Below are 57,671 nucleotides of genomic sequence, written 5' to 3'. Positions count from 1 at the left end.
TGACCGACGCCGGTCGGCAGGCGCTGAAGAACAAGCGCAACGCGCGGACCGAACTCATCGCGCGGGCCCTGACCAGTGGCTCGTTCACCCCGACGGAGCTGGAGAAGCTCGCAGCGGCCGCCCCGCTGCTGGAGCGGCTGGCACAGAACATCTGACGCCGACAGAAGGATGAGGAAGCAAGTCGATGACGGATCCTCCCAAGGCGCGCGACCCGCGTCGCTCGGCCGGCGACGATCGGTACAAGTGGACGGCACTGACGAACACGACCGCCGGAGTCTTCATGTCCGCGCTGGACGGTTCCATCGTGTTGATCGCCCTGCCGGCGATCTTCCGGGGCGTGCACCTGGACCCGCTGGCTCCGGGCAACATCGCCTACCTGCTGTGGATGATCATGGGGTACCGGCTGGTTCAAGCCGTCCTGGTGGTCACGGTGGGCCGGCTGGGGGACATGTACGGCCGGGTCCGGCTCTACAACTCAGGGTTCGCGGTCTTCACCTTCGCCTCGATCCTGCTGTCCTTCGACCCCTTCGACGGCGGACACGGAGCGATGTGGCTGATCGCCTGGCGATTGGCGCAGGCCGTCGGCGGCTCGATGCTCACCGCGAACTCGGCCGCGATCCTGACCGACGCCTTCCCCGAGGAACAGCGCGGCTTCGCCCTGGGTATCAACCAGGTCGCCGCCCTGGCAGGGATGTTCATCGGCCTGGTCGCCGGTGGCCTGCTGGCGGCCTGGGACTGGCGGGCGGTGTTCTGGGTGAACGTGCCGGTCGGCGTGTTCTTCACGCTGTGGGCCTACCGCACCCTGCGTGAGAGCGGTAAGCGCGGCGGCGGCCGGATCGACTGGTGGGGCAACATCACCTTCGCGGTGGGGCTGAGCGCGGTCCTGATCGCGGTCACGTTCGGCCTCCAGCCCTACGGCGGGCACACCATGGGCTGGACCAACCCGCTGGCCGACGGGCTGATCGCCGGTGGACTGGTCCTCCTGGCGGCATTCGTCGTCATCGAGAACCGCGTCGGTGCGCCGATGATCCAACTGAGCCTCTTTCGCCTGCGGGCCTTCACCTTCGGCAACCTGGCGGCCCTGGCCATCTCGATAGGCCGCGGCGGGATGCAGTTCGTGCTGATCATCTGGTTGCAGGGCATCTGGCTTCCGTTGCACGGCTACGACTACAGCAGCACGCCGCTGTGGGCCGGCATCTTCATGCTGCCGCTGACCGCCGGGTTCCTCGCCGCCGGGCCCGTCTCCGGATATCTGTCCGACCGGCTCGGCTCCCGGGGGCTGGCCACCGGCGGTGCGGTGCTGTTCGGCGCCAGCTTCCTGGGCCTGATGCTCCTGCCGATCGACTTCAGTTACTGGATCTTCGCGACGCTCATCGCACTCAACGGGATCGCCAGCGGCATGTTCGCCTCCCCCAACTCCTCCTCGATCATGGGCAGCGTGCCCGCACACCTACGCGGCGTCGCCTCCGGGATGCGTGCCACCTTCCAGAACTCCGGCACCGCGGTTTCCATCGGCGTGTTCTTCTCCCTCATGATCGCGGGACTGGCCGGCAGCCTCCCGCACACTCTCACCATCGGACTGCAACAGCAGGGCGTACCGGCCCACGTCGCCACCCAGATCGGCAGCCTGCCCCCGGTCTCGTCACTGTTCGCCGCGCAACTGGGCGTCAACCCGATCCAGCATCTGCTCGAACCGAGCGGCGCCCTGGCCCACCTGACGGCAGCGCAGCAACAGGCGCTGACCGGACGCGAGTTCTTCCCCACCCTGATCGCTGGCCCGTTCCACTCCGGCCTGGTCATCGTGTTCGCCTTCGGCGCCACCCTCGCCTTCCTCGCCGCGATCGCGTCCCTCCTGCGCGGCACCAGCCCCACGGCCAGGACCCCGGGACCGCGAACGGACACCGCCGGCGACGGCCTCGCCGCCGCGACCGACGGCCGGACAGGGACACCGGTGGTTGAGCCCACCACGCCCCCGAGCCCGGCGACCAGCCCGCAGCCACAGGAGAAGAAGGCATGGCACTGACAACGATCGACCCCACGGTCGCGCTCGTCGTGATCGACCTGCAGAAGGGCATCGTCTCGGCCCGCACCGAACCTCCGGCCACCGCCGTGGTCAAGCAGACGACCGAGCTGGCCACCGAATTCCGCCGGCACGGTCTGCCTGTGGTCCTGGTCAATGTCACGGGAGGCGCGCCGGGGCGCACCGAGGCCGGACGGTCGGGCAGAAGCATGAGCACCGCCCTGCCTGCCGGTTGGGCCGACCTCATCGACGAACTCGATGTCCAGCCGACCGACCACCTGATCACCAAGCGGCGGCGCAGCGCGTTCCACGACACCGGCCTCGACACCCTCCTGCGGGACCTGGGCGTCACCCAGATCGTGCTCGCCGGCATCTCGACCAGCTCAGGCGTCGAGTCGACCGCACGCTCGGCCTCCGACTACGGCTACCACGTCGTCCTGGCCACCGACGCCATGAGCGACCCCGACCCCGACGCGCACCGCCACAGCATCGAACGCGTCTTCCCCAAGCTCGGCGAAACCGCCACCACCGCCGAGGTCATCGACATGATCGAGGCAACACGATGACCCTGCTCGGACGACTCCTGAACAACCGCAGAGCAGGCGAGACCGACATGGCGTGGCACATGCCCAACCTGCGGGGCCCCGAGCTGCTCACCCTCACCAGCAAACACTTCGGCGACGGCGATGCCATGCCGCTGGAGCACTGTGCGAAGCACATCGGCGGCGACGACATGTCCCCCCACCTGACCTGGACCGCGCCGCCTCCCGGCACCGCCCAACTCCTTCTGGTCGTCGAGGACGTCGACGTCCCCATAGCCAAGCCCGCCGTGCACTGCGTCGCCCTCATCGACCCCGCGTCCCAGCACCTTGACCCCGGCGCTCTCAACGCACGGCAGCCTGCCCCCGGAGTTCAGGTGCTGCGGTCCACCATCGGGCGCGGGTACCACGGTCCCGCACCCGTCAAAGGCCACGGACCGCACCACTACATCTTCCAGCTGTTCGCCCTCTCCACCCCCGTGGACAGCACCCCCGGCACAACGTCGGTGGACCGGGCACGGCCCCGCGCCCTCCTGCCCGCCATCACCGCACCCGTCCTCGCCCGCGGCCGGCTGACCGGCGTCTTCGAACGCTGACCCAGGCCCAGGCCCCGACGCAGGCAGCGTGCCCGGGGCCGGGGTTGTCCGTTCTCCGTGCCAACGGGAGAACGGACAACCCCAGGTGTCAGCGTCCACGGGAGGCCGGCCGCCCCACGGTGTTCAAAGGGGTGGGGCTGTGCCGATCCAGCGCACATGCGACCAGGTGAGGATCACCCCGGCCCACGTCGACCTGACGGCTCCACCGCGAGGCGGGTCACGCGGGACCCATGGGACACGGCCTGGTCGAGGCGCTCGGTCATCTCGGTGTCGAGTCGGAACGACGGATAGTTCGGCTCACCGCCGTCAGCCGGAAGTCAAGGTCGGGCAGGCGCTCCTCGGGCGTACGGGCTTTGCGCGCACGGCGACGTATCCAGGGCATGCGGTAGCTCACTGAGCCGCAACCACGCGTGGATGGTGTGCGCCCGGTACGTCGGCACCGTCGCAACGCTGCGCCCGCACATGGCAGATCGCGCGGAGCCGGTACCGCGGCGCGTCAGCTGGAAGCGGCCTCTATGCCGTTCAGAATGTCCCGCTCCCGCTTGCGAATCCGGTTCCGCTCCCGCTCCCGCGCACAGAAGGTGCGCAGCGCTTCGGGGTCGGCCGCGATCTCGCTGTCCACGACCGCACGGGATCCGTCGCCGACCTCGACGATCGCCTGGTCCATACGGCCGCTGCCGAGGATGGCCATGATGGTCAGCCACTCGTCAACGACGGCCGGGGTCAGGTCGATGTCCAGGTGACGCTCAGAGGAAGAATCGTCCAGGTCCAAGGGTTCGGCTACGGCCCGGAGCACGGCGAAAGTAAGGATGCGCAGGTCCGCGTACTCCTTGGGATCCATGAGGTCTTCGAGCGTGTCGAGGTAGAGCTGGGCAAGTTCGTGGGCCTGTGGGGCAGGTGGGTCACCGGCGTTCTCGTGGTCGTGCAAGGACGTTCGCTCTCGTCTCTTTTGTTGTGTGGCTGGGGTTGGCGGTCGCGCCGGACAACGCGGCAGCGGGGCCACCAACTCGCCTCATCCTGCGGAAGGGAGAGTCCCGTTGTGACAGGGGGCGCATCCAGCGGATCCGGGATCAGTGCTTTGGACGGCACCCATCATTGCCAGGCGGGTCAGCGTCCGCTACCCACTTTTCACGGATCTCGCGCTGTGCTGTGCGGGCATTCTCGCGACCGTCCGGTCGTGTCCGGGCTCTTCGGGCGCTGGAAGACTCTTGCGGGCGGGGCTGCGGATCGCCGTCACTCGCTGCTGGCGCGTAGGGCGAGGTCTCGTAGCACCTGGGCGGAGGGGACTTCGGGATCGTCGCGGTCGTGTTCCGCGGCGAGTTGGTGGAAGGCGGCGGCGAATGCCCCGAAGGCGGTGAAGATCGGGCCGCTCATCGCTCGGGCGATGGCGTTGGCGACTTCTTGCGGGGCGGCGTCGTCGTCGATGTCCACGCTCCTCGGGAAGATGTCCTTCACCAGCTCGTTGAGCAGGACGTCGCTTTCGCTGTCGGGTTCGGGTGCGTCGTCCCCGACGTACTCACGTGTCTTGGTGAGGATCGCGACGACGCGTGTCATCACTTCTTCGTCGGTCATGGGAGGAGCCTAGATCCTGGACGCGCGGCGCCCCGGCGGGTAGGCCGGGGCGGCGGGGCGACCCCGCCTTGCGGAAGGGGTCGCTGGCGATGTCGCCCGACAGCCGGTCCGGTCCAGGAGCGTGGCGGACTGCCCAGGGTGGCCGAAGGCCGGCGCGCGGCGCCGCCGAAGGCGCCCTTGACCGGTCGGCACGGGCCGTGTCCTTTGATACGAAGTTGATCCGGAGCGGCGCCCTGACCCGCAGCGACTGGGAGCGGCGCCCTGACCCGCATCGGCTGGGGCGAGCCGCGAGCAGTTCCCCTCCGTCGGTCGGCCCGACATCGCTCCGGGTGACCTCGACAGCCGACCAGCCGGTGATCGTGGGCATGGCGAGGGGCGGACTCAGTTGCCTGCGCCGAGGCTGGACATGAACGCGGACGGGTATCGGTCGCCACGCGCCGCACCCGGCGGCACGGTCTTCTCGATCTCGGCGAGGTCGTCCGCGGTGAGGACCAGCTCCATCGCGGGCAGCGCCTCGGCCAGTCGCTCGCGGGTGCGAGCGCCGACCAGCGGCACGATGTCGTCGCCCTGTGCGCCCACCCAGGCGATGGCGAGCTGGGCAACGGTGCAGCCCTTCGCGTCGGCGACCCCGCGCAGTGCCTCCACGAGGGCGAGGTTGTGTTCCACGTTCCCGCTCGAGAATCGCGGGCTGAAGCCGCGGCTGTCACCGGGGCCGGCCGTACGGCCGGCGGACCAGTGACCGGAGATGAGGCCGCGGCTGAGGACGCCGTACGCGGTGAGGCCGATGCCGAGCTCCCGCAGCGTAGGCAGAATGTCCGCCTCCACCGCTCGGGAGATCAGCGAGTACTCGATCTGAAGATCGGCGACCGGGTGCACGGCATGCGCCCGGCGGATCGTCGCCGCGTCGACCTCAGAGAGGCCGAGGTGCCGGACATACCCGGCGTCGATCATCTCCTTGATCGCGCCCACCGTCTCTTCGATCGGTACCGCCGGGTCCAGCCGGGCGGGACGGTAGACGTCGATGTGATCGGTGCCCAGCCGGGTCAGCGAGTAGGCCAGGAAGTTCTTCACCGCCTCGGGGCGGCCGTCCGTCCCGCCGAAGCCCGGGCCCGGTCCTCGTAGCATGCCGAACTTGACGCTCAGCTGGTAGCTGTCCCGATTCCGGCCGCGCAGCGCCTCGGCGATCAGCAGCTCGTTGTGGCCCATCGCGTAGAAGTCACCGGTGTCGATCAGCGTGACGCCGCTCTCCAGCGCCGCGTGCAAGGTGGCGATACTCTCCGCGCGGTCGGCCGCGCCGTATGCGCCCGACATGCCCATGGCACCCAGGCCGAGTGCGGAAACGGCCGGGCCCGTGGTGCCCAGAGTTCGTGTGTGCATCGTGGTCTCCTTCGTTGTCGATCTGCCACCCACTGTGCGCCCGCACCGCGAGTCAGGGGAGCGGAGCGTTCATCCTGGGAGTCCCGCTCCCTGGATCGGCTCGCCCGCTGCGAGGACCATGGGGATATGCAACGTGACGAACTCGCCGACTTCCTGCGCCGCCGCCGCGAGGCGCTGCGCCCGGCCGAGGTCGGCATCGCCGAGGGCCCCCGCCGCCGCACCACCGGCCTGCGCCGGGAAGAGGTGGCCGCGCTCGCGGGCATGTCGGTGGACTACGTCGTACGCCTGGAGCAGGGGCGCAGCAGTCAGCCCTCGGTCCAGTTGCTCGGCGCGCTGGCCCGGGCGCTGCGCCTCTCCGATGACGAGCGCGGCCACCTGTTCCACCTGGCAGGTCACCAGCCCCCTCCCGCCGACGGAGTGGCCCGCCTGGCCCGCGCCGGTCTGATCCGCATGCTCGACCTGCTCGGCGACACCCCGGCCCTGGTGCTGTCCGACCTCGGCGAGACCCTTGCCCAGAACCGGACCGCCCTCCTGCTCACCGGCGACCACGCCGGCTTCTGCGGCGACCGGCGCTACCTCGCGTTCCGCTGGTTCACCGACCCTGCGGCTCGGGCCGTCTGCCCGTCCGAGGAACAGGAACGCCACGCCCGCCAGCTCGTGGCCGACCTGCGTGCGGCCGCCGGCCGCCGGACCGGCGACTCCGTGGTCGCCGGACTCGTCGACCGGTTGCGGGATGCGAGCGCCGATTTCCGCCGGCTCTGGGCCGAGCACGAGGTGGCGGTCCGGCGCGCCGACCGCAAGACCTTCCAGCACCCGAAGGTAGGCCGCCTGGTGATGGACTGCGAGACCCTGGTCACGCCCGACCAGGGCCAGCAACTGCTGGTGCTCACACCGGCGGACGCCGAGGCCCGCGAGCGGCTGGAGCTGCTACGGGTCATCGGTACCGAGGAATTCCCCACGGGGGCAACGGGTCCGCAGGCACGATGACCGCAAGGACACGCGGTGCGGGTCCGCGCAAGGGGCGGGTGGCCGACTCGTCCCGTTCGGATGACTCCGAGGAGGGTGCTGTCCTTCTGCGGGAAGCCGACGGACGGGGCGGTGATCATGATGCTGCCCCTGCTGGTGGGGCCGTCGGTGCCGCCAGGGAGGACCCAGACGGCGCCCGTGGAGTTGTTCTCCTCCGCGGCGCTGATGAAGAGTTCCGGTTTGCCGTCGTTGTTGATGTCCCCGGTGGCCGCGATCAGGCCGTTGCCCGTCTGCTGTGCGCCGCCGCGGGATCCGTTGCACCATCCCGGACAAGGCTGACCAAGCGCGCAACCGCCGGAAGCTCGGCTCCCGTGGCGGCCGGCCGCCACATTTCGATCCGGCCGACTACCGCGAGCGCCACGCGGTCGAGTGCGGCATCAATCGCCTCAAACGCAACCGTGGTGTAGCCACCAGATATGACAAGCTCTCGGTCCGCTACGAGGCCACCGTGCTGGTCGCGACCATCAACGAGTGGCTGTAACCAGCACCACCACACCGCTTGCCTACGGTGTGATCCAGTAGCGGCGCTTGACGCCCTCGTCGGTGGTGCGGACGTCCTCCAGAACGCCGCCATTGCGCTCGATGGTGCGCGCCGACGCGACATTGTCGTCGTCGCATGTGATGAGGACGCGGCCCAGACCGAGCGCACGGGCTTCGGGGAGAACAGCCCCGAGAGCCCACGTGGCCAGGCCGCGCCTTCGGGCGGAGGGCCGGATGCTATATCCGATGTGCCCGCCGCCATGGAGCAGGAAGGCGTTCAGACGGTGCCGCAGATCGATGGCTCCCAGATAGCTGTCGCCCTCGACGATCCACCAGTGGGTGGCGTGGACCCACCCATCTCTCAGGGCAACCGACCTGTCCGACTGCTGCTGCAGTCGCTCCACCCACGCCGAGAAGACGGCGGGGTCGTCGAGGTCAGCCTCGGGCGTGAGGCCCAAGCCAGTACCGGCTTGGTGAGCGCCTGGAGACCACTCGTCACGCGCCGCGAGCCACGAGGGCTGAAGTCGACCGGTGGGTGGGATCAGTTCAGGCATGCGGGCGACGATAACACTCGCGCACCTCATGTGATCAGGCATTTTATGCTGGACCGTGGCCCGCGGCCGCGTCACACCCGATGGCGCATGATCATCCACTGAACCGCGGGATGGCGGGGCGGCCGACGTGCGGGCCCGCGACGGCCGAAGCCGGTGGCCGGCGACGTACCGGCCGCGTGGTCGGCGGCGGGCGCCACGATCCGGCTGATGCGCGGCCCGGCATCGCGGGGTCCTGGGTCGCGCCCCGGACGGCTGGGTTCCGTGTCGCACACCTCGATCGGGTGACAGCGGACGGTCCCCGGGTGAAGTCCGGGCAGGCGAGCAGGCGAGCAGGACGACCTCCGGCAGCCGCTTGCGCTGGCTTTCCATGAGGGCGTCACGGGGCCAGGCAGTGAGGGCTGCGCCGGGGCGCAGCCCTCGAGAACGCCCGAGCCGTACGGCCTCAGCCGTCGGAGGCGATGCGGTCCAGCCACTCCCTCAGCAGATGCTGTTCGGCGCCGCTGAGGATGGTCTGTTCGGGCAAGGCGGCTTGCAGGGCACGGGCGGCGCCTGCCGGGCCCGTGTCCTGCACGGCCGGCTCCTGGTTGGTCACGGCGGCGACCATGGACTCCCGCAGGATGGTCAACAGGGCCGGATCGCGCCGGTCTTCGGGCAGGGACAACCAGGTGAGCACCGCGCCGCGCGCTGTGGCATGGATGATCTGGGCTGCGAGTTCCTCGTCGACGCGCAGCCAGCCGCCCACGGCGAGGCGCCGGATACGGCCCATCAGGATCTCCATGCCGGCCTTGAAGGCGGCTGACGTGGCCTTTGCGGGCTCGCTGTACATCAGCGTGTACAGCGCGGGATTGGCCAGACCGAACTCGACCGCCAGGTCCCAGCCGGCCCGTAGGTCCTCGATGGGGTCCTGCGGCTCGGGGTCGACGTGCTTGGCCGCCAGAAACGTGGCGAAGCCATGCTCGGCCACCGCTTCGAGCAGCCCGTCCTTGTCGCCGAACAGTCGGTAGATGGCCGGTGGCTGTAGACGTGACGCGACCGCGACCGCGCGGGTGGTGACCGCGTCGCGACCCTCCCGCGCCAGCAAGTCGGCGGCGGCCTCGATGATCCGCCGGCGGGTCTGCGCTCGCCCTGCGGCTGCGGTGTCGGCTTCGCCGGCGGAAGCGCCGTCCCTGACGCGTGAACCTGGTGACATGTATCAACGATACAGCATGAGCGTTTTCGTCGTTATTATCGATGATACGCTGATAGTGATTCCATTGGAACCAGATCGCTGGAGTGCAACATGATCATCGTGACCGGCGCCACCGGACAGCTCGGACGCCAGATCGTCGAACGGCTCCTGACTCGCCTGCCCGCGGGCCGAGTCGGCGTCAGTGTCCGCGACCCGGAGAAGGCGAAAGCGTTCGCCGACCAGGGTGTACGGGTACGGAGAGGCAGCTTCACCGACGCCGCCGACCTCGCGTACGCCTTCGAGGACGCCTCCCAAGTGCTGATCGTTTCTGTCGACAAGATGGGCGAAGAGGCCGTACGGCAGCACCGTGCCGCCATCGATGCGGCCGTCGCGGCGGGTGCCCGCCGCATCCTGTACACCAGCCACATGGGTGCCAGCGCCTCGTCCCACTTCCAGGCGTGCCGCGACCATGCCGCCACCGAGGGAGCACTGCGCGCTTCCGGCGTGCCGTTCACCTCGCTGCGCAACGGCTTCTACGCCGCCAGCGCGGTGCAGTTCCTCGGCCACGCCATGGAGTCCGGCGAGGTCGCGCTCCCCGCGGACGGACCGGTCGGCTGGACCGCGCACGCCGACCTCGCCGACGCGGCCGCCGCCATCCTGGCCGACGAAGGTTGCTTCGACGGCCCCACACCCCCGCTCACGGCGGCGCAGGCGCTGACCTTCGACGACATCGCCGGAATCGCCACCGAGGTCACCGGCCGCACCATGACGAGGACCATCGCGCCCGAGGACCAGTTCCGGCAGCAGTTGGTGGGGCACGGCGCCCCCGCCGAGGCGGCAGATCAACTGCTCGGCATTTTCGCGGCCAGCCGCGTCGGTGAATTCGCCGCCGTCGACCCGACCCTGGCCACCTTGCTCGGCCGCGAACCGATCGCTCTGGGCGCGGTCCTGCGTGAGCAACTGCCGAACAACGACGGGCACTGACCGGCCAGAAGGCCATCCGTGCGGGCGAGTTCTGGATCTCCCAGTGATGCACTGACACCGTCCCGGCGTCGCCCACCGCGGCGGCGACGGTGCTTCGAGAGTGAACCGCGGCTGGGTAGCTGGAAACGGCAAGTGTGAACTGCGGCATGGCGCCGCCATGTCCGTCGGCGGAAACCCGGGTGACCTCGGTGTACCACCTGCGTAGGGTGGAGCAATGCCTGAGCTGAAGCGGCTGCATGTTTGCCATGCCCCGGCGGTCTTGGCCTTCGAGCTGGCGAACCGCGCCTACTTCGCCGCCTCGATCTCCGACCGCGGAGACGACTTCTTCGCCCAGTTCTCCGACAGGTACAGCGCCTTGCTGGCTGAGCAGGAGGCGGGCGTCTGCGCCTTCCACGTGCTCGTCGCCGAGGACGGCTCGGTACTCGGCAGGTTCAACCTGGTCGACATCGAGGACCACACCGCGGAGCTCGGCTACCGGGTCGCGCAGCACGTCGCCGGCCGCGGCGTGGCAACCGCGACCGTCCGGGAACTGTGCCAACTGGCGGCGTCCCGGTACGGGTTGCGCACCTTGCGAGCGGCCGTGTCCCGCCAGGGTGTCGCGTCCCGAAAGGTGCTGACCAAAGCCGGGTTCGTCCCCGTCGGCCCCGCCGACCCAGCCCACATCGGCGGTAAACCAGGCACTTGGTATCAGCGCGACCTGGTGCTCCAGCCGTAGAGCACGATCCTGTCGGGCTCGGGCTCGGGGTCGGGATGCGGGAAGGCCGCGGTCACCGGGCGAACGCGTGCGCCACGTTCAGGTAGGCCGGTCGCGACGCCACGACCGATCCTCATGCCGCGGCACCCCCCTCAGCACCCCACCCCGCGGCGGCCTCATCGACGAGTACCCGTAAGCAGCCTTATTCCAGGCGCACGGACGGCCTGGTCAACCATCCGAACCGGGTTGTCACACAGGACACGCGGTGTGGAAGCTCGTCGGCGATCAACTGAACGGCAAAGGCCTGACAAAGGCCTGGTAGCCCGCCCCGCGCCCCGCCCCAACCAGGCGCGCGGGAGGGGCTGTTGTCCGTACGATCAAGACCGGACCAGGGGAGATTCCGGGGAGATTCCGGGGAGGTGGCGGGGTGCCGTTCGACGCCGGGGAATCCGTGTCAACCGACGAGGAATTCGCCTTGTGGGTCCGGTCGCGCCGTGCGGCAGCCCTGCTGACCCAGGAGGAACTCGCCGTACAGGCCGCCGTGTCGGTGCGCACGATACGCAACCTGGAAGCAGGACGCGCCGGTCGGGCGCACACCCGGCGTCTGGTCGTCACGGCGCTGGCCGACCTGACCAGCCAGCCGCCGCCGGCCCCGGCTCCCAAGGCGGTGCCCGCCCAACTGCTGCCCGACGTACCCGCGTTCACCGGCCGCAGCGTCGAACTGTTAGCCCTGGACGACCACTTGGCCACCGCCACCGCGATCTGCCTGCTGTGCGGTCCCGCCGGAGTCGGCAAGACGGCGCTGGCCGTGCACTGGGGCCACCGGGTACGCGACGCCTTCCCCGACGGGCAGCTCTACGCCGACCTGCACGGCTCCGCACCCGGCGCGGGCCCGGCCACCACCGACGTACTCGCCGCCTTTCTGCGCGCCCTCGGCGTACCCGGCGACGACATGCCCCAGGCGCCGGACGAGCGGGCGGCCCGCTACCGCACCCTGCTTGCCGGGCGCCGCATGCTGGTGGTGCTGGACGACATCGCGTCGGCGGACCAGATACGGCCACTGCTCCCCGGCACCCCGCGTTGCCCCGTGCTCGCCACCAGCCGGGGCCGCCTCGCGGATCTGGTCGTCCGGTACGGGGCGCACCGCATCGGGCTCGGCCCGCTGCCGCCCGGTGACGCGCTGCGCCTGCTGCGCACCCTCGTCGGGGACCGGGTCGGCGCCGACAGCCACGGTGCCACCGCCCTCGCCGAACGGTGCGGTCGGCTGCCGCTCCCGCTGCGCGCCGCCGCCGAGGCCGCCCTGACGCACCCGACGCTTCCGCTGTCCGCGGTCGACGTGGGCCTGGTGGCGGCGGACGCCCGGGGGACGGCGCCGCAGGGGTGAGGTACGGGCGCTCAGAGATCACAGCCGGGATCCCGGCACGAGGAACGTGCGACAGGATCCCGGCGAGAACAGGAGACCCGGCCCGCCCGTCTGGGAATCTCCGGCGCGAACAGGGCTCCCGGCCCGCCCGTCTGGGAATCCCCGGCGCGAACAGGACTCCCGAGCGGTCCCGCTGGGAATCCCCGGCGAGAACATGACACTCGGCCGCCCCTCTGAGAATCCTCGGCGGGGATAGGACGCCCGGCCCCGCCCCTAGGAATTGCCCCCGGCGAGGATCTCCTGGCCGAACAGTCCCCAGCCGGGCCGCTGCGAGGCGGTACCGAGGCCGCACGCTCCGGCACCGACCCCGGACGCGATGCGAGGCGCGGGAAAGTCCGCCCGGATCACCCTCGCAGGAACGTGACCCGCTCGCCCGTCTCCATCATCTGCCGGGCCAACGCCCCCGCCGTGAACGCCGCCGGGCCCACGCCCAGCCGCGTCGCCATCGCGTCGGCCAGCAGCCGCACCGGCACCGTCCCGCGCGGGCCGAGCGGCACAGGCTCCAACTCGCCGGCGTCGGGGGCGGTGTCGGCCAGGCCCCGCAGCCGCTTGGTGAAGCTGCCCCCGGGCTGCGGCTCGACCCCGAAGTGCAGGGATTCCGGCTGCTGGTGGATGTCGAGACGGCCCAGGTCACCCCGGTACAGGCACAGCAGGACGCTCGGCGCCAACCGTTCCACCCGTACCGGCGTCAGCGTCTGCGTCCCGGCCGGATCGGCATAGCCGTCGACCAGCAGCCCCGGATAGCCGGAGACCACGTCCGAGCGGATCAGCGCACCGGTGATCAGGGGATAGTCCAACGGCAGAGGATGCGCCGCGTCGAGCTCGGCGTCGGCGGAGCCCACCCTGCCGAGGCTGTAGGCGCCGTCCACCAGGTGACGCGTCCACTCCTGGTCGAGGTGGAAGAACCGTACGGTCTCCACCGGCAGCAGCCGCTCGTCGGGGACCAGATAGCCGAAGGGGACACCATCGAGGCGGGAGAGACCCGTCAGCCAGTCGATGACGCCCGCCGGAAGCGCGTCGTCGATATGCGCGACGGCCAGGGGGTGCGCGGCCGCCACGGTGCGCTTCTCGGCCTGGTCGCGGCGGCGCTTCCACTCGTACAACGCGCCGGCGAAGCCCGTGCTGTGCAGCGCGAGCAGCCGTCCGGCCTCCCAGGCCGCGGCATGGCTGACGTCGAACATTCCGACGCCTGGGTGGTAGCGCAGCAGCTCGTCGGCTGCCCGGGCCGGACCCTGGTCCGGGTCGGGCCCCGCGGCGGCCGGGCCCGTGGCGAACGGGCCCCGGTACCAGGCCACCGACCGGCCGCCACCGCGCAACCGGTGCCGCATCGGAACGTAACCCTGCCGCAGAAACGTGTCGGCGTGCTCCTCGCCGCTGTCCGGCAGCCGCAGCGGGCTCCCGGAGTCGGTGAGCCGGGCCACCAGTCTGCCGAAGGTCTCCGCCTCGTCGAGACAGGCGAACCGCCACCCGGCCAGCGAGATCAGGCGGACCAGGGAGCCCGGCCCGCCCGGCCCCAGGTCGAAGTCCTTGCCCGCCGGGAACCGTCCCTCCAGCGAGACCAGATGCACGCTGCTCGACGTGCCGGCCGGCGGCAGCCGCTTGCCTACCACCACCGCGCCGTCCGGGGTGTCCCCGTCGCCGCGCCGCACATGTGCCAGCAGGGGCAGTTCGGCACGCGTGGGCAGCAGGTCGGCCAGCAGCGCCCGGGGCACGTCGATGACCGTCACCTTGGGGTCGTCGTCGGCCGGGAGCGCGGCGGGCGCCGGGAAATACGCGTCCGGGGTGCCCGCCGCCGCCGACAGGGGCATGACCTTCGGCTCGGGCTGTTCGTCCCCGGCGAAGAGCAGCAACGCCAGCCATGGCAGCGGCGCGCCAGGGCCCCGTACCGCCTCCGGACCGCGCTCCCACGGCAGGCTGGAACGGCTGAGCACCAGGTGCGGCAGGACGTGGCTGTGGTCGCCGAGGCTGCCGTCCGGCGGGAAGGCCGCCTCGACCAGCGCCGGCGGCAGCGCGAACCGCTCCCCGGCGACGGAGAAGGTCCGGGTCGAGGTGTACGCCTTGGGGTCGACGCCGATGGTCTGGGTGACCGTGACCCGGTAGTCCCCGGCTGCCAGCGAGGCCAGTTGGTAGTCGACGAACAGTGTCCGGTCCGGTGTCATCGCGCTCACGGCTCCATTCCCACCTGCGGTACGACCAGGAACCCGGCCGCGTCGAACCCACCGAGGTCCAGCGCGTCGTCACCGGTGGCGTCGGCCAGAACCGCCGCCGCCACGGCCGACCGCACCGCGGCCGTCCCGGGCGCCGTGATGGTGTCGGCTATCGCCTGCCTGCGGGCCGGCGCGTCCCGCCCGTCCGGAGTGAACGGCTGCCGGACCACCCAGCGGTAGGCGTCCTGCTGGGTTTCCAGCGCCGTGGCGGCGCGCAGCACGTCGCGCGGCAGATATGGTGCCGCGGCCGGTTCGGCCGGCGGCAGCGGCCGGATCGTATAGCCCGTCAGCAGGTTGCCGACCAGCGGTGGATCGGTCACGGACGGCCGCAGCCGGTCCCCCCACATGGCCGCCGGAAGGTTCTTGGTCACCGGCTCGTAGCGGAAGCCGTCGTCGGCCCGGCTGCCGTCGGTCCGACGGATCTCGACGCGCTGGGTGGCCGCCACCGGATGGCTGCGGTCCCGGCCCAGCGGTGCGATCCCGAAGGCGGTCGCCGCGCCCGTGGTGTCCAGCGCCTGGCCGCCCTGCGCCGGGCCCCGGTAGGCGTCGCGGCTGGGGATGACCGAATCGGTGCGCAGCACCAGCTCCAGTGGGTTGACGGTACCCAGGTCGCCCGGGTCCGCCCCACCGGGACCGCTCGCCCCGTCCTGGAGCACCACGGTGACCATGGCGTCGTCGGCCGCGGGCAGGAACGCCTTCCGGAACCCCGCCCAGTCGATCGGCTGAGGCCCGGCGGAGTCCCCCGTCCCGAAGGCCAGGGTGAAGGAGCAGATGCCGATGTCGATCGCGGCCCGCCCGGTGAACTCCGGTCCCCACAGGCTCACCTGGGCCCCGACCTGGGCCGAGACGGTGTGCGTACCGAAGAAGCTGAAGGTGTACGACGCCCCGATGTTCGCCCAGAAGTCCGCCTCGTAGTGGTACGGGCTCCAGCCGATCAGGAAGTCCATCGACGCGCTGAACCACGCCTTGAGCGACCCGTCGTCAAAGGTCGCGCTGAAACTGCCGCCCGCCATCAGGGCCGACGGGGTCAGCGCGAAGTACGCCGAGCCCTTCATCGCCAGTTGTGGTGTGACCTGCCAGTTGAATCCCAGCCTGGGGACCGCCGGATAGTGGGCGGGGACGGTGAAGCGCGGGTGGTATCCGCCGACGCTGAGCACGAAGTCGCCGTTGTGGTCGTCGCCGAACCACACCTGGAACGCGAAACCGCCGGTCAACCGGCAGTCCCGGGACAACAGATAGGAGCTCTCGGTCAGTTGGGCCCGCAGTGCGAAGTACCCCTCGTCAGGCACGAGTGTGGCGCGCAGCGCCAACTGCACCTGCGCCAGCGGTGTCGCCCCTGCCTTCACCGCGTCCGGCGACGGCAGGACCAGGGTGGACAGCCCCAGCAGGTTGACCTCGAAGCGGTGACCGAAACCCACCGACAGCAGCAGCACCGAGTCGATCATCCGGAACGAGCTGAAGTGCACGCCGATCGCCAGGAAGAAGTCACCCGCCGACGGCGGCAGATAGTCCTGCAGCGCCCTCAGTTCGTCTGCCAGCGCCCCGGGTGCCTGTGTCCCGGCGGCCTCGGCGACCAGCGGGAAGGTCGCGACAGCGGCCACGTCCGGGGCGATGAAGCGCCGGTTGTAGCCGAACCCGGCGGCCAGCCCCTCGACGAAGAAGACCGGCGGTCCGCCGATCGGGTAGTCAAGGAAGGCGTACACGAACAGCGAGGGACCTTCGGGCAGTTGGACGTACGAGCCCAGCGCGCCGAGCGAGAAGGTCTTGGTCCGCAGCACCGCCTTGCCGCTGTAGGAAGGCAGTTCACGGCCCTGGTAGGTGATCGTGTCGGCGAGGAACGCGCCGCTGATCTCCACCTCGCCCGAGCTGTACGACACCCCGAGGCCGCGCAGCGCGAACTGCGGCCCGCCGGCCGGGTCGGAGAGGTCGATGCCGACCGCGAGGCCGTCGAGCGTGAGCGCCAGCCCGGCCACGTTCAGTGAGGCGTCCAGCAGGAACGCCAGTTTGGCGGAGCCGCCGGGCGGGCGCTGGTAGGCGAAGCCGACGCGCTGGAAGGTGACCGGTCCGAAGGTGCGCTGCACCTTGTACCAGACCACGTTGTCGTCGGTGGCCTTCGGCTGCCCGGGAACGGGAACGGGAGCGGGTGTGGGTGCGGGGCTCTGGCCGGTGCCGGTGCCGGGCGCGGGCAGGCTCAGCGGCTGGGTGATCTCGCCCAGCTTCAGCACCGCGTCGGCGGTGAAGCCGGCCGCCAGGTCCGCGGCAGCGGGCAGCGGGGCCACCTCCTGCGGCAGCAGGCTGTTCAGCGCGGTGGCTTCCGCCATCGGCAGCGGTCCCGACACGGCGAGCAGCCGCAGCGGGTCCACGCCGAAGGTCCCGCCGTCTCCGGCGAACCGCTCGCCGACCAGCGGCAGGTTCGCCAGGTCGACGGTGACGGCGAGGTCGGCGCCCAGGACGTAGACACTGGTGAGTCCGGTCTTGTCGAAGGCGAACAGGGCGTCCTTCAGGTCGACGGTGACGCCCTCGGGTATGTACTGAGCGGCCGCCGGTGACAGCGCGCCGACCAGTTGGCTGAGGGTGGGCACCGGGCCGGTGCCGGTGCCGTGGCGGTAGGTGGCGACGAACCGCTGGGCGTCGGGGCTGTCGGCGAACCGGACGGTGAACTCGTAGTCCCTGCCGTCGACGGTGACGGTGAAGTCGCCGCTGTAGCGCCGTTCGGCGGTGTCGATGGTGACGGTGAGGACCAGTCTGGTCGACTTGTCGATGGGGAGGGTGACCTCGGCGGTGACGAACAGGGCGCCGGTGCCGGTGCTGTAGCGGACGCCGAGGTTCTGCACGGTCAGCCCGGCCAGCGGTGCGGGGAGGGCGAGACCGGCATAGCGCCCGGCGAGGTCGTCGGCGATGCCGCCGATGGGGATGGTGATGCCCCGACCGGTCTCCCCGGCGAAGGTCCAGCCCTTGCCGGGAGCGGAGTCGTAGCCGGCGGTGAGGTGGACGGGTATTCCGGCGATGTCGAAGTCGGCCAGGGCGTCGAAGGTGGTGGCCGCGTCCCGGTGGTCCACGGTGAAGGCGACGTGTGTCAGCGTGAGGTCAGTGGTGATCTGCCAGTCGGTGTCCAGGGTGATCATGCCGCCGTAGGCGAGCTGCTGTCCTTCGCCGGGCAGGGTCAGGAAGAAGCCGAACGTCTTGACCGTGATGTCCGGCAGATGGCCGGCGTCGCCGCCGACGAACTGCTCGTACACCTCGCGGATGTGCAGCGGACCATCACCGTCCCGCAGCCCACCCCGCAGGGTGCGGTCCTGGAAGGACACACCGAGTTCAAGCGTGCCGTTCTCGCCGATGGCGAACAGCCCGGAGACGCTGCCCGTCAGCTTCCGTTGCGGCGACAGCGGCTGGTCCACCCGGAACAGGACGTCCACTTCCTCCAGGACCAGCCCGGGGCCGAGGGTCCACTGCTCGGCGGTCTCCACAGTGACGCAGACAAAGGTGACCAGGTCGGTGCCGCCGGGGGTGAGCAGCGCCTGTACATCGGTGAGCACCACGGGGGAGGTGATGGAGAAGTCGAACGGCACGGTCAGCTGCTGCGGGCCGACCAGCGTGGCGGCGTCGGCCAGCGAGATCGGCCCGACATCGCGGAAGTCGGCCGCCAGGCGTACGGTCCGGCCGCCGGTGATCTCCATGGTGAGGACGACCTCGTGGTTCCCGGAGGTCGTGTTGAAGGGGATGGCGCCGGTGATGAGCAGTGACGACAGGACGTCGAAGTCGGCCAGGGCGAGGTTGAAGCGGGGGGTCCCGTAGAGCTCGTAGCGCAGTTGCTCGACGGTGAAGACGCCCAGGTCGCCGCTGCTTCCGGTGGGGCCGTTGAGAACGAGGTAGGGGACGGTGCCGGTGACCGCGTCCGAGCCCGGCAGTCCGGCGACCAGTTGGACGGTGCCGTCGAGTCGGTGGACGGCACCAGCGAACACCAGGTCGAGCAGGGCGAGCCGGGTGCCGATGACCAGGGTTCCGGTGAAGGTCGCGGCGGCCTCGTCCGGGTCGGTGACGGTCGTCGTGTCGATGTGCAGGGACGGGTTCTCGAACCGCGCGTCGTCGAACAGCGAGTCCCGCAGTGATGGGAAGCTCTCGGCGAAGGACCAGGTGGTGTCGCCCGTCGCGTCCAGGATCATGGCCGCGCCGGGCGTGCTGTCCGTGCCGTCCGCCGTGAGAAGCGCGACGACCGTCATCCCCAGGAAGGGGGCCGCCGTCCCGGTGCCGGAGACTGTGACGCCGGTGTCGGTGTCGGTGCGGGTGACGGAGGACAGGACGAGTCTGCCGCCGGGCAGCAGCCGTCCCAGGAACACCCCTGCCGGGCCGGGCACCAGTTGGCCGACGGCGAGGTCGAGACGGCCGTCCACGACGGTCACGGCGGCGCGCAGCTGCTCGGGAGTCATGGTCAGGCACCGCCGGCCGGTACGGTGAGCAGGAAACCGGCCTGGCGGACGGGGTAGTACAGCACGGCGGAAAAGCACCCGGCGTAGTTCGGCAAGTCAGCGACGGATCCGGCTCCCAGTCCGGCCTGTGCCGCGCTCTCGGTGGGGATTCTCACCTGTGAGTCCTCGCTTCCCGTTCCGCGCTCCCAGAAGACGACGGGATTGCCCGCCCCGCTGGTACGGGTCGGCCCCAGGGCCGTGTGGTAGTACGTCAGATAGCGCCGCATCGCCGCCCATCGGGGATGGTGGTACACGGAACTGGCTTCCCGGCCGGAGCTGACAACGACGTTCTGCGGTTGCACGGTCTCGATGAACGTCTGTGTGGAGGAGGTGCTGGAGCTTCCGTGGTGGGGCATCAGCAGCCAGTCCACTGCGGTTATGCGGTCCTCGTGCTGCGCGACCAGATACGCCTCGGTGCTGACGGTGGCGTCGCCGCAGAAGAGCAGTTTCTTGCCGTGGGCCTCGACCAGGGTGACGATGCTTCCGGTGTTCGCGCCCTGTCGGTCGCCGTCGTCGATCTCCACGTTGATGTCATCCGAGACGGACGGGTAGGTGCCGGGCGATACGTTGCTGGCGAGGATGGTCACGGTGCAGTCGGGCTCGCGCCAGATCACCAGCCGGTCGTCGTAGCGGACGTCGATGGTGTCGGTCGGGGTGTCCTCTTCACCGTACTTCACGGTGTGCTTGTGGATGTCCATGGAGACCTCGGCACCGTCGAGCGCGCCGTCCTCGTCGTAAATCCCGTGGCAGAAAACCTGTTTGAAAGGTCCGCTCGCAGCGTCCGCGTTGGGGTCGTTCTCGTCGACCCGTATGCCCGCCTCCATGCGGTTGCGGGTCTGCTGTTGATAGTCCCCGTAGGATCCGCTGTGGTACACGGCGCCGATCGTCACACCGACCAGTACGTCGCTGACGGCATTGTTGTGGTCCGCGTCGGAATGCGTGAGGACGAGGGCGTCCAGGTGGTTCTCCTGGCCCAGGAAGCCGTTGGCGCCGAAGACGGCACACCACATCGTCTGGCGTTTGCGCTGGTTGACCCGCTCCTTGGCCGCCTCCGGGGTGTCCTCCGGCCCTTCCAGGCTGTAGGTGACGCTCTTGACGTCGAACCCGCAGTCGATCATGATGCGGCGCCCCGCCGGAGTGGTGATCAGCGTGCAGTCGCCCTGGCCGACATCGAGAAACACCACTTGGAGAGCGCCGACCGCCCCTTTCGGCCCCTCGACGTCCATGGCCACCAGGCCCGTCGACACAGCCGCGGCGCCCTGCTCCCACTGGTCGCGGGTGAGTTTCCTCCGGCGCTTCAGGTCATCGCCCCGGCCGAGTTCGGATCCTGACCCGCCAGTTGTCTTCCGTCGGCGTTTGCCCGGCATTACGGCGCCACCAGCCTCAGCGTCCAGGTGCCCCCGCTGCGGCTGTGCGCGAAGTCGTACAGCTCGACCTGGAGTTCGCCGGACGACAGCTGGTTGAGGATCTCCGCGTCGTGCAGCCTCAACAGCAGCCCGTCCAGGTTCAGTTGCTGGACGAAGAGCGTGGACGCGTAGAGGTCCACCAGGGTGTCGCTGGTCAGGTCGCCGGTCTTGAGGTGGAAGCCCTCGGGACGGGCCTCGATGCGGTGCCAGAAGGAGTTCCACTGGTGGAAGCGGATGCTGGGGTTGGTCTGGGTGGTCGACTGGGCCTGGAAGAGTTCGAGGAAGAGCAGATTGCCGGCCGGCGCGTCGACGATGTCGCGGCGCAGCTGGAGGTGGGCGGAGGCGGCCGAGACGGTGAGCGGGTTGGGCGGCGTTGTCGTGCCGATGCCGACGTTGTTGCCGATGGGGTTGAGGGCCAGTGGTTTGAGGCCGTGCGACTGGATCCAGCTGTAGGTGGTGTCGTATCCCATCCGCAGGTTGGAGTTGGTGCCGTCGGTCGGGCCGAGGACGAGGCTGCCGGTGTCGGGGGCGCCGGGGGCGTCGATGATGTGCAGTTTGGCCTGCGGGTTCGTGGTGCCGATTCCGGCGCGTTGGCCGGAGAAGAGCAGGGGTGACTTCTCCACGGTGACGGCGGTGGAGGCGTCGGCGTAGCCGGGCACGTTGACGTAGCTGACGTACACCTGGGACTGACCCAGGGAGGCGGGCGCGACGAGGCCGCCCAGGGACAGTTCGAGCCAGCCCGTGGGCGGCACGGTCACCGTGCGGGACGCGGTCAGCTTCCACTGGAGACTCTGGGCGCCGATCTCCCGTATGGGCTGGGGGAAGACGGTGAGGGGGAGCGCGACCGCGTCCGAGGTGCCCCCGACGGCGAGGGTGGCGGCGGGCGCGGCACCGGCCGTCAGGAGAGCCCAGTCGTCGGACTCACCGGCATGCTCGACATCGAGGGTGACGACGATGGCGGAGGCGCCGTCCACCCCGTCGCCGGTGCCGGTGAGGGTGATGGGCTCGTCATGGGAGGTGTTGGCGATGCGCAGCCGCAGGGTGTTGAGGGCGGAGCCGTCGCTGAGCACCCGGTTGCCGCCGGAGAAGCCGGCGCGCAGCGGGATGTCGGTACGGCCACGGTGGTTGACGATGTCCAGGAACTGCAGCCGGGAGCCGCTGAGTTCGTCCGTCTCGCCGCTGAAGGACAGCTGCTGGTAGCCGAGTTCGACGCGGGTGCCGCGGGTGCCGCCGCGGCCGTCGGCGCTCATGCCCGTCAGGGGCAGGGTGAGGTTCGCGCCGGGGCCGAGCGGGGCGGGGGCGGTGCACAGGAAGTAGAGGGTGTCGCCGCCGGTGCTGGTGTCGGGGGAACGCAGCAGTTGCCAGCCGGGGGCGTTGAGCACCGGTTCGGGGCCGGCGGCGAGGGTCTGTGGACGGAACCGCAGCGCCAGGTGGTGGTTGCCGGCCGAGACGGGACCGGTGAGCGGGCGGAAGGTGAACTCCTGCCTTGATGTGTTGCTCACGGTCAGCGTCATCGGCTGACCGGAGGGTCCGTCGTCGATGAACAGGACCGGGTGCTGGTCCTGGTCGGCCAGTTCGAAGTCGACCGGGTGGCTGCGGACGAACGCGGCCAGTTCGGCCTCGTCCTCGGCCATGTCGAGGCGGATCTCGGCCTCGGTGAGCGGGCCGTCGTAGACCCTGATGTGGACGAGGCGTCCGTCGTAGTGGCCGGCGGGGCCCTGGCCCTGGGCGAAGCGCCCGACGACCAGGGCGTCGGCGGCCGGCCCGGGGGCGGTACCGGTGGGCAGCGGGCGTTCGGCGACGAGGGCGCCGTTGACGTACGTACGCACCGCCTGCCCGTCGGAGGTGGCGGCGATGTGCGTCCACGCGCCGGACGGTACGGAGCCGGGCGGGGCGGTCGCGGTGGCGGCCCCGGCGGCGCTGACGTGGTCGACGGAGCCGTCGGCGGCGAGAGCGAGGGAGAAGACCTGCGCGGTGGTCCCGGCGATCCCGGCCCGGCTGGCGGGGAAGTGACCGGGGTTGATCCAGGCTTCGACGGTGTACCCGGCGGTCAGTGCCAGCCTGGGGGTCCGGTCCAGGGTCAGGGCGTCCGCGGCGCCGTCCAGTGCCAGGCAGCTGCCGAAGCGCTCGTCGGGAAGGCTCTTGGGGGCGCCCTCGGGTGTGCCGTTGAGGTGGTTGTCGGAGGCGTCGATGACGCCGTCGGCGGCAAGGACCTCGTCCAGGTGCCAGTGCAGGATGGGATTGACGGTCATGCCGGGGTCCCCCCGTCGGCCGGTCCGTCGGCGAGCTGCTTGTGGGCCTGCTCCTGGACGGCTGCGATCAGCTGGTAGACGCGGGCGAAGGGCAGTTGGCCCAGCGCTTCGAGGACCAGGTTGGTCTCGTCCAGGCCGAGGGTGAGGGTGATACGGGGAGCGGTGTCCTGGGGCGGCGGCGTCACGGGCATGGGTGGGGTGCGTCCCTACTGTCGGTTGGCGTTCGTCGTCGGGCGGGGCCGCAGGGTCAGCCAGCCCTCCCGGGCGGTGGGCCGGGCGGCGAAGGAGGCGTCCTGGCGCGGTTGGGCCAGCGCGGGCCGTTGCAGCAGCGCGGTGAGCGCGTCGGCGTCGCCGGCCAGCGCGGTGGGCAGCGGGGGACGCTGTTCGGCGGGGGTGACCAGCGCGGTGTCGTCGTCCAGCGGCGCCAGCCAGCCCGCGTCGGCCAGCCGCTGCCACAGGGCCGTCTCGCCGGGGAACGCGGCCAGGACCGCGGCCCGGTCGATCAGCGGCTCGCTGCCGGTGCGCAGCCAGCCGGTGCCGGACGGGACGTCACGCTCCAGCCAGCACCATACGAAGCCCGGCTCGGCCGGCAGCGGGAGATCGGGGGCCGCGGCGGTACCGTCCCCGAGCACGGGGGCGGTGAGGAAGGCGATCTCCATCGCGGCGAGCGCGTCCCGGTAGTGGGCGTCGGGGATGCGCAGCGCCTTCGCCGGGAGGATCCCGCAGCAGGCGTGCACGGCGCCACGCGGATCGACCAGCAGGGTCAACGCCTGGGCCGGGGCGTCGATCGCCTGGAACAGCGCCGCGTCCTCGGTCTCGTCCCCGTCGGTCACCGAGTGCAGCACCGGGCCGAGTCGCCCGTCGGGTTCCTCCGGCCAGTAGCCCACCAGCCCGTCGCCGAGCCGTCCGTGGTCGCCCAGTCTGAGAGGGAAACGTACCTGGGTGAAGCCGTTGGTCTCGCAGCCGCCGCGGCGCAGGTCCTGCCTGAAGACGTTCCAGTCCTGGTGCACCGCGGGGCGCCCGGCCAGTTCCAGGCCCACCGTGGCCCGGGCCACCGCCACCGGGCGGCTGACCAGCAGGGCCCGGTTCTGGTTGAGCGCGTGGTCCTCGGGCTCGATGGCGGCCAGTGCCTGGTCCAGGGAGCCCAGGAAGGCGGCCACCCCGTCCGGCCCCGAGCCGCGCAGCCGGGCCACGACCGCCCTCAGGTGCGGGTTGCCGATGCCGTCCACCGGCACCGGGGCCCGGCCGGGGGCGGGCTGCCAGAAGGCGGGGACACCCGTCGGCCCGGGGTCGCCCGGCAGGGCGTAGACCGAGCCGACCGCGCTCCCGTCCGCGGCGTGCACGGCCACACTGCCGTCGAGGTGGTTGGCGAGCAGCCAGCCGCACACGGGCGAGGTGGCGGGGACGGCGTTCATCTCGGCCAGGTCGCTGTCGGCGTCCAGCCAGCGCAGCGACAGTCTGGCCGGCTGGGCCAGCCGGGGCGGCAGGTCGACCCAGCCGGGGTGCCCGTCGACCCGTAACCGGCTGGTCGTTCCGACGGTTTCGACGGGAATGTCCCGTACGGTGCCGAACGTGTCGACCATACGGAGCCGTAGCAGCCGCATCGCTCCGGCCCTGATGGGGTTGAAGTCGCTGAGCGGCTGCGGGGTGTACCGGCTCTCGCCCGCCACGGCGGGGGCGACCTCGGTCTCGGTCACCGTCCGGTGGTCGGGGAAGCCCAGCGGGTCGGCGACCGGCAGCTGGCGGGCGAGCCGGCGCATCAGCAGGGCGTCGTTGAAGCCGCCGAGCGCCTGGGCGAGGTTGTTCGATTCATGGGCGGCCAGATGGCGGTGGACGGCGACCAGGGTGACCGCCCGCTGATCGGCCGCGCCGGACGCCAGGAAACGGTCCAGGGCCGGCTCCGGATCGGCGGTGAACGCCTCCTCGGTGACGGTGCCGTCCAGCGCGGCCAGCACCGGCTTGGCCAGGTAGCGCAGGATCCGGGCGGCCAGCAGCGGACGGGCGGAGGGGGAGAGCACGGCGGCGCCGGTGTAGACGTTGGCGGCCTTGGCCAGCACCGCCCCGCCGGCCGCCCGGGGGCGCAGCTCGGCCTGGTCGGCCGGCAGTGTGTAGCCGGCGGTGATGAAGTCGGGGTGGAAGTCGCGGCCCGCCGGATTGCCGAGGTTGCCGTTCGGGCCCACCGGGAAGAACTCCGCCTCCCACTGGAGCATGAGCGGATGCCAGGGCTGCGTCTCCCAGGCACGGGTGTGCGCGGCCCCTTCGGCGAGCGCGGCCATCGTGTCCCGCAGTGCCCGTACGGTGTCGACGTCGGCGGGGATACCGCCGTCGGCGACCTGGCACTCCAGCAACCCGTCCTGCCCGAAGCGGTCGGAGGGGGTCGCGTCCGTGCCGGTGAGCAGCACCACGGGCTCGTTCGGCAGGTAGTACTGCGGGGCCGGGCCCGACCGCAGCACGTAGCCGTCGGGCAGTACGGCCCCGGCGGCGGCCCGCGCGGCGTCGCGGTCCTGGCCCAGGGCCTCGGCGCGGGCGGCCCGGCGGGTGATGAGGGCGGCCTGGCGCCGCAGGTGGAAGAGCACCTGGTCGGGGTTCGGGTAACTGTCCCGGCTGGTGTCCGGCGGGTAGACGCACAGCATGTAGCGGTACCAGTCGGCGTACAGCTCCTGGCGCAGCCCGGTGAGCTCGCCACCCGCCCGGTCGCAGGCCGTCTGAGCGGCGTTCAGCGTGTTCAGCGCGGCCCCGGCGGCACGCGGCAGGGCCGTCAGGTCGGCGTCCGCGGCCTGGCCGGCCCGGTCGTCCGTCACGGTCCACAGATTCCCGGACGGTACGGCCCCGAAGGTGTCGGCGTGCCGGGCCTCCAGCAGCTTCAGGTCGACGTCCAGCGGGGCCGATTCCAGTTCCTCGGCGAAGGCCAGCGCCTCCAGCAGGTTCTCCAGGTCGTCCGGCGCCGAGCCGGTGTCGCCGAGCACGGCTCCCAGATGGGCAGCCAGTGCCTCCGTCGGGGTGTTGCCGACCCACACACCCGTGTCGTCACCCGCGCTGTCCTGGGGCCCACCCGCTCCGGGCGCGAACACGATCCGCCCCCAGCACACCATCCGGTCCGGCTCGGCGCCGCTGTCGTCCGCCGTCCAGCCGAGGGCGGCGCGCAACACCTCCGCCCAGCCCGTCCCGGCATCTCGCGGCGCCCCCAGCACGGCCGCCAGCACGTCCTGGCCCGGGTCCTCGTACCAGCCCAGCACGTCATACGTCACGTCCTGCGGCGGCACCCCCTGGAACGCCGGGTCGTGCAGCCCGAACACGCTGTGGCAGTGCGGATAGAACGACGCGAACGTCGGCTCCCCGTAGCCCACCGCCGTCAACGCCCGCAGATACCGCGTCCGTTCCGCCGGGTCGGCAGAGGTGGTGCGCCCCGCAGGACGCCAGGCGGTCAGCGGCACCCTGCGCCCCAGCAGCCGGTACGGCAGCCGTTCGGGCCCGTCCATCTGGTCCGCGATGTACGGGTAGGGCACTCCGCCCGCGTTGTCCTCGGACAGGAAGTCGCTCTCCACCACCCACTGCTGCGCCACGGCACCGCCTACGCCGCGGGTCACCAGCCACCGGTTGGGCACCACCGGTACCGCGCTCGCCCCGTCCCGCGAGGCCAGCCGGGTCAGCGCGTCCGGCAGCGACCAGTGCAGATGGACTCCCGCCTTCAGCCGGAAGCCCTGGTCCTGGAACGGCACCGACAGCAGCGTCTCGCTGACGTACGGCATGTCCGCCTGGTGATCGTGCCCGTCCGCGGAGTCCGTGTACGGCAACCGCGTGAAGTCGGTGAAAGGCTCCGTGACCTGGCGTTCCCCCGCCAGGCACAGCGCGTCCAGATGTACGGGTACGACAAGCAGCCTGCCCATTGCGATCCTCCCCAGCCCCGGCGTCCCGAAGTATGCGCACCCGTCCCGCCCGGCAACGAGGCAGCAGACAGGCAAGAGAAGGGCATTCCGTGCGTCGGGCAGCCGGGTCGGCCCAATCCGAGTGAAGGGGTCCGCCTGCTCTTTCGGCGTATCTACGATGTTGCCGTGCGGAATATCGAGGCGTTCCAGGGATCCGCTTCCCGGACGCTCGCGGGGTCGGCACGGCGACGCTCGAGTCGGCGACGCAGGTCCTCCGTCATGGGAGCCGGCGCCGACCGGTTTCCTCATGTCGCGATGAACCGCTGTGGATTCAGGACGAAGGCCCGTCACACATAGCCGAGGAGAACACGTTGTTACCTGAGCCAGGTCGAGGGTCGGCGCCCATCGACACCAGCAAGCCGCACCCTGCCCGCATGTACGACTACTACCTGGGAGGCAAGGACCACTACCCGGTGGACGCCGAGGCGGCTGAGCAGGTACTCGGCCACACCCCGGACGCCCGCACCTTCGCCCGCGCCAACCGGCTGTTCATGCACCGGGCCGTGCGCGTGCTGGCGCGCGACCACGGGGTGCGGCAGTTCCTCGACATCGGCACCGGCGTGCCGACCGAGCCGAACCTGCACCAGGTCGCGCAGGCGGAGGCCCCGGAGTGCCGGGTGGTCTACGCCGACAACGATCCGATCGTGCTGGCCCACGCGCGGGCACTGCTGCACGGTACCCCCGAGGGCCGGGTCGCCTACCTACAGGCGGACGTGCGAGAACCGAAGGCCATCCTGGAGTCCGACGAGACCCGGACAACGCTCGACTTCGACCAGCCGATCGCCCTGAGCCTGTGTGCCCTGATGCATTTCGTACCGGACGAGCACGGCGCGTACGAGATAGTGCGGGAACTGGTCGACGCGCTGCCGTCCGGCAGCTTCCTGACCCTCAGCCACGGCACCACCGACTTCGACCCGGAGGGCATGGCCCGTACGCAGGATGTCTACGTCCGCGCCCGCATCCCGATCCAGCTGCGCTCCGGGACCCGAATAGCCCGGTTCTTCGACGGGTTGGAGCTGCTGCCGCCGGGGCTGGCGGTGACGCATCGCTGGCACCCGGAGCCGGACCAGCCGCTGGCCGACATCACCGACGCCCAGGCAGGCTTCTACGGCGGAGTGGCCCGCAAGCAGTGACCGCGCCGTCCCGCCCATCGGTCCGTACGGCGGGACGGGCTGCGACCGGCACCGTCCCCGATCCGGAGCGCTGACGTCACAGCGCCGCCGGGTCCGCTTCCTGGCCGAGCGGTCCCTCGCCGCCTACCAGCAACTGCGCGCTGCTGCCCGGCCAACGGATCGCTGGGAGACCGAGTGGGCGGCGGCGCTGGACGCTTTGCGCGAGGACGCTCCTCAGGAGCGAAGCGGCCGGTACCGAGGCCCCTTACTGATCGACGCGCTGCTCGACGACGGCGACCTGGACACCGCTTGGCGGGAGGCGCCCGGCCGTGCCGACGACCGGCAGTGGCAGCAGCTCGCCGACCACTCACGCGGCACGCGACCAGCCGACGCGCTCGTGGTGTACCTGCGGTTGGTCGAACTCCTGAAAGAACCCGGTCCAAGGCCGACCAGGACCCGGAGGGCTGGCTGCCCGTGCCGGCGGACCCGTGCAAGTACGCCGTTCAGTGTCGAGTCGCGATGTCACTCGACGTCACCTGAAGGGCGGCGGTCCCGCTCAATGCCGGCCGTCCGTGTCGCTCCAGATGAGAAGCGCCCGGCCTCGCTAGTAGTCAGCTGCGGTCCCTCCGGCCGGGCCCGGTCTCTCAACCCCGGCGCCCGTCAGCTCGCCCGCGGCGCCGACACGCATGGAGGCTCGCGTCAGAGCGCCGGCCAGCGGCGGAGCTTCTCAGGGTTGCGTACGACCCAGATGTGCTTGATCCGGTCGCCCGCGACGTCGAACGCGAACACCGTCACGGTGACGCCGTCCTGCTGGGCCACCAGACCGGGCTGGCCGTTGACCGTACGTTCCAGGAACGTCATGTCGCCGGGCTTCCGGCGGGCGATTTGGACCCAGGCGCGGGCGACCTGCTCGCCGCCCTCGATGGGGTGCAGGAAGGTCGTGGCGAGGCCGCCGCCGTCGGCGATCGCCGTGGCGTCGGGGTCGAGCAGGCCGATGAGCGCGTTGATGTCCTTGGCTTCCCATGCCTGCTTGAAGTCCCTGACGATGCCGGCGCGTTGGGCTGCCGGGGTCGCGGAAGGCTTGGAGGCCCGGATGCGGCGGCGGGCCGAGGAGGCCAGTTGGCGGCAAGCCGCCGGGGTACGGCCGACGGTCTCGGCCACGTCGGCGAAGGGGAGGCAGAAGACGTCGTGGAGGATGAACGCGACGCGTTCGGCCGGCGTCATCGATTCGAGCACGACCATGAAGGCCAGGCTGACCGACTCGTCCAGGGTGACCCGGTCGGCGGGGTCGGCGGTGGTGCCGTCCGGCCGACCGGCCCTCCACTCCGTATGTTCGGGCAGCGGCTCCGGAATCCATTCGCCCACGTAGGTCTCTCGCCTGACCCGGGCGGAGGTGAGCAGGCTGAGGCAGATGCGGCTCGCGACCGTCGTCAGCCAGGCGCCGGGGGATTCGATGACGTCCCGCTGCTGCGGGGACATGGCGTACCAGCGGGCGTAGGTCTCCTGCACCGCGTCCTCGGCCTCGGCCAGGGAGCCCAGGAGCCGGTAGGTGACATTGATCAGCTGGCGCCGCTCGCCCATGATCGCGTCCAGGCCCGGATCGGGCCGTCCGTGTCCTGTCCCGGATCCTCTGGTCATGGTGCCGACGGCTCCCTCGGTCGCATCCGCCCTCACCACTTCGACGTGAGAGCGCACCGGAATGTGAGGCCGGTGCGTCGCCTCACATTCCGCGGGGGTGTGTCGTCGAACTGCTGAGACGAACACATCATCCAGCGAACAGGAAGTTCAGGGACATCATGACCACCCCCATGCCGGCGGCATCGTTCACCGACCCGGCGTCCGCGCAGCGCCTGGAGCGGGCGGCCACCGCCCTGACCGCGCACGGTTTCACCGTGGAGATCCTCGACGCCGCCGCCGCGCGCACCCGCGTCACAGAACTGATTCCCGAGGGCGCCGCCGTGTTCACCGGGGCCAGCGAGACGCTCCGCCTGTCCGGCATCGACGAGGACATCAACGCCGGCGGACGGTACCAGGCCATCAAGCCGCGCGTCCTGGCCATGGACCGCGTCACCGAAGCCGACGACATCCGACGGCTGCTCGCGAGCCCCGACGTCATCGTGGGCAGCGTCGCCGCACTCACCGAAACCGGCTCCCTCGTGATCGCCTCCGGCAGCGGAAGCCAACTGCCCGGCTACGCAGGCGGCGCCGCCCGTGCGATCTGGATCGTCGGGGCGCAGAAGGTGGTACCCGACCTGGCCACCGCGCTGCGCCGCGTCGAAGACCACTGCCTCCCGCTGGAAAGCGCCCGCACCAAGGAGGCCTACGGATGGCCCAGCGCCGTCAACCGCCTGCTCGTCCTCAACGCGGAACACCAGCCCGGACGCGGCACCGTCCTGCTCCTCCGCGAGGCGATCGGATTCTGACCACAGGATTCGCTCAGTCCGGTCCGGTCCGGTCCGGTCCAGTCCAGTCCAGACCGGTCCTGCTCCGCGCACGTTCGCGAACCCTGACCGAGGTGTTCCCTGCCGCGAGGCATCAGGGGCATCAGGGGCATCAGAGGCACCGAGCGCGACCGGGGGAGCGGAGCCGAGTCGGCCCGGCGAGGGGTGGGGCCGCGAGGAAGGCCGTGACCTCTCAGTCGCCGCGCCGGACCGTCTCCGCGGCGTCACCCTCCTCGAAACCCCGCCGGACGGTTTCCACGGCCCGTTCCGGCTCGGGGTGTGCTTGGCGTACGCGCAGGTCGGCGACGGCCAGCAGCAGTGCGATCACGCTCATGCCGACGGCGGTGAGCAGCCCGAGCTGAATGGCTGTGACGGAGTGACCGTGGTCGGTCTGATGCGCGAAGTACACCGCGCCCACCACGGCGATTCCGGCCGCCGAGCCGATGCGCTGACCCGTCTGCAGCACCCCGCCGGCCGCACCGGCACGGTGCACGGGGACGCGGGTGAGGGTGAGCGTCGTGTTGGGGGAGACAGTGAGGCCCGAGCCGATCCCGCTGATGACCATGGGCAGGGCCGTGGCCCACCCGACACTCTCCAGGGGTACCAGCTGCACCGCCACGACCACCCCGAGCAGCCCCACGACCACCGCGCTGAGGCCGAGGACGACCAGTCTGCGGCCGTGGCGCATCACCAGCCGGCCCCCGATGGCGGCACCGACCGCCGAGGCGGCCGCGAAGGGCAGCACCGAGACACCGGCTGCCAGCGCGCTGTATCCGGCCGTGTTCTGAAGGAACAGGGAGTAGACGAAGAAGACCGTGGTGAAGCCCGCGAAATAGGTCAGGCTGATCAGGGAGCCGAGCGTGAAGGAGCGCAGGGAGAACAGGTCCAGATCGACCAGAGGAGCCTGCCCGCGCCGTCCCTTGCGCCGTTCCCACGCCCAGAACGCGACCAGCAGCAGCGCGGCCACCGGCAGCAAGGCCCACTTCAGCCGTCCGGTCCACTGCTGCTCCTGCACCAGCGGCAGCATGAGCGCGAGCACGGCGGAGCCGAGGAGCAGCACGCCGAACAGGTCGAACTCCTCCCGCTTGCCCGTCGACGCCGGGAATCGGGGCAGCAGCCGTAGTCCCGCGGCGAACGCGGCCACCCCGATGGGCAGGTTGACGAAGAACACCCAGCGCCAGCCGTCGTCGGTGCCCACGGCGTCGATCAGCAGACCGCCCGCCAGCGGGCCGGCCGCCGTCGAGATCCCGATGACACTGCCCAGCAGGCCGAAGGCCTTGGCCCGCTCGGCGCCCTGGAACATCTGCTGGATCATCCCCGAGGTCTGCGGGGCGACCATGCCCGCCGCCGTGCCCTGGATCAGCCGGAACAGCACCAGCCAGGAGGCGCTGGGAGCGAGGCCGCACGCCCCCGAGGCCAGCGTGAACACGGCCAGCCCCACCAGGAAGGCCTGGCGCCGCCCGCGCATGTCGCCCAGCCTGCCCGCCGGTACGAGCACCAGCCCGAAGGCCAGGGCATACCCGGAGACCACCCAGGACTGGGCGGCCTCCGAGGCGGCCAGCCCGTGCTCCATCGAGGGCAGCGCCACGTTCACGATCGAGGTGTCGAGCAGCGAGATGAAGCCCGCCGTCAGACAGACGGCGAGCGCCTTCCACCGCCGGGTGTCGGGGGCGGGCCGGGCTTGGACAGTGGTCATGGGGTCACGCTAAGCAGCCACCTCGCCCAACGCATGGAAGGGGTCCTTCCGCGCGCGTCGTAGCCACTCGGCCCGGAAGGGCGGCTTTTGCGCCGTACACGCCGTGTGGCGTCCTCCCGCCCGAACAGTTCTCGCCCCACCCGCGGGGCCACGACGTCCCGGACCGACCAGTGCGCCCCTGCCGAGGGAAGGCGGCCCCGCCCGGATCGCGCCGGGGAGAGCGGTCCCGTACGACCTTGCCGCCCGCCCCCCCCACTCTGAAGCTCGTGGACCGGGCCTCCGTCAAGTGAACTGAGCGAGCGACGCATCGGGCGGTCATCCCGATGGGCCAGGTCCGCAATGGGATGCGACACGGTCTGCATGGGGTTTGGCTCCTGCGGCGGTACCTGGACGCGCAAAAAATTGCGTAACTTGCGTTGGCTTGCATTGCCGGGTGCAAGGCCTGGATCGGCGCGTGCGGGCGCTGACGCCGAGAGCGTGCCGACGCGGGCGACACCCGCCTCTCGACGGACGGTACGAGGCTTTCGGCGCGCGGCGTATGGGGGTTGACCCCGGAGACGGGTTACTCCAGGGGTGCCCCGCTGGCTTGCCTTGGTCCTTCGGGTGTTGCGCACAGACGGGTTCGTCGGCCTGCCGACTTTGCGCGCCATGTTCTCGGCGTTGAGACGCGGGTGTTGATGGTGAAACTTGTGGCGTCCTGGCCGTAGACGCCTTCGCACTGCTCTGCAATATTGCGATGAAACAATGCAAGAACCTGCGCGTAGTCCCCGTTCGGAGATCGCGCATGTCGGTACAGACAGCTCTTGCCGTTCAGTCCGTTCTGTCGTACCGCGCCACCGCTCTGCCCAGGAACGAGCCGACCTCGCCGCCCCTCCGGCGCGCGAACCTCCGCAGGGAGTGAACCCCGTATGACTCCACACAAGCCGAGATCCTGGAGACGCCGCGCAGTGACCGCCGCGCTCGCCTCCACTGTCATGGTTCTGGGCCTGCCCGCCGTCGGCGCCCACGCCGTCGGCGGGCCCAACGCCGCCGCGGACGCCGCCGCCAAGGCCGGCAGCGTCCGCGGCGCACATACGGCCGCCAATGTCACCGACGGCGACGCCGACACCTACTGGCAGGCCGGAAAGAAGTCGGCCCAGTGGGTGCAGACCGACCTCGGGCGGACCGAGCGCGTCCGCCAGGTCGTGCTGCGACTGCCCGAGCACTGGCAGACCCGCACGCAGTCGCTGGCGCTTCAGGGCAGCGCCGACGGAAAGAGCTTCGCCACACTCAAGTCGTCGGCGCGGTACGTCTTCAGCCCCGGCAACGGCAACACGGTGAAGGTCTTGTTCCCCGCGACCCTCGCCCGGTACGTACGGGCGGACTTCAGCGACAACTCGGTCGCCTCCACCGCCCAGCTCGCCGAGATGCAGGTCCTCACGACAGCCGCCTCGACCCCCAACCTCGCCCAGGGCAAGCCCTTCACCGAGAGCGGGCACGCCGACGTGTACGGCGCGGCGAACGCCGGCGACGGCAACCGGGCCACCTACTGGGAGAGCACGAACAACGCCTTCCCGCAGTGGCTCCAGGTGGACCTCGGATCATCGGTCAAGGTGAACCAGGTGGCGCTGCGGCTGCCCAGCGGATGGCCGAGCCGCAGCCAGACGCTGAAGGTACAGGGCTCCACCGACAACCAGAACTTCACGGACCTGACGGCCTCGAAGGCGTACACCTTCGACAGCGGCGACGACCAGTCGGCGACCATCGCCCTCGACACCACCACGACGCGGTACGTGAGGGTGCTGATCACCGCCAACACCGGCTGGCCCGCCGGGCAGTTGTCCGAGCTGGAGGTCTACGGACCGGCCACCGGCGACACCCAGGCGCCGACCGCGCCGTCCAACCTGGCCTTCACCGAACCGGCCACCGGACAGATCAAGCTGACCTGGAACGCGGCGAGCGACGACACGGCCGTGACCGGTTACGACGTCTACGCGGGCGGCCAACTGCGGGCGAGCGTCGCCGGGAACGTCCTGACCTACACCGACACGCAGCCGGCCGGCAGCGACATCACGTACTTCGTGCGGGCCAAGGACGCGGCGGGCAACGTCTCCTCCGACAGCAACAGCGTCACCCGCCAGGGATCGGGCGGGGACACCCAGGCCCCCACGGCGCCCGGCAACCTCGCCTACACACAGTCCGGCAGCGACGTGAAACTCACCTGGCAGGCGTCCAGCGACAACGTGAAGGTCACCGGCTACGACGTCTACGCCAACGACCAGATCGTCAAGTCCGTGGCGGGTGACGTCACGACGTACACCGACACCCCGTCGGCGACGGCCACGGTCACCTACTACGTGAAGGCGAAGGACGCCGCGGGCAACGCGTCGGCGGCGAGCGACAGCGTCACCCGGACCGGCTCGACCGGTTCGGGATCCGACCTCGCCGCGGGCAAGCCCGTCGAGGCGTCCTCCTACACCTTCACCTACGTCGCGGCGAACGCCAACGACGGCCAGATCGGCACCTATTGGGAGAGTGGAGGCGGCGCCTACCCGGCCACCCTCACCACCAAGCTGGGTGCCAACGCCGACCTCGGCCAGGTCGTCGTCAAGCTCAACCCGGACGCCGCCTGGTCGACCCGGACCCAGAACATCCAGGTGCTCGGCCGCGACCAGGACGCGACGGCCTTCACCAGCCTCGCCGCGGCGAAGGACTACACGTTCAACCCGGCCGGCGGCAACAGCGTGACCATCCCGGTCTCCGGCTCCGCCGCCGACATCCAGCTCAAGTTCACTTCCAACTCCGGCGCCCCGGGCGCGCAGGTCGCCGAGTTCCAGGTGATCGGCACCCCGGCCGCCAACCCCGACCTCAAGGTCACCGGCATCACCAACACACCGGCGGCCCCGGTCGAGTCGGACGCCATCAGCCTGACCGCGACCGTCACCAACAGCGGGAGCAAGGCGGCCAAGGCCACCGACCTCAACTTCACCCTCGGCGGCACCAAGGTCGCCACGGCCGATGTCCCGGCGCTCGCGGCCGGTGGGACGACCACGGTCACCGCGAGCATCGGGGCCCGGGACGCGGGCAGTTACCCGGTCGGCGCCGAGGTGGACCCGTCGAACAAGGTGATCGAGCAGAACGAGGCGAACAACACCTTCACCCGCTCCGACGCACTCGTCGTCAAGCCCGTCTCCAGCTCCGACCTCCTGGCCGCACCGGTCTCCTGGACCCCCTCCAGCGCGTCGGCGGGCGACGAGGTCACGTTCACCGTCGCGATCAAGAACCAGGGGACGGTGGCCTCCGCCTCCGGCGCCCACGGTGTCACGCTGACGGTCCAGGACTCCACGGGCGCCACTGTCAAGACGCTCAGCGGCTCCTACAACGGTGTCATCGCCGCGGGCCAGACGACCGCACCGGTCGGTCTCGGTTCGTGGACGGCCGTCAACGGCAAGTACACCGTCAGGACGGTCATCGCCGACGACACCAACGAACTGCCGGTCAAGCGGGCCAACAACACCACCACGCAAGCCCTGTTCGTCGGCCGCGGAGCCGACATGCCGTACGACATGTACGAGGCCGAGGACGGCACCCTCGGCGCCGGCGCCAAGGTCGTCGGCCCGAACCGGACCATCGGCGACATCGCCGGCGAGGCGAGCGGCCGCAAGGCGGTGACCCTCAACGGGACCGGCCAGTACGTCGAATGGACCACCCGTGCCGCGACCAACACCCTGGTGACCCGCTTCTCGATCCCGGACGGCACCGACTCGACGCTCAACGTCTATGTGGACGGCCAGTTCCTCAAGGCGATCGACCTCACCTCGAAGTACGCCTGGCTGTACGGCAACGAGACCGCGCCCGGCAACTCGCCCGGCTCCGGTGCCCCTCGGCACATCTACGACGAGGCGAGCCTGCTGCTCGGCAAGACGATCCCGGCCGGATCCAGGATCCGGCTCCAGAAGGACGCGGCCAACTCCTCCACGTACGCGATCGACTTCATCAACACCGAGCAGGCGACGGCGGTCGCCAACCCGGACCCGGCCGCGTACGCGGTCCCGACCGGATTCACCCACCAGGACGTGCAGAACGCCCTGGACAAGGTCCGCATGGACACCACCGGCAAGCTCGTCGGTGTCTACCTGCCCGCCGGTGACTACGACACCTCGAGCAAGTTCCAGGTCTACGGCAAGGCGGTCAAGGTCGTCGGAGCGGGCCCTTGGTTCACCCGCTTCCACGCACCCTCCTCGCAGGAGAACACGGACATCGGCTTCCGCGCCGACTCCACGGCCAACGGCTCGACGTTCGCCGGCTTCGCCTACCTCGGCAACTACACCTCCCGCATCGACGGCCCGGGCAAGGTGTTCGACTTCTCCAACGTCGCGAACATCACCATCGACAACATCTGGGCCGAGCACATGGTGTGCCTCTACTGGGGTGCCAACACCGACAACATGACCATCAAGAACGCCCGCATCCGTGACACCTTCGCCGACGGCATCAACATGACGAACGGCTCCACGGACAACCACGTCGTCAACAACGACGCCCGTGCCACCGGAGACGACAGCTTCGCCCTCTTCTCGGCGATCGACGCCGGCGGCGCCGACGAGAAGAACAACCTCTACGAGAACCTGACTTCGACGCTCACCTGGCGAGCGGCCGGCATCGCCGTCTACGGCGGCTACGACAACACCTTCCGCAACCTCCGCGTCGCCGACACCCTGGTCTACTCCGGCGTCACCATCTCCTCACTGGACTTCGGCTACCCGATGAACGGCTTCGGGACCGATCCCACGACGATCGAGAACGTGTCCCTGGACAGGACGGGCGGACACTTCTGGGGCTCGCAGGTCTTCCCCGCCATCTGGGCGTTCTCCGCCTCCAAGGTCTTCCAGGGCATCCGGGTCAACGACGTCGACATCGACGACTCCACGTACGGAGGCGTCATGTTCCAGACCAACTACTCAGGTGGCCAAGCCCAGTTCCCGGTGAAGGACACGATCTTCACCGACATCTCCATCACCAACTCCAAGAAGAGCGGGGACGCCTTCGACGCCAAGTCAGGATTCGGCATCTGGGCCAACGAGTTGCCGGAGCCCGGCCAGGGCCCCGCTGTCGGCGAAGCCACCTTCCGCAACCTGCGGATGAGCGGCAACGCCGAGGACATCCGCAACACGACCAGTACCTTCAAGATCAATATCGGGTAGGTTTCGGTCGGGCACTGAACGGTACGGGGCCGCCCTCCACGAGGGCGGTCCCGCGCTGTCGTGTCCGGCGGCCGCCCAAAGGCTGTGCTGTCGCCTCGGTTTCGAAAGGTTGCGGTCCGGGTTGCGGGTGCGACGGAAGTTGCCGCCGGGGTGAGTGGGGACCGGGCGTACTTCACGCGGATCCCAGCCCTCGACAAGAGTGGCGTCGCCTACAACCTCGCTCCGTTCGCGTACATCAAGCGCACCTTCTGCATCCCGCCCGCTTCCTCCAGGACCCACTGGTTCCTCGTGCGCGCCCAAGGCGCGCAGCTCACCCATGGCAAGCCGGGCAAACTGTGGTCGAAGGACATCAGGTTCCTCGTGTTCAAGCGCTCTGGTGACGGCCGGCGGATGGTCGTCGCCCGCGACTTCGAAGGGTCCGAGTCGGCCAAGGCGCCGCACATCGCCCTCGACGAAGCCGGGTTGATGAAGGTCGCCGCCCCCGACACCAAGATCGGTGGGACGGCGCCCGCGCAGTTGCCGGGACTGGTCACCGATCTGTGAGTGACAGGCGGGCGCGACACCCCGCTCTGTACTCCATCGGCACCCAGGTGACCAAGGTGGACGCCATACCGGCATCCGACGTCTAGATCGGATGCCCCTTGCGGAACGCGGACCGCCGTCGCCCGTCCCGGGGACATTCCGGGACGGGCGACGGCGGTGACCGGTGCTTCCCGCGGCGCTACTTCGTGAGCGCGGAGAGCGTGGGGTCGTTGGCGTAGGCCTGGGCCGCGTTCTCCTTCGTCACGATGACGGGCGGGAGGAGGTAGGACGGCACGACCTTGGCACCGTTGTCGTACGACTTGGTGTCGTTGATGGCCGGCTTGTCGCCCTTCTGCAGGGACTGGACCATCTTGAGGGTCTCGGCCACGAGCTTGCGGGTGTCCTTGTTGATGGTCGAGTACTGCTCACCGGCCATGATCGACTTGACCGACTCGACCTCGGAGTCCTGGCCGGTGACGACCGGGATCGGCTTGCCGGCGCCCTTCACCGAGGTGAGGATCGCGCGGGCCAGGGTGTCGTTCGGGGACAGGACACCGTCGAGGGTCTTCTTGCCGCCGTAGGCGGAGGTCAGCAGCGAGTCCATGCGCTGCTGGGCGTTCTCGGCCTTCCAGCCCTGGGTGGCGGTCTGCTTGATGTCGGTCTGCTTGGAGCCGACAACGATGTCGCCCTTGTCGATGAGGGGCTTCAGCACCTGCATCGCTCCGTCGAAGAACACCTTCGAGTTGTTGTCGTCCGGCGAGCCGGAGAACAGTTCGATCGTCCACGGGCCCTTGGGCTTCTTGGCCTTCATGCCGTCGATGAGGGCCTGGCCCTGGAGCTGGCCGACCTTGAAGTTGTCGAAGGCGACGTAGTAGTCGACGTCCTTGGTGTTGGTGATCAGACGGTCGTAGGCGATGACGGTGGCGCCGGCCTGCTTGGCCTGCGAGACCTGCGTCGAGAGCTGCGAGGCGTCGGTCGCGCCGATCACGATGACCTTCGCGCCCTTGGTGACCATGGAGGAGATCTGCGCCTGCTGGTCGGCGACGGTGGTCGAGGCGCCCGCGTACTGGACGTCGCCCTTGAAGCCCGCCTTCTTCAGGCCGTTGGTGAACAGGTCACCGGCGAGCACCCAGTTCTCCGAGGTCTTGGCCGGCAGCGCGACGCCGATCAGGGCGTCCTTCGCGAAGCCCTTGCCGTCGGAGCCGGCGGTGGAACCCTCACGGTGGTTGGAGCAGGCCGTACCCAGGGTGAGCAGGGCGGCCGCGCCGACGGCGGCGATGCTTCTGATGGTGAGTGAGCGCATGGTGGAGTCGAACCCTTCGTGTGGTGCTGGTTGCCGGAGTCGTGCTGAGCCGTCGAGCACGGCGGTGGCGGTGCGGTGGGACACCGCCGGACCGTGTGCCCATGACCGGTCGTACCGGGGTGGGGGACCGGACACCCGGTCGTCAGGAGACCGGATGCCCGGTCGTCGGTGGAGGTGGAGCGAGTGCGGCCGCGGGGGCGCGGCCGCCGGAGGGTACGGGCGTCAGCCCGCGACCTTGGTCTTGCCGGCGTCGGAGGACGGGGACGGCGGCGCCTTCGGCGCGGCCGGGTCGTCGTCCCGCCGGAACGGACTCATCAGCGTCCCGAGGAGCGAGAAGCGTCCCTGCCTCTTGTTGTAGACGTCGAAGGCGACGGCGAGGAGCAGGACCAGTCCCTTGATGATCTGGACCATGTCCGAGCCGACACCCTCCAGTTGGAGGCCGTTGTTGAGCAGGGCCATCACCAGACCACCGACGATCGAGCCGCTGACGGTGCCCAGGCCGCCGGAGACCGCCGCGCCGCCGATGAACACCGCGGCGATGGCGTCCAGTTCCCAGCTCAGACCGTCCTGGGGGCCGGAGGCCGCGGACCGTGCCACGAAGATCATGCCTGCCAGTGCGGCCAGCACCGACATGTTCATCATGACGAAGAAGTTGACCCGCTTGAGCTTCACGCCGGACAGTTCGGCCGCTCGGGCGTTGCCGCCGACGGCGTAGATGTGCCGGCCGCCGATGGTGTTGCGCGTGTAGTACGAGTACGCGAGGACCAGGACGATCAGGATGATGCTGGAGATCGGCAGGCTGGTGCCGATCCGGCCGCCCGCGAAACGGAGCGTCGCGAAGACGATGACGCCGAGCATGACGGCCAGCCGGATGCCCATGACCCACAGCGGCGCCACCTCGGCCTTCATCTCACGGCGGGTCTGGCGGGCCTTCCACTCCCGCCACACCACGCCCGCGCAGGCGGCCAGTCCGAGCAGCAGCGTCAGGTTGTTGTAGCCGGTGTCCGGACCCACCTCGGGAAGGAAGCCGGCGCCGATCTCGCGGAAGCCCTGGGGCACCGGAACCGTGTCGGCGTTGCCGATGTACTGGTTGCCGCCGCGGAACAGCAGCATCCCGGCGAGGGTCACGATGAAGGCCGGGATGCCGATGTAGGCGACCCAGAAGCCCTGCCACGCGCCGATCGCCGCGCCGACGAGCAGGCCGAGCAGAATGCCGAGCGGCCAGGGGAGCGAGTACTCCTGCATCGTCTTGGCGACGACGATGCCGGTGAACGCGGCGACGGAGCCGACCGACAGGTCGATGTGCCCGGCGACGATCACCATCAGCATCCCGATGGCCAGGATCAGGATGTACGAGTACTGGCTGGCGACCGCGACGAGGTTGCCGGAAGTGAGCGTCAGCCCGTGGGTCCAGATCTGGAACAGCAGGACGATCGCCACCAGGGTGGAGATCATGCCGAACTGGCGGGCGTTGGAGGTCGTGCCTCCGAAGAGGTTCTTCTGCAGGTCAGTTATACGGCTCATGGAGTCGGGCTCTTCTTGGTAGCGGTCATCTGCTTCATCAGGAGTTCCGGGTCGGCGTCGTCATGCGCCACATCGCCGGTGATGGTGCCCTCGAACACCGTGTAGATGCGGTCGCACAGGCCGATCAGCTCGGGCAGCTCGGAGGAGATGACGACGACCCCCTTGCCCTGCGCCACGAGGCGCTGGATGATCCCGTAGATCTCGAACTTGGCGCCCACGTCGATGCCGCGGGTCGGCTCGTCGAGGATCAGCAGGTCGGGGTCGGTGAACATCCACTTCGCCAGGACGACCTTCTGCTGGTTGCCGCCCGAGAGTTTGACGACACCCTCGTCGACGCCGGGGGTCTTGATCCTCAGGCTCTGGCGGTACTCCTCGGCGATCCGGTGCTCGCGCACCGGGTCGATGACGCTGCGCCGGGCGATCTTCGACAGCTTGGCGGCCACCATCGAGGTCTTGATGTCGTCCAGCAGGTTCAGGCCGATCGACTTGCGGTCCTCGCTGACGTAGGCCAGCCCGTGGCCGATGGCGTCCGCCACCGTCTTCAGCTGGATCTCCGAGCCGTCCTTGAAGATGCGGCCGGACAGCCAGGTGCCGTAGGAGCGGCCGAACAGGCTCATCGCCAGTTCGGTGCGGCCGGCGCCCATGAGGCCCGCGAAGCCCACGATCTCGCCGCGGCGGACGTGGAACGAGGAGCCCTTGCACACGAGGCGCTCGTCCGAGGTCGGGTGCCGCACCGTCCAGTCGCGGACCTCGAAGAAGACCTCGCCGATGTCGGGCGTGCGGTCGGGGAAGCGGCTGTCGAGCGCCCGGCCGACCATGCCCCGTACGATGCGGTCCTCGTTGACGCCGTCGGCCCGTACGTCGAGGCTCTCGATGGTGCGGCCGTCGCGCAGGATCGTGATGGTGTCGGCGATCGCCTCGATCTCGTTCAGCTTGTGGGAGATGATGATCGAGGTGATGCCCCGCTCGCGGAAGCCGCGCAGCAGGTCGAGCAGGTGCTGCGAGTCGTCCTCGTTCAGGGCCGCGGTCGGCTCGTCGAGGATCAGCAGCTTCACGTCCTTCGCGAACGCCTTGGCGATCTCGACGAGTTGCTGCTTGCCGACGCCGATGTCCTTGATCAGGGTGTCGGGGTCCTCACGGAGCCCGACCTGTTCCATCAGCTCCACGGCCCGGCGCTGGGCCGACTTCCAGTCGATCGAGCCGCGTCGGCGCGGCTCGTTGCCGAGGAAGAGGTTCTCGGTGATCGACATGCCCGGCACCAGGGCCAGTTCCTGGTGGATGATCACGATGCCTGCCTGTTCGCTGGCCCGGATGTCGTGGAACCGGACCTGCTCACCCCGGTAGACGATGTCGCCGGTGTAGCTGCCGTGCGGGTGGACGCCGCTCAGCACCTTCATGAGCGTGGACTTGCCGGCGCCGTTCTCGCCGCAGATCGCGTGGATCTCGCCTTCCCGCACGACGAGGCCGACGTCGGCGAGCGCGGTGACGCCCGGGAAGGTCTTGGTGATCGACCGCATCTCCAGCAGGGTCGAGGCGGTGGCGGTCATGAGCGGTGCTCCCCACCGCCGGGCACGCGCCGAGGCGTCTTCGGGCCGAGCCGCCCGCGGCATTCCATGGACATCAACTTGCCTCCGGTGGCACAGGTCCGTGCCCTCGCGTCCGGGATGTTTCATCTGCGGCCGGACACTAAATCCATTTGTTTTACTAAGTCAATGGGCAGGGGAAGATATGTTGTCGGGGCATCGAGAGAGGACCGTGCGTGCGGCAGGCAGGAACGAACCTTCCCAAGGTCGGGAGATACAACCGGGCGGTTGTCCTGGACCAGATCCAGCTCGCCGACGGCATCAGCCGTGTCGAGATCGCCCAGTACACCGGTCTGACCCCGCAGACCGTCTCGGGCATCGTGCGCCGGCTCATCGAAGAGGGCATCATCCGGGAGGACGGCGAGAGCAAGGGAGCGGCCGGAGGGAAACCTCGCACCACCCTCAGGGTCAACGCCGACGCCGGCTGCGCCGTCGGACTCCACTTCGACCCCGTCGAGCTGAGCTGCACCGTGGTCGACCTGCTCGGCCGGCCCCTGGTCGTCAAGAAGCGCCCGGCCCGCCACGTCACCGATCCGGCCGAGGTCGTGAAGGACATGGCCGAACTGGTCGCCGACGTGCTCGCCGAGACGGGTGTCGACCGCGACAAGGTCCTCGGGATCGGTCTCGCCACTCCCGGGCCGATCGACATCGAACACGGCGTGATCGTCGGCGCGCCGCAACTCACCAACTGGACCCGGGTGCCGGTCCAGCACATGCTCAGCGAGACGACCGGCCTGCCGGTGACCCTCGACAACGACGCCACCGCCGCCGCGATCGGCGAGCGCTGGTCGGGAGCCGGCAGGGGAGTGGCGGACTTCGCCTACTTCTTCTTCGGCACCGGTATCGGCGGCGGCCTCATCCTCAACCACCAGGTGTACCGCGGTGGTTCACGCAACGCGGGCGAGTTCGGCCACTCCTCGGTGCTGCCCGACGGCCCGGAGTGCTACTGCGGCAACCGGGGCTGCCTGGAACGGCTCGTCAACCCCACGGCGATCGTCGCCGAGGTGCACCGCAGACTCGCGGCGGGATCGCACCCGGACAGCGCGCTGGCGCGGACGTTCGCCGAGGATCCCGACGCGGTCGACCACGCCGCCATCCGGGTGGCCGCCGCGGCCGGTGACCCGGTCGCCGCGGCGGTCATCGACGAGACCGCGGAGTACGTGGCCTCGGTCGCGGTCGACATCGCGAACTTCATCGACGTCGACCTGATCATTCTCGGCGGCCACGGCATCCAGCACGTCGAGTCCCGCTACGTGGCGGTCGTCGCCGCCGCACTGAAGAGCCGGCCGCTGTCCCGTCACATCCGGGTCGTGGAGGTCGAGGCGTCCCCGCTCGGCACGGACGCGGCGGTGGTGGGCAGCGCGGCGCTCGTCCTGCACGCCACGTATTCCCCGCAGTTGTCGGCCCTGGTGGGGACGGGGGTGACGCCGGGCGGTCAACCATGACCGAGGTCCGGCGTCGTAGCGGCTCCGATTCTCGACAGGCGCTTCCCGCTTCGACCGCCACGGTCCGGTTCTCTGCGAGCCGGGCCGGGTGTGGTCACCAGGCCGCGCGCCGACGGCGCGCGGCGGTGTCAGCCCCGCGTCGCGGCGGACGACACCGGCGTCAGCAGTCCTCGCGCCTGGACGGCGGGGAGGGACAGCGTGCGATAGCCCACGCTCTCGAACAGGACCGTGATCCTGTTCCCGTCCTCGCTCATCACCTCGCCCTCGCCCCAGGTGCTGTGCCCCACCCGTGTCCCGGGCGGGAAGGCACCGTCGGCCGCCACGGGTTCCAGCGGGTCAGGGCCCGTACCGGACAGGACGTCTCCTGTCCGGACAGGAGCCTCCTTCAACTCCTGTGTACGGGTGCACATGTCGCAACCCGCGCAGTCGCCCTCCGCCAGACTCTCCCCGAAGTACCCGAGCAGGTGGCGTCGGCGACAGCCGTTCGTCTCCGCGTACGCCCGCATCATCTCCACCCGGGAACGCTCCAGATCGACACGGGAGGAAGCGATCCGCACCGCCTCGCGGACGCAGGTGTCCCGCCGCGCCCCGGGCACGGCCCGAACACCGCCATGCTTGTCCGCGGTCACGGCGCCTGCCTCCTCCAGCAGGTGCAGCATCGACGTCAGCGGCGTCTGGGACAGCCCGGTGCGCTCGCGCAGACCGGTCGCCGTGACCGGTCCCCGGTGCTCGCGCACCGCGTCGATCAGCCCGCCCAGCGCCTCCGGGTCGGGGTGAGCGCCCGCCCGGAACCGCTGCACGCCGAGGTCCTCGGGCCGGTACGCGAGGATCGCCGTCGACGGCTGTCCGTCGCGGCCCGCCCGGCCGATCTCCTGGTAGTACGTGTCGAGGGAACCCGGCACCGACGCGTGCAGCACGAAGCGGATGTTCGGCTTGTCGATGCCCATCCCGAACGCGGAGGTGGCGACGACCACGTCGAGTTCACCGTCCCGGAAGCGGTCGTGCGTCCGGGAGCGCTCGGCCGCCGACAGCCCCGCGTGGTAGGCGGCGCTGTCGAATCCGAGCGCCGACAGTTCCTCCGCGTACTGCTCGGCCTCCCGCCGCGTTCCCGCGTAGACGATGCCGGGTTTGGCCTCGGCCGCGGCGCGTTCCACCACCCACCGGCGCTTCCCCGCGTTCTCCCGGTGCCGTACGACCTCCAGCGTGATGTTGCGGCGGTCGAACCCCGCGACCACCTCGTGCACCTCGCGCATGCCGAGCCGCTCCACGATGTCGGCCCGCACGGGGGCCGCCGCGCTGGCGGTGAGGGCGAGGAGCGGAGGCCGCCCGATGCGCTCGCGCACATGGCACAGGGACAGGTAGTCGGGCCGGAAGTCGTATCCCCACGAGGACACACAGTGCGCCTCGTCGACCACCATCAGCGCGGGAGCGGCCGCGGCGATCAGCTCCACCACCTCGTCCTTCGCGAGCTGCTCGGGCGAGACGAACAGGAAGTCCAGGCTGCCTTCGCGAACGCGCTCCCACACGGCTTCGTTGTCCCGTGCGCGCTGCGCGGAGTTGACGGCCGAGGCACCGGATCCCTCGATACGGGAGAGATTGGCGACCTGGTCCCGCTGGAGCGCTATCAGGGGCGAGACCACGACGGTCGGCCCGTCCAGCAGCACACCCGGCACCTGGTACACGGCGGACTTCCCGGCACCCGTCGGCATCACCACGATGGTGTCGCGCCCCTCCATCACGGCTGTCATGGCGGCGAGTTGGGGCGGACGCAGGCTCTCCCACCCGAACACCTCACGGGCACAGCGGCGCAGGCGTCTCCTGAGTGACCTGGTCTTGAAGTATCCGACCTTGACGCGCATGGCACTCCTGACGCCGCTCTCCAGTGGGGTTCGGCACTCGTGTACCCCCGACGGGTCGAAAAACGGGCCGCTCGCGAGGAGTTGCCGTTCCGTGTCCTCGGCGTGCGACGGTACGGCGTTCTCTGGCGGCGCGGCCGGCTTCAACGGGGCGGCGCTCTCCAGCGCCAGGGTCGGCCTCAGCGCGGCGTCCGGTCCCGTGTCGAGGGCCCTGCCTGCCCCGGCGCTTCCGCGTCTCACAACGGCGCCGTCCGGCTGTGGACCCCCGCGCCCAGCGGCCGGCAGCCCGCGTTCGAGCGTTTCATCGGTTTCGAGCGTTTCATCGGTTCCGTGGGCGCACGCCGCACGATGGAGACAGCGGACGGCCGGACCCTGCTGCGCTCCGGATCGGGCGACGACACCAGCACGTACAGCCGCACCCCCGAGGGACCCCTCCTCACCTGGTCGACCGGCACCACCAAGCAGTGGGCCGGCCGGGGAAGGGCGGCGGTCGCCGAGACCGGCAGGCTTCGCCCTCGGCGGGGGCGTCGTCCCGGTGATCCGACGGGTCAGCGCCGGGCGAACCGGACCCGCGTCGGTTGCACGGTGTCGGGTCGCAGCGTTCGTACGGAGGGCGCGCGGTCCGGCCGCGGGGTATCCGTACCAGGGAAGAGGAGCGCCGGGTCCGGTAACTCCCAAACCGGGGGCGCGAGTTCGGATTTCCGCACCGGCCCAGGCGGAAGGCGTCGGTCGAGCAGCCCGGGGCCACCGTGCCGTCCGCGCCTGCCCGGGCGTCGCGGATCCGGAGAAATTCCTGCTCAGAGGCCTTACGTGTGACCTTCGGAGTGCTCTATCTTCTGCACTCATGCTCCTTGCCGATGATCAGCGCGGCGGCCGTCGGCTCGCGCGCACAGCGTCCCTCACCACCGCGGTCGTACTCGCGGTCCTCTGCGCCGCCCTCGGCTACGCCGACGGGACCGGACTGTTCGCTCCGGAGAACTGGCTGGACGCGGGTTTCGTACCCGGCAACGCTACAAGCCCTGCCTGGGCCACGGTGGTGTTCCTGCCCCTGCTGATCGGTGGCAGCGCGGTGGCCGTCCACCGGTTGGTGCGCGCCGCGGCCCCGGGGGCGAGGGCGCGATGGGTCTTCGGCGCCGTCTGGTCGAGTCTGGTCCTGGTGGCGTTCCTGGCCAAGCTGGCCTACAGCGTGCTGCTGCTGGCCATCGCCGGACCGGACGGGCTGCACGTGCTCCCGACAGCCGGGTCGCTGCTCGCCGAGTGCGGTCTGACCGGCGCGAAGTACGCCGTGTTCGGGCCGCTGGTCGCGGGCGCGGCGGCGACGGCGTACCGGATCGGCGTGTGGCGCCTGCGCGTCGAGCGCACCGCAGCAGACACGGCAGAAACGGCAGAAACGGGGGCGGGCCCCCGGGTCGGCGGGTTCGTATGGCTGCCGGCCGGTGCCGCCGTGGCGCTCCAGACCGGTGGTGGCGCGTTCGCCTGGGCCGCCGGTCCGATACCGGGCGGCTCCGGGGTCGCGACCCTGGTCGCCGGGGGCGCGGCGGTGTGCGCCGGTGTGGCGCTCTGGCGCCCGGTGGTGTCGCCGGGCCTGACCCGTGCCGGGACGGGCGTGACCCTGTGGTCGCTCGCGACGGCGCTGACCTCTGCGGGCGTCCTCGGGTTCGTGCCGCTTTGGGTTCTCGACGGGTGCCTGAACGGGTTCGGCGGATCGCTGTTCCCGGTCGCGTCCGTGCTCATGCACGTCGCGGAGGGCGTCACGGCGGGCGTGTGCGCGGGCCTCGTGGCCGTGCCCTGGGCGGCGGAGCGGGCGTCGCGACGCCGGACGGAACCGTCCGCCGAGCGCGGCGTGTTCGCCCGTGCCGCCGCATGGGCGCCGCCGGTCGCGATCGCCGCCGTACTGGCCCTCGCCGTCGGCAACGTCACGCCGGGAACGGTCACGACGGCCGCGGCCACCACCGGCGCGCGGCAACAGGCAGCGGGCCGTGACCGCAACGGTCTGCTCCCGCTCACCGTGCTGCGCGGCGACGGCCGGTCTCCGGTGATCGGCGACAGCGCGGGGCGGCAGGTGCTGCTGCGCGGCGTGAACGTCAACCAGCTCATCGACTACGGGCAACCCGACCCGGCCAAGCAGACGGTGTGGCCGCTCAAGGACTCCGACTACGCCCAGATGGCGCGGTACGGCTTCGACGTCCAGCGGCTGGCCCTGTCGTGGTCGGCCCTGGAGCCGAAGCGAGGCGTCTTCGACGAGGCGTATCTGGCGCGGGTGCGCACCGCGGTCGACCAGGCCGCCGCGCACGGCATCCACACCGTCCTCGACATGCACCAGGACACCTTCTCCCAGTACGTCAGCGCGACGCCGGGAACGCACTGCCGCCCCGGGGCGACGCCCGAGTTCGGCAACGACGGCGCCCCGGACTGGGCGACGCTCACCGACGGCGCCCGGGCCTGCGGCTTCCTCGGCCGCGACCTCGCGCCCAACGTGCAGCGGGCGTTCACCAACCTCTACGACGACACCGACGGCGTAGGCACCGAGCTGGCCCACGCCTGGGGCCGCCTCGCCGCGGACTTCGCCGACGATCCCGCCGTCGCCGGCTACGACCTCCTCAACGAGCCCGGCCCGGGCGACGCCCCCGGCGTCACCTCCTCCCTCCTGCTCGGACGCCTCTACCAGCAGGCGATCACCTCGATCCGGACGGCGGAGGCACAGGCTTCCGGCGGCTTCCACCACCTGGTGTTCTTCGAGCCCTCGATCCTCTGGTCGGGGCTCGGCTTCGACACCACCCCACCGGTCGGATTCGCCGATGACCCACTGCTCGTCTTCTCGCCCCACCTGTACAGCGAGTCGATCACCATGGACCAGGGCCTGGGCATCACCCTGACCTCGGTCGAGCAGGGCTACACCACCGCCGAGCGCACCGCCCGGGCGTACGGGGCGCCGCTGTGGTCGGGCGAGTGGGGATGGTTCGGGGACCCCGACGACTTCCGCTCCCGTTTCGACCGTTTCCTGGAACGGCAGAACAGCGATGTGCTGGGCTCGGCGATCTGGGTGTGGAAGAAGGCCTGCGGTGATCCGCAGAACGACCCCGCAGCCACCACCTCGGGCGGCGGCGTCGTGTTGTACACCTGCCCCGACGGCAAGCCGCTGCCGGGCCCGGCCTTCGAGACCACGGCGCTGTCCCAGGCGTACCCGCGCAGTGCCCCCGGTCGCCTGAACTCCCTTCGGTCCTCCGCCACCACGCGGGACCTGCGGCTCTCGGGCTCCGGGACGGGCACCCTGGACGTGTGGGTCCCCGGCCCCAGCCGCCCGGAGGTCACGGACAGCGGCCTCACCGGCATCCGGCTGGCGAAGCGGCCCGGCGGATGGAGGTTCACGGCGCAGACCTCCGGCCGGTACACGCTCCACGTGGCGTAGTGGTGGCCCTCGGCCGGCCCACCTCGGGGGTGGGCCGGCCGACCGAACAGCCTGCGCCCGCCACCCGAAGCAACGGCGGTGGCCCTATCAGGACCAGCGCACTGGGGAGTTGGCCACGGGCCGTCGATGGCCCCTGAGGAAGACGGCAACTCCCGCGGCGAGTGCGAGTAGCCCCCCGAGAAGAAGGAGCCAGGGGTTGAGCAAGCCGTCAGTGCAGCTCTCGCCGCCGCCCGAATGCTCGCAGTAGGTGCCAGGGCCATGCCGATCGAGGTAGGCGAGAAGGAACAGCGGCAGGCTCGCGCCGGACACCAGGCCAGGCAGGCCCCGTTCGGTGCCTCGGCGTGTGGCCAGCAGCAGGGTGCCCGCCACAGGCAGAGGCAGGATGAAGATCCCGATCGAGAGCACGGTCAGTAAGGCGAGCAGGTAGCCGGCCCCGGTCAGGAGCCATCCGGTGAAGAGCAACCAGTCACGCCTTTTGCTGGTCATGTCTTCTTCTTTCGTTTGAAGATGTCGAGGACGGAGGCGATTTTCCTGGCACGGTCGAACAGGGCCAGGGCGGGCTCGCGTTCCCCTTCGAGGTTCGCGAGCATCTCCAGGCCCAGGTACAGGGCTACGATCGCGTGGGCGAGTTCGTCGGGCGGCAGCAGCCGAGCGGCGGGTGAGCCCGCCAGTTCGTCGCGGATGCTGTTCGCCGCGAAAGTGCGCCACGGGCCGATCCGGGCAGCGACTTCCGGGCGGAGTTCAGGGGTGAACTGGGCAGCGGCGATCATCTCGACAAGCACGGTTACGTGCCCCTCGTTCAAGTCCTCGTCGAAGACTGACCTCGCGGCCTGAACCAAGTCCCCGAGGTTCTTGGAATCATCGACCATCGCCTGGTAGCGCGCGTTGCGCGCACCGCTGACCGCGTCCAGGGCAGCCAGGTGCAGCTTGGCCACCGAACCGAAGTGGTAGAAGATCAGCGCCTGATTGCAGCCCGCGCGCCGAGCGATCTCACGCGCGCTGGCCCCAGCGAATCCCTTCTCGCGCAAGGCTGCGACCGCTCCTTCGATCAGCGACGCTCGTGTCTCCGCCGAACCGGAGTTCCCGGCCGGGTCGACAGACCGCTTCCCACCGGCTTTGGCCACGAAGCCACCCCTTGCTGATCGACCAGTTTGAGCAACCGCTCAAAAGCTTAGACATCGTCAGAACTGTTGCCAAGAGCACCTGCCCGCGAAAACGGGGGCGCGGTCCGCACCCCTGCGGACTACCAGGACGGGGCGGCCGACCACGTTCCCGATCGCCCCGAAAACAGCCGATTCCCCGCCCAGGCCGTCTCCCGGCGCGACCCGCACTTCAGGGACATCGCGAATGCCTCCTGGTGGCGGATGGCCGCCCGGCTCCCGCGTACGTCTGCCGCCGCGGCCCGCCTCGGTTGACCAGCCGACAGCGCGGCGATGCTCCGGCTCGGCGAAGACGGCACACCGGCCCCACCCTGGTCCGCCGAGGCTTCACCCACGACAGCCACGCGGCCCTGACCTTCCTCGGCCGGATGGACGAGCTGACCTCCGTGACTCTGCTCCTGCCCGGCCACGGCCGGCCCGTCACCGGCAGCCCTCCCGCCGCCACCCGCTTGGCCCGGCAGGCCGACCAGCGCTGAACGATGCGGAGAGACTGGATCTCGGAGCGTCAGCTTCGGGCCCGCGTACCAACCACTCAACCTCCGCCGAGAATCGCCCAACGTTCACTGCGACAGGTCTCCTCGATCCCGTCCGGTTCGAACGACGCCATCCCTGAAATCCGGCGCACCTCGTGCCGCGCGCCCTCGTGCGGCCACGCTGCCGGCCGGGCGACTGCGGTGTCGTAGTAGCCGGCCAGGCGCTTGCGGGGCGGAACGCCTGCCCCGCGACCGGGCTCCCCGCGGACTCGTTGACGTCGGCGCGCGGAACGTGTCAGCGGGGTGCGAACCCGGATCCGTACGGACTCGTACAGGACTACCGGGCGCCTGCTGTCGGTGATGACGCGCGTGCCGGAGGCGCCGCACCGGGATGCGACGGAGCGGGCGGCGACCCCATGACCACGGCCCCGGCATGCTCGGGGCAGACCGCGTGCGCGAGTCGTTGACATGGCCCTGTCGTGTGGCTAGCTTCACCAAGAGTTCTCGTCTGCGCCCCCAGGTGCTCGCGGCCCAGGGGCCCCGTCAAAGCGTCGCCTCGTCAGGTTCCCCATCTCGGCGATGCGACAACGTTGTCAATCCCGGCTGTAGCTCAAGCGTCACGTTCTCCACAGGAAGACAACGTTGTCAACTGCCGCCTCCCGCCCCCGAGTAGAGGAGAAACCCCCCGTGATGACACGACTGTCGAGACCTCCCGGAGCCACCGCGATCGGCTTACTCGCCGCCGCGGCACTGGGCGTGGCCGGGCTGTGCGCACCGGCGTGGGCGGCCGGCAAGGCCGAGCTCGTCGCGTCGCCGGCGACGGTGGTCAACCCGTTCATCGGGACGTCGAACCAGGCCGACGACTTCCCCGGGGCCGACGTGCCGTTCGGCATGGTGCAGTGGAGCCCGGACACGCCGTCGCGTCCCTCCGGCGGCGGATACGAGTACAACGACTCGTCCATCACCGGCTTCAGCCTCACCCACATCGCCGGACCCGGCTGCGGCGCGGCCGGCGACATACCGGTGCTGCCCACGGTCGGCACCGTCAGCACCGGCGCCACAGACGCGTTCTCGCACGCCAACGAATCGGCGTCCGCGGGCTCGTACAAGGTCGCCCTCAACAACCAGGTGACCACCGAGCTGACCACCACGACACGCAGCGGTATGGCGCGCTTCACCTTCCCGTCGAGCAGCCAGGCCAACCTGATCTTCAAACTCACCGGAAGCCAGAACGGCGCCAGCTCGACGCAGTTCACCAAAGTCTCGAACACCGAGGTGAGCGGTCAGGTCACCAGCGGCCACTTCTGCGGCGCGGGGAACACGTACAGCGTGTACTTCGACATGGTCTTCGACCAGCCGTTCGCCTCGCAGGGCACCTCGATCGCGAAGACATCGGCCGCCACCCCGGCGAAGCCTGGCACAGCGTCCAAGAACGCCGCCGAGAAGCCCAACAAGCCGGTGCTTCACGGCAAGACCCCCACCGCGGCGGCCCCGAAGGCCGCCACCGGCAGCGCCTCCCCGAACGCTGCCGCCTCGAACGGTTACGTCACCTTCAACACCACCACCAACCCGGTGGTGCAGGCCAAGGTCGGCATCTCCTACGTCTCGATCGCCAACGCGACGGCCAACCGGACCGCGGAGAACACCGGTTGGGACTTCAACGCGACCCGCACCGCCGCGCAGAACGCCTGGAACAGCGCACTCGGCAAAATACAGATCGCCGGGGGGACAGCCGCACAGCAACAGAGCTTCTACACCGCGCTCTACCACTCGCTGCTGCACCCCAACGTCATCAGTGACACCAACGGCCAGTACTACGGCTTCGACGGCAGAACACACACCGTGGACACCGGCCACGGAGCGGAATACGCCAACTACTCCGGCTGGGACATCTACCGCTCGCAGGCCCAGCTCGAAGGGCTGCTCGCCCCCCAGGCCGCCTCGGACACGGCGCAATCGATGGTCGACGACTACGCCCAGACCGGACTGTTCCCCAAGTGGTCGGAGAACAACGGCGAGTCCTACGTCATGGTGGGCGACCCGGCCGACGCCATCCTCGGCGACTACTACGCCTTCGGCGCCAGGAACTTCGACACCACGACCGCCCTGGCCGACATGATCAAACAGGCGAGCACCGCCAACAACGACCGACCGGGCGTCAACTACCTCGACTCACCCGGGTACATGCCGCACGACGGCAGCTACGGATGCTGCAACTTCTACGGTCCGGTCGCCACCACGCTGGAGTACAACACCGCCGACTTCGCCGTCTCCGCGCTGGCCGGGGCACTCGGCGACACCAGCCACCAAAAGACGTACGCCAATCGTGCCCAAGGCTGGCGCAACGTACTCAACCCCGCCTCCGGCTTCGTCGAACCGCGCAACGCCAGCGGCTCCTGGACCGGCGGCTTCGACCCCACCAGCGGCACCGACATGGTCGAAGCAGACTCCTGGATCTACACCGGGATGGTCCCGTTCAACATCGGCGGCCTGGCACACGCCAAGGGCGGCAACACAGCGATGAGCCACTACCTGGACACCGTGCTGCGCAGCTACACCGGCGACAACGGCTACGCATGGGTCGGCAACGAACCCAGCATCGAACTGCCCTGGGAATACGACTACATCGGACAGCCCTACAAGACCCAGGGCACCGTCCGGGCCATCCAGGACCAGATCTGGGCGAACACCCCCGGTGGTCTGGCCGACGGCAACGACGATCTCGGCGCGATGAGCGCCTGGTACGTGTGGTCCGCACTCGGGATGTACCCCGAGACACCGGGCACCTCCGACCTCGCCCTGGGCTCACCCCTGTTCACCCAAGCCGTGGTCACACTCCCGTCTGGCCAGACACTGACGATCAACGGCAACGGCGCCGCCGACAACGCCCCTTACGTACAGTCCGCGACATGGAACGGCGCCACCTGGAACAACGCCTACGCCCCCACCACGGCAATCACCGCCGGCGGCACCCTGAACTACACCCTCGGCACCAGCGCCAACACCTCCTGGGCGACGGCGGCGTCCGCGGCCCCACCCTCCTACGCCGGTGACACCACGGCCCCGGCCTCGCCCCGTATCGGCGCGATCACCTCCGCGGTGGCATCGAACCTGTGCGTGGACGACGCGAGTTCCTCCACCGCCGACGGCACCCACGTCCAGATCTGGAGCTGCAACAACACCTACGCCCAGGACTGGATCGTCGCCGGCGACGGAACGATCCGGACCCTCGGCAAGTGCCTGGACGCCGACCACAGTGGAACCACCAACGGCACACTGATCCAGCTGTGGACATGCAATGGCAGCGGCGCCCAGCAATGGACCACGGGCGCCAACGGATCGCTCGTCAACCCCCAGTCCAAGCTGTGCCTGGACGATCCCAACTCCACCACCACGACCGGCACCCAACTCCAGCTCTACACCTGCAACGGATCAGCCGCCCAGAACTGGAAGCTGCCGACTTGAACCACTGGCACCGGTAGCCCAGAACACCAATGATCGAGGCCCAGCCCGACCTGGCCGGTATCGGGGGCGCACCCGCCCTTCCGGGACGCGTCATCGGATACGAGCCCCATCCCGGTGTCCGCGAGCCGGTCGCGAAAGTACGGCCCGCCGAGCAGGTGCTCGGCGGGCCGTACGCGCGTCGGCACACCAGCAGGACCGCTCCCGCACCGGCGGCGACGGCCGCGGCGGCAGCGCCTGCCAGGGGCACGGCCGAACCGGAGCCGGTGTTCGCCAGGGCGCCGCCGGTGGCCGAGGAACCCGTGGAACCCGAGGAGCCGGTCGCCGCGGTGCCGGAACCGCCCGTGGACAACACGTCGGCGTCCGCTCGCACCACCTGCCGCTCCCACAGGCGCCGCTCGGCGGCCTCGGCCGTCTTCCCGGCCGCGCGCCGCGCTCCGTCACCGCAGATGCTTCTGGAGGAACGCGATCTCCGCCTCGACGGCTTCTTCGTGTGCCTCGAGGAACGGGGCGTAATGACGGCCCGTGAGATGAAGCACCTCGGAGTCCGGTGCGTGGTGGGCCGCCTGGACCGCGGGGCCGGGAAGCGCGCTCTGGTCCTGGTCGCACACGACCACCAGCAGGGGGCACCGGATACGAGAGGCGTGGCGGCCGGGCCGGTACCCGCCCAGCTGGAGCGCGATCCGCGCGGCGACCGTCTGCTCCCAGTCCGGGTAGCGGTGGTCGGGATCCAGCGCCCGGTCCCCGTCCATGGCGTCGGCCGTGGTGAGCGAGGCGACGGCGCCGCGTACTCCTGCGGTGGGGACGAGCAAAGGCGGCCGCCCCAGGAGGCTGCCGAGCGCGTCCGCGATGCCTCGGCCAAAGAGCCGGAGGAACGCGAGAGGGGTCATCGAGCGCAGCGCGTGAGGAGCGAGTGCGCGGCCGTCGACCACCGGCGACTGGGCGATGGCGGAGGCCAGTCGCGGATTGTCGGCCGCGACTTGGAGGATGTGGCCGCCGGCGAGTGAGAAACCCCAGAGCGAGATCTTGTCGGGATCCACGTCGGGCAGGTCCGCCGCGCAGTCGATCGCGGCCTGCCAGTCCGCGCGCTGTTCGTCGAAGCTGACGACCTGGCGCGGCACGCCCCCGCTCTCACCGAACCGTCGGTGGTCGAAGGCCAGGACGGCGAAGCCGGCGTCGTTGAACCGCTGCGCGAAGCGGTCCGAGGCCGGTTCCTTCGTCACCGCGGTTCCTCCGGCCATGATCACGCAGCCGCCGTTGGTCCCTGGGTAGTGCCAGGCGGCGCATGTGGTGTCACCGCTGGCGAAGCGTAGTTTCTTCCGTTCCTTGAGGGCGGGCATATCGGCCTCCGTGGTGGATTCGGACGTTCTCTTGAGGGCGTTCCCGGGGTTGGGTCCGCCGACCGGCGTCCGGGAAATGAGCGGTGCGGATGACATCCATCGTCGGTCGTGGTTACCGAGACGGGCGTCACAGCGCCTCGGAATGAGCGAAACTTGTCTCCATGGCACACGTATCGGCGGATTACGTACTGAGCCTCACGGACCAGCGGCTGGTGGCTGCTCTGCAGTGCGACGGCCGTGTCACCGCGGAACAGGCGGCCCGGGTACTGGGTCTCAGCCCTGCCACCGTGCGCCGCCGTCTGCACGCGCTGAGCGCCGACGGCACCGTGCGTGTGGTCGTCTCACCTGTCGCCCGGCCGCGCAACGGAGGCTCTGCCGGGGCACTGTTCCTGCGCATCCGGGTCCTGCGAGGACGACTGGACACGATCGTGGCCGCCCTCGCCGCGCGCGATGACATCCCGTTCATCGACGTCAGCACCTCGGGTGACGAGATCTTCGCGGTCGCCCGTACCGACCCGGGTTCGCCTGATCCGTTGGTCTTCCGCCAACTGCCCTCCACCCAGGCGGTCACGGCCTTGGAAAGCGCCACGGTCCTGCACGTCTTCCGGCTCACGTCCGAATGGCGGCACAACGTCCTGACGGCACCTGAACGCGCGGCCCTGAGCCCGGCCGAGCCGGTCCCCGGGCAGACGTCTTCCGGATCCCCGGGCCCGTACGGCGTCGACACCGATCCCTTGGAGCAGTCCCTCATCGACGCGCTCACCCCCGACGCGCGCCTCTCCGCCGCGGCGCTGGCCGTGCGCACCGGACACGCGGAGACCACGGTCCGCCGACGCATCTCCCAACTGGCCGCGCAGGGCCGTCTGATCACGCAGGTCCTGGTGGACACGCGGTGTCTCGGGCTGCCCATCGAGGCCAAACTCCTGTTGCACGTGGCCCCGGACCATCTGGCCGCCGCCGGGAAGGCGTTGGCCGACCATCCTTCGGTGCACGGGGCGTTCGCGACCACGGGCCCCTCCAACCTTCACGCGGCCGCCTACTTCTGTGACCTGACAGCCCTCTACGACTTCCTCTCCCGCGACTTGGTCGGCCTGGGGATCACCCGCGTCGAGACGGCCATCGTCGGCCGCGTCGCCAAACGGAGTGGCGTGCGTGCCTGAACGGCTCCGGTGGGCAGGGAATCGCCGAGCAGTTGCGAGGGGTCGTGGCATCGACCCATCAGGCCACCTCGGCCGGGGTGACCCAGCCGCGTCGGCCGAGCGGGTCCACGACGACCAAGGCATAGTGCGCGTCCGCCGGAACCGGTGCGGCGTCGTTCCCCGAGAGGTGGCCGACGTCCGCGAGCAGGACCGGGCGGGTGCCGAGGGCCAGCAGGACGGACGCGTTGACGCCGGCATGGATGAGCGGGATGCCGTACCGCGCCGTGAACCCGGCCCCGAAGCCGAGGGAGAACCCGGTCGGGGGCGGTGCCGACGACCGCGCCGAGACCGAACACGCTGCCGTCGGCGCAGGTGTAGGCGCTGGTCCGGAACGGGTCGAGGCCGACCTGGAAGAGGACCGGATCGTCGCTCGGGCCGGGGCGGGGCAGCGTCGCGTGGACGCCGAAGACGCCGCCGAGCCCGTAGGCCCGGATCGGCTCTGCGCAGTGGCGCGTCCGACCGGCGTCCGACAGCCCATCAGGTGGCGTGGTGTCACAGAAAGGCGCCGCCGACAGCGCCCCACACGTGGGTAGGGGTGCTCAGGCTCGGAACGTTCCGAAAGGCGAACGCCAACCAGGCAAAGGAATAGGCTTGTTGACTGCCCCGTGCCAGGGATCCAACGGGAACAGCTCCTCGGACCGGCCGACCGGGGCGAGCTTCGTACACCTGGCACCTGATTAAATCCTGCTCTCCCGCTCTGCAATCCGCAACCGTACGACGGTGCGTTTGCGTGTCGCGACGTAGGGGAGAACCATGGATTGCGCGTGCACGGCCACGACTTGACGCCTCTACTGACTTCGGCTGATTAGGGTGACGTTGGGTCGTCGAGGGTCAGGCCGGTGCCGGCTATGAAGCCGTCGAGGGTGTCGGGTCGGTATTGAAGACGCTTGAGCCGGTTACGTACGAGGGTCTCGAGTCGGTCGAGGGCGACCACGGCGAGGTTGGACAGGCTGCGTTTGACGTGGGCCCAGACCCACTCGACGGGGTTGAGGTCGGGTGAGTAGGCGGGCAGCAGGAACACCGTCAGCCATGCGCGCTCGGTGATCAGCTCGCGTATGGCGTGGGAGACGTGGGTGTTCAGTCGGTCCCAGACCAGCACGATCGGCGCCTTGACGAGCTGGTGGGTGCCGTCGATCAGGGCGATGAAGTCGCGCTCGCCCATGCTGCGGCGTTTGCCTTTGCCCGCGGGGTGGGTGCGTAGGCGGTGGCACAGGCGGGTGCGGGAGCCGGGCCGTATGGCGATCAGTCCGGCCACCGACAGGCGTCCCGAGCG

38 protein-coding genes and 2 pseudogenes (1 of these 40 running past the window's edge) are annotated in these 57,671 nt (G+C 70.2%); 18 read left to right on the top strand and 22 right to left on the bottom strand.

The features are described 5' to 3' along the window. The 4 genes in view from ACZ6KY_RS14805 to ACZ6KY_RS14790 are tightly spaced (at most 29 nt apart) and all read left to right on the top strand, a layout consistent with a single transcriptional unit that may run on beyond the window. Nucleotides 1-155, top strand: partial view of a MarR family winged helix-turn-helix transcriptional regulator gene (locus ACZ6KY_RS14805; RefSeq protein WP_469310681.1) — the 3' end only. It extends 286 nt beyond the left edge of the window; only the last 155 of its 441 coding nucleotides appear in the window; its start codon lies beyond the left edge, outside the window; the stop codon is at nucleotides 153-155. A 29-nt stretch (nucleotides 156-184) separates the two neighbouring features. Then, entirely contained in the window at nucleotides 185-2,023 is a 1,839-nt protein-coding gene (locus ACZ6KY_RS14800; protein ID WP_469310680.1) for an MFS transporter, read from the top strand. After that, a complete protein-coding gene (locus tag ACZ6KY_RS14795; RefSeq protein ID WP_469310679.1) occupies nucleotides 2,014-2,586 on the top strand; it encodes a cysteine hydrolase family protein in 573 nt (190 codons plus the stop codon). Before ACZ6KY_RS14800 ends, ACZ6KY_RS14795 begins: the two co-directional genes overlap by 10 nt. Beyond that, the gene (locus ACZ6KY_RS14790) at nucleotides 2,583-3,155 is read left to right on the top strand and encodes a YbhB/YbcL family Raf kinase inhibitor-like protein (RefSeq protein ID WP_469310678.1); all 573 of its coding nucleotides are present in this window, start codon (nucleotides 2,583-2,585) and stop codon (nucleotides 3,153-3,155) included. Before ACZ6KY_RS14795 ends, ACZ6KY_RS14790 begins: the two co-directional genes overlap by 4 nt. 496 nt (nucleotides 3,156-3,651) lie before the next feature. Here ACZ6KY_RS14790 and ACZ6KY_RS14785 read toward each other — a convergent pair whose 3' ends face one another. The 3 genes from ACZ6KY_RS14785 to ACZ6KY_RS14775 all read right to left on the bottom strand — a co-directional run bounded on the left by ACZ6KY_RS14785 (nucleotide 3,652) and on the right by ACZ6KY_RS14775 (nucleotide 6,104). Next, nucleotides 3,652-4,083 (bottom strand): hypothetical protein, encoded by a 432-nt coding sequence (locus ACZ6KY_RS14785; protein ID WP_469310677.1) that lies wholly within the window; start codon nucleotides 4,081-4,083, stop codon nucleotides 3,652-3,654. Nucleotides 4,084-4,388: 305 nt separating this feature from the next. Next, nucleotides 4,389-4,727, bottom strand: a complete 339-nt coding sequence (locus tag ACZ6KY_RS14780) for a hypothetical protein (protein ID WP_469310676.1) — start codon at nucleotides 4,725-4,727, stop codon at nucleotides 4,389-4,391. Between the two features lie 381 nt (nucleotides 4,728-5,108). Then, nucleotides 5,109-6,104, bottom strand: a complete 996-nt coding sequence (locus ACZ6KY_RS14775) for an aldo/keto reductase (protein WP_469310675.1) — start codon at nucleotides 6,102-6,104, stop codon at nucleotides 5,109-5,111. Between the two features lie 126 nt (nucleotides 6,105-6,230). Here ACZ6KY_RS14775 and ACZ6KY_RS14770 point away from each other — a divergent pair, with 126 nt between their 5' ends. Further along, entirely contained in the window at nucleotides 6,231-7,091 is an 861-nt protein-coding gene (locus ACZ6KY_RS14770; RefSeq protein WP_469310674.1) for a helix-turn-helix transcriptional regulator, read from the top strand. A gap of 170 nt (nucleotides 7,092-7,261) precedes the next feature. Here ACZ6KY_RS14770 and ACZ6KY_RS14765 read toward each other — a convergent pair. Beyond that, nucleotides 7,262-7,459: pseudogene (locus ACZ6KY_RS14765) on the bottom strand (hypothetical protein); the annotation flags it as partial. Between ACZ6KY_RS14765 and ACZ6KY_RS14760 the strand changes: the two are divergent. Then, nucleotides 7,366-7,611 (top strand): annotated as a pseudogene (locus ACZ6KY_RS14760) (IS5 family transposase); the annotation flags it as partial. The pseudogenes ACZ6KY_RS14765 and ACZ6KY_RS14760 overlap by 94 nt on opposite strands. Before the next feature lie 22 nt (nucleotides 7,612-7,633). Here the strand turns inward: ACZ6KY_RS14760 and ACZ6KY_RS14755 are convergent. After that, the gene (locus ACZ6KY_RS14755) at nucleotides 7,634-8,164 is read right to left on the bottom strand and encodes a GNAT family N-acetyltransferase (protein WP_469310673.1); all 531 of its coding nucleotides are present in this window, start codon (nucleotides 8,162-8,164) and stop codon (nucleotides 7,634-7,636) included. A gap of 442 nt (nucleotides 8,165-8,606) precedes the next feature. Continuing rightward, nucleotides 8,607-9,353, bottom strand: coding sequence for a TetR/AcrR family transcriptional regulator (locus ACZ6KY_RS14750; RefSeq protein ID WP_469310672.1), 747 nt, complete (start codon nucleotides 9,351-9,353; stop codon nucleotides 8,607-8,609). A 90-nt stretch (nucleotides 9,354-9,443) separates the two neighbouring features. On the opposite strand from ACZ6KY_RS14750, the gene ACZ6KY_RS14745 reads away from it, so the two are divergent. The 3 genes from ACZ6KY_RS14745 to ACZ6KY_RS14735 all read left to right on the top strand — a co-directional run bounded on the left by ACZ6KY_RS14745 (nucleotide 9,444) and on the right by ACZ6KY_RS14735 (nucleotide 12,394). Next, nucleotides 9,444-10,316 (top strand): NmrA family NAD(P)-binding protein, encoded by an 873-nt coding sequence (locus ACZ6KY_RS14745; RefSeq protein ID WP_469310671.1) that lies wholly within the window; start codon nucleotides 9,444-9,446, stop codon nucleotides 10,314-10,316. A 214-nt stretch (nucleotides 10,317-10,530) separates the two neighbouring features. Continuing rightward, nucleotides 10,531-11,031 carry a GNAT family N-acetyltransferase gene (locus tag ACZ6KY_RS14740; RefSeq protein WP_469310670.1) on the top strand — a complete coding sequence of 167 codons (501 nt, stop codon included), beginning with the start codon at nucleotides 10,531-10,533 and terminating at the stop codon, nucleotides 11,029-11,031. A gap of 430 nt (nucleotides 11,032-11,461) precedes the next feature. Continuing rightward, nucleotides 11,462-12,394 carry an NB-ARC domain-containing protein gene (locus tag ACZ6KY_RS14735; protein ID WP_469310669.1) on the top strand — a complete coding sequence of 311 codons (933 nt, stop codon included), beginning with the start codon at nucleotides 11,462-11,464 and terminating at the stop codon, nucleotides 12,392-12,394. Nucleotides 12,395-12,777: 383 nt separating this feature from the next. Here the strand turns inward: ACZ6KY_RS14735 and ACZ6KY_RS14730 are convergent, their stop codons facing one another. From ACZ6KY_RS14730 to ACZ6KY_RS14705, 6 genes are all read right to left on the bottom strand, one after another. Then, nucleotides 12,778-14,601, bottom strand: coding sequence for a hypothetical protein (locus ACZ6KY_RS14730; RefSeq protein WP_469310668.1), 1,824 nt, complete (start codon nucleotides 14,599-14,601; stop codon nucleotides 12,778-12,780). Next, entirely contained in the window at nucleotides 14,598-19,067 is a 4,470-nt protein-coding gene (locus ACZ6KY_RS14725; protein WP_469310667.1) for a DUF6603 domain-containing protein, read from the bottom strand. The genes ACZ6KY_RS14730 and ACZ6KY_RS14725 overlap by 4 nt, the downstream gene beginning before the upstream one ends. Before the next feature lie 2 nt (nucleotides 19,068-19,069). Continuing rightward, a complete protein-coding gene (locus ACZ6KY_RS14720) occupies nucleotides 19,070-20,353 on the bottom strand; it encodes a ComEC/Rec2 family competence protein (RefSeq protein WP_469310666.1) in 1,284 nt (427 codons plus the stop codon). Between the two features lie 119 nt (nucleotides 20,354-20,472). Further along, a complete protein-coding gene (locus ACZ6KY_RS14715; RefSeq protein WP_469310665.1) occupies nucleotides 20,473-22,764 on the bottom strand; it encodes a LamG domain-containing protein in 2,292 nt (763 codons plus the stop codon). Continuing rightward, nucleotides 22,761-22,955: a hypothetical protein gene (locus ACZ6KY_RS14710; protein ID WP_469310664.1), complete on the bottom strand. Its 195-nt coding sequence runs from the start codon at nucleotides 22,953-22,955 to the stop codon at nucleotides 22,761-22,763. Before ACZ6KY_RS14710 ends, ACZ6KY_RS14715 begins: the two co-directional genes overlap by 4 nt. A 15-nt stretch (nucleotides 22,956-22,970) precedes the next feature. Next, the gene (locus tag ACZ6KY_RS14705) at nucleotides 22,971-26,651 is read right to left on the bottom strand and encodes a hypothetical protein (RefSeq protein WP_469310663.1); all 3,681 of its coding nucleotides are present in this window, start codon (nucleotides 26,649-26,651) and stop codon (nucleotides 22,971-22,973) included. 350 nt (nucleotides 26,652-27,001) lie between these two features. On the opposite strand from ACZ6KY_RS14705, the gene ACZ6KY_RS14700 reads away from it, so the two are divergent. Beyond that, entirely contained in the window at nucleotides 27,002-27,823 is an 822-nt protein-coding gene (locus ACZ6KY_RS14700; RefSeq protein ID WP_469310662.1) for an SAM-dependent methyltransferase, read from the top strand. A 678-nt stretch (nucleotides 27,824-28,501) separates the two neighbouring features. On the opposite strand, the gene sigJ is transcribed toward ACZ6KY_RS14700, so the two are convergent. Next, nucleotides 28,502-29,440, bottom strand: a complete 939-nt coding sequence (sigJ, locus tag ACZ6KY_RS14695) for an RNA polymerase sigma factor SigJ (RefSeq protein ID WP_469310661.1) — start codon at nucleotides 29,438-29,440, stop codon at nucleotides 28,502-28,504. 158 nt (nucleotides 29,441-29,598) lie between these two features. Here sigJ and ACZ6KY_RS14690 point away from each other — a divergent pair, with 158 nt between their 5' ends. Further along, entirely contained in the window at nucleotides 29,599-30,225 is a 627-nt protein-coding gene (locus tag ACZ6KY_RS14690) for an LUD domain-containing protein (RefSeq protein WP_469310660.1), read from the top strand. 211 nt (nucleotides 30,226-30,436) lie between these two features. On the opposite strand, the gene ACZ6KY_RS14685 is transcribed toward ACZ6KY_RS14690, so the two are convergent. Further along, complete coding sequence (locus ACZ6KY_RS14685) at nucleotides 30,437-31,939, bottom strand: MFS transporter (RefSeq protein ID WP_469310659.1); 1,503 nt, start codon at nucleotides 31,937-31,939, stop codon at nucleotides 30,437-30,439. A 908-nt stretch (nucleotides 31,940-32,847) separates the two neighbouring features. Here ACZ6KY_RS14685 and ACZ6KY_RS14680 point away from each other — a divergent pair. Both ACZ6KY_RS14680 and ACZ6KY_RS14675 read left to right on the top strand, forming a co-directional pair. Then, nucleotides 32,848-37,122, top strand: a complete 4,275-nt coding sequence (locus tag ACZ6KY_RS14680) for a discoidin domain-containing protein (protein WP_469310658.1) — start codon at nucleotides 32,848-32,850, stop codon at nucleotides 37,120-37,122. A gap of 150 nt (nucleotides 37,123-37,272) precedes the next feature. Next, entirely contained in the window at nucleotides 37,273-37,665 is a 393-nt protein-coding gene (locus ACZ6KY_RS14675; protein WP_469310657.1) for a DUF8094 domain-containing protein, read from the top strand. Nucleotides 37,666-37,843: 178 nt separating this feature from the next. Here the strand turns inward: ACZ6KY_RS14675 and ACZ6KY_RS14670 are convergent, their stop codons facing one another. The 3 genes from ACZ6KY_RS14670 to mmsA all read right to left on the bottom strand — a co-directional run bounded on the left by ACZ6KY_RS14670 (nucleotide 37,844) and on the right by mmsA (nucleotide 42,018). Continuing rightward, nucleotides 37,844-38,947, bottom strand: coding sequence for a substrate-binding domain-containing protein (locus ACZ6KY_RS14670; protein WP_469310656.1), 1,104 nt, complete (start codon nucleotides 38,945-38,947; stop codon nucleotides 37,844-37,846). Between the two features lie 222 nt (nucleotides 38,948-39,169). Then, a complete protein-coding gene (gene mmsB / locus ACZ6KY_RS14665) occupies nucleotides 39,170-40,471 on the bottom strand; it encodes a multiple monosaccharide ABC transporter permease (RefSeq protein WP_469310655.1) in 1,302 nt (433 codons plus the stop codon). Then, complete coding sequence (mmsA, locus tag ACZ6KY_RS14660; protein ID WP_469310654.1) at nucleotides 40,468-42,018, bottom strand: multiple monosaccharide ABC transporter ATP-binding protein; 1,551 nt, start codon at nucleotides 42,016-42,018, stop codon at nucleotides 40,468-40,470. The genes mmsB and mmsA overlap by 4 nt, the downstream gene beginning before the upstream one ends. Nucleotides 42,019-42,230: 212 nt before the next feature. On the opposite strand from mmsA, the gene ACZ6KY_RS14655 reads away from it, so the two are divergent. Continuing rightward, nucleotides 42,231-43,499, top strand: a complete 1,269-nt coding sequence (locus ACZ6KY_RS14655; RefSeq protein ID WP_469310653.1) for an ROK family transcriptional regulator — start codon at nucleotides 42,231-42,233, stop codon at nucleotides 43,497-43,499. Between the two features lie 128 nt (nucleotides 43,500-43,627). On the opposite strand, the gene ACZ6KY_RS14650 is transcribed toward ACZ6KY_RS14655, so the two are convergent. Continuing rightward, nucleotides 43,628-45,358, bottom strand: a complete 1,731-nt coding sequence (locus ACZ6KY_RS14650; RefSeq protein ID WP_469310652.1) for a RecQ family ATP-dependent DNA helicase — start codon at nucleotides 45,356-45,358, stop codon at nucleotides 43,628-43,630. Between the two features lie 841 nt (nucleotides 45,359-46,199). Here ACZ6KY_RS14650 and ACZ6KY_RS14645 point away from each other — a divergent pair. After that, nucleotides 46,200-48,764 (top strand): glycoside hydrolase family 5 protein, encoded by a 2,565-nt coding sequence (locus ACZ6KY_RS14645; RefSeq protein WP_469310651.1) that lies wholly within the window; start codon nucleotides 46,200-46,202, stop codon nucleotides 48,762-48,764. A gap of 87 nt (nucleotides 48,765-48,851) precedes the next feature. Here the strand turns inward: ACZ6KY_RS14645 and ACZ6KY_RS14640 are convergent, their stop codons facing one another. Both ACZ6KY_RS14640 and ACZ6KY_RS14635 read right to left on the bottom strand, forming a co-directional pair. Beyond that, nucleotides 48,852-49,250, bottom strand: coding sequence for a hypothetical protein (locus ACZ6KY_RS14640; RefSeq protein ID WP_469310650.1), 399 nt, complete (start codon nucleotides 49,248-49,250; stop codon nucleotides 48,852-48,854). Beyond that, nucleotides 49,247-49,888 carry a TetR/AcrR family transcriptional regulator gene (locus tag ACZ6KY_RS14635; protein ID WP_469310649.1) on the bottom strand — a complete coding sequence of 214 codons (642 nt, stop codon included), beginning with the start codon at nucleotides 49,886-49,888 and terminating at the stop codon, nucleotides 49,247-49,249. The genes ACZ6KY_RS14640 and ACZ6KY_RS14635 overlap by 4 nt, the downstream gene beginning before the upstream one ends. A 287-nt stretch (nucleotides 49,889-50,175) precedes the next feature. Here ACZ6KY_RS14635 and ACZ6KY_RS14630 point away from each other — a divergent pair, with 287 nt between their 5' ends. Together ACZ6KY_RS14630 and ACZ6KY_RS14625 are read left to right on the top strand one after the other, a co-directional pair. After that, nucleotides 50,176-50,400: a hypothetical protein gene (locus ACZ6KY_RS14630; protein ID WP_469310648.1), complete on the top strand. Its 225-nt coding sequence runs from the start codon at nucleotides 50,176-50,178 to the stop codon at nucleotides 50,398-50,400. A gap of 687 nt (nucleotides 50,401-51,087) precedes the next feature. Further along, entirely contained in the window at nucleotides 51,088-53,862 is a 2,775-nt protein-coding gene (locus ACZ6KY_RS14625; RefSeq protein WP_469310647.1) for a lectin, read from the top strand. Nucleotides 53,863-54,299: 437 nt separating this feature from the next. Here the strand turns inward: ACZ6KY_RS14625 and ACZ6KY_RS14620 are convergent, their stop codons facing one another. Then, nucleotides 54,300-55,082 (bottom strand): alpha/beta hydrolase, encoded by a 783-nt coding sequence (locus tag ACZ6KY_RS14620; RefSeq protein WP_469310646.1) that lies wholly within the window; start codon nucleotides 55,080-55,082, stop codon nucleotides 54,300-54,302. Between the two features lie 278 nt (nucleotides 55,083-55,360). Here ACZ6KY_RS14620 and ACZ6KY_RS14615 point away from each other — a divergent pair, with 278 nt between their 5' ends. Further along, nucleotides 55,361-56,359 carry an Lrp/AsnC family transcriptional regulator gene (locus ACZ6KY_RS14615; RefSeq protein WP_469310645.1) on the top strand — a complete coding sequence of 333 codons (999 nt, stop codon included), beginning with the start codon at nucleotides 55,361-55,363 and terminating at the stop codon, nucleotides 56,357-56,359. An 844-nt stretch (nucleotides 56,360-57,203) separates the two neighbouring features. Here ACZ6KY_RS14615 and ACZ6KY_RS14610 read toward each other — a convergent pair. Continuing rightward, on the bottom strand, nucleotides 57,204-57,671 hold a 468-nt coding region (locus tag ACZ6KY_RS14610; protein ID WP_469310644.1), incomplete at its 5' end, for a transposase.

The sequence above is a fragment of the Streptomyces sp. NPDC042002 genome, assembly GCF_055588305.1.
The sequence above is the reverse complement of the archived record's forward strand: the minus strand, read 5'-3'. Positions and strand labels throughout refer to the sequence as shown.

Coding starts and splice junctions, on each gene's coding strand:
- ACZ6KY_RS14800 (WP_469310680.1), top strand. CDS start 185: ATGACGGATCCTCCCAAGGCGCGCGACCCGCGTCGCTCGGCCGGCGAC.
- ACZ6KY_RS14795 (WP_469310679.1), top strand. CDS start 2,014: ATGGCACTGACAACGATCGACCCCACGGTCGCGCTCGTCGTGATCGAC.
- ACZ6KY_RS14790 (WP_469310678.1), top strand. CDS start 2,583: ATGACCCTGCTCGGACGACTCCTGAACAACCGCAGAGCAGGCGAGACC.
- ACZ6KY_RS14780 (WP_469310676.1), bottom strand. CDS start 4,727: ATGACCGACGAAGAAGTGATGACACGCGTCGTCGCGATCCTCACCAAG.
- ACZ6KY_RS14775 (WP_469310675.1), bottom strand. CDS start 6,104: ATGCACACACGAACTCTGGGCACCACGGGCCCGGCCGTTTCCGCACTC.
- ACZ6KY_RS14770 (WP_469310674.1), top strand. CDS start 6,231: ATGCAACGTGACGAACTCGCCGACTTCCTGCGCCGCCGCCGCGAGGCG.
- ACZ6KY_RS14755 (WP_469310673.1), bottom strand. CDS start 8,164: ATGCCTGAACTGATCCCACCCACCGGTCGACTTCAGCCCTCGTGGCTC.
- ACZ6KY_RS14750 (WP_469310672.1), bottom strand. CDS start 9,353: ATGTCACCAGGTTCACGCGTCAGGGACGGCGCTTCCGCCGGCGAAGCC.
- ACZ6KY_RS14745 (WP_469310671.1), top strand. CDS start 9,444: ATGATCATCGTGACCGGCGCCACCGGACAGCTCGGACGCCAGATCGTC.
- ACZ6KY_RS14740 (WP_469310670.1), top strand. CDS start 10,531: ATGCCTGAGCTGAAGCGGCTGCATGTTTGCCATGCCCCGGCGGTCTTG.
- ACZ6KY_RS14725 (WP_469310667.1), bottom strand. CDS start 19,067: ATGACTCCCGAGCAGCTGCGCGCCGCCGTGACCGTCGTGGACGGCCGT.
- ACZ6KY_RS14715 (WP_469310665.1), bottom strand. CDS start 22,764: ATGACCGTCAATCCCATCCTGCACTGGCACCTGGACGAGGTCCTTGCC.
- ACZ6KY_RS14710 (WP_469310664.1), bottom strand. CDS start 22,955: ATGCCCGTGACGCCGCCGCCCCAGGACACCGCTCCCCGTATCACCCTC.
- ACZ6KY_RS14705 (WP_469310663.1), bottom strand. CDS start 26,651: ATGGGCAGGCTGCTTGTCGTACCCGTACATCTGGACGCGCTGTGCCTG.
- sigJ (WP_469310661.1), bottom strand. CDS start 29,440: ATGACCAGAGGATCCGGGACAGGACACGGACGGCCCGATCCGGGCCTG.
- ACZ6KY_RS14690 (WP_469310660.1), top strand. CDS start 29,599: ATGACCACCCCCATGCCGGCGGCATCGTTCACCGACCCGGCGTCCGCG.
- ACZ6KY_RS14685 (WP_469310659.1), bottom strand. CDS start 31,939: ATGACCACTGTCCAAGCCCGGCCCGCCCCCGACACCCGGCGGTGGAAG.
- ACZ6KY_RS14680 (WP_469310658.1), top strand. CDS start 32,848: ATGACTCCACACAAGCCGAGATCCTGGAGACGCCGCGCAGTGACCGCC.
- ACZ6KY_RS14670 (WP_469310656.1), bottom strand. CDS start 38,947: ATGCGCTCACTCACCATCAGAAGCATCGCCGCCGTCGGCGCGGCCGCC.
- mmsB (WP_469310655.1), bottom strand. CDS start 40,471: ATGAGCCGTATAACTGACCTGCAGAAGAACCTCTTCGGAGGCACGACC.
- mmsA (WP_469310654.1), bottom strand. CDS start 42,018: ATGACCGCCACCGCCTCGACCCTGCTGGAGATGCGGTCGATCACCAAG.
- ACZ6KY_RS14650 (WP_469310652.1), bottom strand. CDS start 45,358: ATGCGCGTCAAGGTCGGATACTTCAAGACCAGGTCACTCAGGAGACGC.
- ACZ6KY_RS14645 (WP_469310651.1), top strand. CDS start 46,200: ATGCTCCTTGCCGATGATCAGCGCGGCGGCCGTCGGCTCGCGCGCACA.
- ACZ6KY_RS14640 (WP_469310650.1), bottom strand. CDS start 49,250: ATGACCAGCAAAAGGCGTGACTGGTTGCTCTTCACCGGATGGCTCCTG.
- ACZ6KY_RS14625 (WP_469310647.1), top strand. CDS start 51,088: ATGACACGACTGTCGAGACCTCCCGGAGCCACCGCGATCGGCTTACTC.
- ACZ6KY_RS14615 (WP_469310645.1), top strand. CDS start 55,361: ATGGCACACGTATCGGCGGATTACGTACTGAGCCTCACGGACCAGCGG.